The organism is Micromonospora sp. C31, assembly GCF_018070575.1.
Classification (GTDB): Bacteria; Actinomycetota; Actinomycetes; order Mycobacteriales; family Micromonosporaceae; genus Micromonospora.
The window spans coordinates 1-57010 of record NZ_JAGPXN010000003.1; the positions used below are offsets into that span (position 1 = coordinate 1).

A 57010-nucleotide genomic window follows, 5' to 3' on the forward strand; every position below is an offset into this window, starting at 1 on the left:
CACCACCGCCCACTGCTCATCGGTCAGGTCACTCGGATACGCCGCACGCTCACCCATGATCAGCCCAACGCCGGCCGGACCTACCGGTTACGACCACGGCTCACATTCACATGCCGGCCCAAACCCACAAGGGACAAGGCCTACCGAACCACCCACTGAGCTGGTCGTTTATCTGGTGCCGTTGGTTGGCCTTGGTCATCGTTGGGTGGCGTTTGACGGCCTGGCCACGGCCTGGGACGGCCTGGAGACGGCCTGAGCGGGGGATCGGTGGTCCGTCCTCGTCCTGGCGCGTGCTGTCCCGTCATGGGGGCTTCCGGGGCGGCTTGGCGGGGCTCCTGCGCGTTGCCGACAGCGGTAGACGGGGCCGGGCACGTCCTGGCGGTGGAGCTGCTACCGCGATTCGGTGACACGGTGGCAAGCCAGTCCCGGGTTTGGACTGGCGCGGCAGCCGGAAGCCCCGACCACGCGACCAGGTCGAGCCGCTGGCTTCCGTCACGGCCTCTCTGAGGTTGGTTCCTGCCTGCGGTGGGGCGGTGTCCCGGCGGCTGTCGGTGGCTCACCGCCCCGGCGCCGTAGGCGGCCGGGGCGGCTTGCCGCCGGCCGGGCTTGCCGCCCCGCACCGCGCGGAGCGCGGTGCCTTGATCTAGAAGAGAGCAATTCCGCAATAAGTACTAGCTGTAGACAGTATTGGCTACGTCATACCTGCGATAGGAACTTGAGTGTCAACGGAGCGGATGAAGTCAGAGCACGCGCTACGGACAAGGTCAATGGTTTGGCTGCTATACCGCAACTCTCGGTCAACTATGCTTACCTCGATAGCCTTCAGTCGTGTTTCGACGGCTCTTTTCTTTGCTGCCTGAGTGGCGGTGAGTCGACCGAGGCCATGTGCGATCGAGTTTCGCACATCGATCGCTGCCTCAAGTTTGGGCCATGCCGTCTGCTTCTTGATGTCGATGCTGTGGTAACGCGCATATGCCTGGATTCGTCGCGCCCACGTCGCAGTGGTGCCAGAATCGAAGTCTTCAAGTAGCGGCTCAAGCATGGGGAAATGTTGTGGGATGGCGGTGGATAGCAGTTCCCGTGAGAGCGCATCGAGGTACGATTCGACAACGCTCACCATGCGAAAGAGGGTAGCTTGTTGGCGGATTATTTCCGGCGCAACAGGCCCCAGTGAAGTGCGAATGACCCTGCCTCTGGACGTCGGGGAGCCTTCCGGAAGTTTCAGATCCTCCAACGACCAGGAAATCAGCTTCAGTGCGGCCTCTGTGAGTTCTCTGTTGGGAAAAATCGACATGTGCACTCACTGCTTCAGGAGGATCGAATAAATTGGAGACGACTGCCTAATCGCCTGAATCTCTTTATCCGTCGGTGCGAGCGGGCCCTGCTGCAGGGACTTCATGGCGAGTACGTACCATGGGGCAAGGGCGTCTGAGGCGTTCCGCAAAGCAAAGTCAAGCTCGTCGAACCCTACTTTGCCAATGGAGGCCAAGGCTAAGTATGCCTCTGCACGCAATGTCTCTTGATGGCGGCCCCGTGCGAGCTCTTCGACCCACTGAATGCGCTCTAAGTGATCCTTCAAAATGTTCATTCGGCGTGCGGCGTTCACAAGCCATAGCGATTGCCAATCACTATCCGACTCGTTCTTTAGGGCATCCCAGATTTGGGCTGACTCCTCCTGGCCGTCACTGCCAACTATGGTCAAGTAATTAACGAGCTGTGGTGTGAGTGGCGTAGCGAATTGGAACAGCCGCTTAAGCCATTGAAGGCCTCGTGGGTCGCCATTTCTAGCGAGAGCACTTATCGCGCTGCGCAGTAGGCGAAAGTCCTCGCGATGTAGGTTCTTTAGATCGATGCGTGCGGGCGGCGTCTCTAGATCAGAAGGTGTGGCGAAGGGGAATTCTTGGTCTATTTCTGCCGGTCGTTCCTGTTGGCCTGGGGTGGACCTGGCGGGCGGGCCGGCATCGATTCGACTTAGTGTAGCCACGGCGGAAGCGACCGAAGCCTCAGGCTCAAGATCGAAGTAATCTGAAACCGCAACCTCGACGTCTTGAGGGTCGAAAGCTGCTGCCTGTTGGTCGACATCCATTCCCGTGTATGCGAGTACGTAGTTAGAGAACGTTCTTGTGATGGTTTTGTGTTCGCCAATAACGAGCCCCACGTCGCGAGCGGCGGAGGATAGCTCTTCTAGGCTTCTAAGTGCCGAGCGGTAATCCTTGCATGCAATTCTAAAGTCGTCATTGAATCGCCAAACAGGAAGGCCCTTTCTGGCAATATTTCTTTCCACTGCCCGGATGTAGATCTCGGAAAGCCAATCCGATGGCTCTAGTAATTGGGGGATGCCGAACTGTCTGCCCGCTATGTCTGCCAGAAGTTCTACCAGGTGCTCTGTAGCCTCGACCTCTCCAGTTTGCATGAGCAACTCTTGGCGTAGGACATCATGATCAATGTATTGGTAGAATGCAATTACATCTGCTTCTACTACGTAGCCAACCCGGCTTTCGGCGAAGGTTACACGACCTGGATCACGATGCGCAAAAGCGAAATCTATTGGCGCTTGGATGAACTCTTTGTATTCTTCGGGAGTGCGTTTTGCTAACTCTAGCCCTGAAAGGATGTGGGCTGTCAAGGCTCGATAGGCGATGCGTTCCGCAATGCCAACTATCGGAACGGGGCGGATGCCATGCCCCGCTTTCCGCGCACTTACTATTGGGCTGGAGGAGTTAGGCTGACCTGTGAGAAGGCGCGTGCGTACCCAGGAAACAACCTCTTCGTGTCGCGCGTTAACTGCATCGAGCCAGGGTTCTGGTGGTACGAGGTTCCGGGTCGCGGCTACTTCAGCAAGCACGGCTGCCTTTAGATCCAGGTGGGTGACAAGCTTCGGGTTCAGTGGTCGCATCCGTACCCCTCAGGCTCGGGTATCCATTCAAGGTGGGTACCGTACAGTGCGCGAGAGGGCCTAGGCGACCCCATCAAGCTGGCAGCCACCTGCTCGATTGCCGGATTTGGAAGTTGGTCCTGCTCGTCGAGGTGCTGACCACACCGCGCGGTGAACGATTGTCGATGAACGGAAGCTGTCGGTGAACGTCCGCAGCTCTGGGTGGCTTCCGCAGCTGGCGCGTTGCCTGTGGCTCAGCCGTAGCTAGGGTGGGAAGGGCTGCGCTTTTGGTGGTGGTGGTCAGCGCCCTGGACGCGATGAGAGCAATTTTCCGCTGATCGTTTCCGATCCGGTACGGAGGAAGGGCTCAGTAACTTCACACCTTCCCGCAGTACGTACAGCTCCCTCCGAGCGATGGCCTCACCCTTCTCGTTTAGCTGGTAACCGTCAAGCCACGTCCAACCGGTATAGGTATGTAGCTCTGTGCGGACCTTGATGAGGCGGAAGAAGATCGGCCGTGCGAACTGCGGGCTGGCTGCGCGGGTTAGGTGCAGGACGTCACCGGGTTTCACGTTTGCTCTTCCTGTCGCGCCAAGCACGTAGGGTTTCGCCGGCCGCCGATAGGCGTGGGCATCCGTCGTCGGCGCACTGCCGGCAGGTGGCGCGGTTATGGAAGTCGACGACGTTGCCGGCCATCAGGACGAGGAACGAGGGCTCTGGTCGCTGCTGCGGGATCGACATGGCCTACCTCTGGTGGAGGCGCGTCGCGGCGTTCCTGGAGCGCCAGAGTCCTGCCTTGGTCATCAGGGGTGGCTCTGGTGCGGGGACGGCGGCGCGACCAGTCCATCTCTGCGGCTCCCGGCCGTATCTGGAAGGGGCTGGCGCACCGGCTACGTAGTCGACAGGTTGGTCAGGGCGTTGGAACCACTTGAACCTAGTCATGCGTTCAGGGTAAGCGACTAGTGGCAGCGCTAACTAGGTGTCTATCAACTTGACTCACGCCTAGTCGGCGTGTGCCTAGCGTCAGCGTCATGGGCAAGAAGCTGCGGCTGGTGGGTTCGGGGGAGATCCGGACCATGCTCGGTGGTGTCTCGCGCCAGCGCGTCTACCAGATCACCAACCGACGCGACTTCCCTGAGCCCGTAGCGACGCTCCAGATGGGCAACGTCTGGCTTGCCGAAGACGTTGAGGCGTGGATCGCGGCCAAGCGTGGGGACCTGGACTAGCTCCAGGGCGGCTCCACCTCGACCCCGGGCCGGGGTGAACTGACGACACGAGAACCGCCCCGGTGATGATCTCCCGGGGCGCTCGTGTGCGGAGTGGTGCTACAGCTCGTCGACGGCGAAGGCGGTCACCAGTTCGGCCATGCTGTCGACGACGACATCAGCGGCGGCGAACCGCTCGCGCTTGCCGGGCTTGTTGGCGTACCCGATGGCGGGGACCCCGGCGGCGTGGGCGGCCTCGATGTCGCTGACCGAGTCGCCGACGAGGACGCATTCCGCCGGCTCCGCGCCCAGCTCCCGTACGGCTGCGAGCACCGGGAACGGGTCCGGCTTCATCCGCTCGGGCGCGGCCTCGGGGCGACCGATGACCGGGTGCACGTACGAGGTGAGGCGTCGGGCGCTCAGGTAGGCGTGGACGGAAGCAGCCGAGTTGTTCGACACCACGGCGATCCTGCGGCCACTCTGCTGTGCGGCGACGATGACTTCCCGGCCGTACGGCGTCGGCTCGGCGGTGCGGGCCGCGGTGACTTCCTCGCGGGCCGTGGCCTCGTCGACCAGGCGGACGACGGCAGGGCGCCCAAGGGTGGCGGTGAAGCGGAGCACGGCGAGCGGGTCGCGTTCGGCCAGGATCTCGGGCGGCAGGGTGACGGCCTGGTCGACGAGCAGCCGGCGCAACTCATGGGCGACGGTCGACGCCGAGTGCTGGGCGAAGATGCTGCACACCGGGCCGTCGAAATCGAGCAGGATTACGCGGGCGCGGTCGATGACCTTGGCCAGGTCGGCGGTGGTCACGAGGCGTACTCGCGGGCGATGGTGCCCCACATGCTGTCGAACCAGGCGCGGGCCTGCTCGACGTAGAGGGCGTCATTGCTGGCGTCCTCGTCGCTGGGCGTGAACGGGAAGAGGATCGCGTCCTTGCCCATTGCGTCGTAGATCGCCATCGGCTTGCCGTCGACGGAGACGGTGTGCTCGACCACCGGGTAGAAGCCGAAGAACGCTTCCTGCTCGTTGATGATGAAGAGCTTGAACAGCGGGGCGGCCCTATGGACGCGTACCTCGGTGGTGGCGGTCTTGACCAACCCGAGGTCGGCAAGTTCCTGGACGGCGTCGGTGAGGGCGTGGATCGAGCGGTCGGTGATGCGGCGGCCCCGGGCGCGGATGCCGGGGTCGTCGGCCTGGTCCTCGGCGCGGCAGGGGATCGCCATCGGTGACGTCATGTCGGAGATCAGGACGCGTACCCGGATCGACTCGGGGGTGAGGCGCCCGATGCGGACCTTGTCCAAGGTCTCCTGGATCGCGTTGTACATCGTCTCTCCGGAGAAGCCGGCGAAGTCGATCGTGACGTTCGTGGCCTCGAAGGCTCGTTCGATGTGCGGCCGGAGTCCGACCGGGCGTTCCGTGTTGGCGCGGACGAAGGTGCCGCTGCCCTGACGGGTGACGATCAGGCGCTCATCTTGCAGCTTCCGTAGCGCTGCCTTGATCGTCTCGAACCGAATCCGCCGTGTGCCTGGTGATCCTGCTCGCCATCGGCACGATGGCCGGCGCCGTGCCTTCACCCACGTGCAGGAACTCTCCGTTGCTCAGGGTCAGCCGCACTGGATTGGCTGGGCCAACGCCGTGGCGGTCGAGCTGATGGCGATCTACTCGGTCTGGAACTGCGTGCCCTATGGCGTGCCGGTCGCCCCGTCGGCCTGGTCGGCTCGCTCCGGGTGGCGTTCGCGCTCCTGTCGCTCGCGGCCCAGTTCGCGGAGGCCGAACCATCGGTTTGGGGCTGGATCGTGGCAGCGGTGCCTTCGCTGGTGTTCCTCGCCCTGGTCAAGGTCGTCCTGTCGAACGCCCCCGTCACCCCGCCGGCTGCCGAGCCGGACCAGCCGACCGCGTACCGGTACGAAGAGCCGAAGCAGACCTCCGATGTCGAACCGGTCGGCCGCACTACGCCGACGCCGCCCGTCATCCCGGCGGTGCTACCTGCGCCTGGCGTCGTCCAGCCGCACCGGCCGCAGGTCGTGGGGATCATCCGATGAGGGCCGCCCGTGTCGCCGGCCAGCGGCTACCGGAACTCGTGCACGACCTCGATCAGGCCAACGATGTGGGCATTGAACTCGTTCAGTTCCTCGGCGGGTACCCACAGCTCCAGGATGGTCTGTCCGCCGGCCTGGCGCACCGGGTAGCGCTTCAGGAACTCCGACTGCATGCGGAAGCGGGTCACGTAGCCGACGCCGGAGGCCGGCACGTTCCAGTCCCGGGCGATCATGACCGCGTAGTCCTCATTCAGGACCGGGTAGAAGATCGGCTGATCCGGCAGACGTGGCGGCCACGCTCGCCAACCGGACTCGCGGACGAGATCCAGCTCTTCCGGCCCGGTCGGGCGCCACAGCACCGTCGTACCGTCATCGCTGCTCATGTCGACCTCGCTGCTTGGGTTCATGGTGAGCCCGGACAGTACCGGCGCACCCTGCTCCGGGACCACCGCATTCGGCTCTCGGCGGGGGTGGGCCGATGAATGCGCCGACCCTGCCCGGCCTGGCGCCGGCCGCTCCGACTCCGGTTGCTCCTCGGCCGGGGTCTCGGGCGGCCCGCATGGCGCTCCCTCGCTCGGTCGATGTGCTGAAGGAGATCGCGGCCGAGTACGGCGTCTGCGTTCGGCCGCTCGCCATGCGGCGTACGGATCTCGACACCGGCCGTACCGAGTTATCGACCTGCCCTGCGACGCGGGAGGACAGGTGCGCGCCGTGTGCCAAGAAGAACCGGCGGCTGTGGCAGGCCCAGATCCGCGAGGGATGGCACCGAGACGACGAGCCGCTACCGCCCCCCGAACCCGCGACCGAGGAACAGAAGGCGCTGATCCTGCTGCGCGGGCACCTGGAGTTCTCCCGTGACGAGGCTTCTCGCGCGTGCCAGTGGGACCAGGTCGCCGTCCTTCGACGAGTCGACCCGGGAGAGCACGGAGTTCCGGGTACGGAAGCACCTGCTGCCGTTCTTCGGCTCTCGGCAACTGGCCTCGATCAAGCCGGGCCACATCCGGGAAAGGGATGCCGGGATGGTCGGCAAGCTGGCTCCGGCGACCCGGGCCGTCGTCTTCGCTCACCTGCGGACCATCCTCGGCGCCGCTGTCGACGACGAGCGCATGGCCCCTCGTACCTCGGGCACTCCGATCCGGGCTTCACGCTTCGGGTCTACACCCACCTGATGCCGGCCAGCGAGGAACGTACTCGCCGGGCGATCGACGAGTTGTTCGCACCGGCTGCTGGGGTTCCGGGATCGCGCCCGTGACACAGCCGTACCGGAAGGTCAAACTCGTCCGTGGTGTTCGTGTGTTGTAGCTGCGCTCCGGTGTTTTGGTTCTCGCGACGGGTGACCCTGCGTGCTTAGGGTGTCGAACGCTGATCGATCGCCGGGAAGGAGAAAGTTCATGCTTAACCTGCCGGCCGGGTGGGTGCAGGTGTGGTTTCTCATGCCGCCTGGCAGCAATGCGACGAGCATGGGGATGGGGGCGGAACTGGTGGCACCGGATCGGGTGCGGTTGCCAAGGGCGCCATGGGGAGCATTCGACGCCGCGATGCACGACGTTCTTCGTGTTGAGCGGGACCAAGACGGCCAGTGGTGGGTCAAGGAGAAGGTCACGGCATCGGGCTACTGCACGATCCGCATCTGGGCCCCTGATGACAACGATATCGAACACTTCGAGGACGTTGCCCTGGCTGACTTTGCCCCGCTGGAGGTGAGCGGGGCGGGCATGTTTGGACTCGTCGTCCTCGATGTTCCACCGACAGCGGATCTGCCACGGGTGCGGTGGCTCCTACGCGACGGTGAACGCGCCGGCCGCTGGACCGTCGACGAGCTGTGTGTCACCGCGGCGTGGCGGGCAGCCGCTCCATGATCACGTGCTTGTGGGGACCGGCTACGTATCGGTGACCACAGTGCCCGGTATCACCACTCGGGCGGTGCCTCGTCGGTCAACTTGGTCTACGACTCTCCGACGGCCTGGCGACGGCCTACACCGGCTGTCGCCAGGCTCTGCCCCTGGTCAATGGGGGCGTCGCAGCCATAATCCGGCGTACAGGTCGACTCGTCCGTCGCCCACCAGTTCAGAGCCCCGATCAAGGCTCTGAACTGGTTCTATGTCCGGGTGTCGATGGTCGTTCTTGGTCAACTTTGGCTGGCGTCTGACGCCCTGACAACGCCCTGACGCCCTGGAGATTCGCGCTTGCCGGGCTTGTTGGCGTACCCAATGGCGGCGACTCCGGCGTGGGCGGCCTCGATGTCGCTGACCGAATTCGGCAAGTCAAGGTGGTCCGCTCCCGGCTGGTCTCGGCCTGCCCAGGAACGATCGGGACCGCCGGGTCCCGCTACCCGACTCGGTGGCCCAGTCGCTCAAGGAGCACGCCAAGAAGTACGGCCCGCTCTCGATCACGCTGCCGTGGGAGGACCAGTTCAGCGACGAGCGGGTGACGGTGTCACTGATCTTCAGCACCACCCCGGCGGGTGCCATCAAGCGGGCAACCTTCGACGGCAAGAGCTGGCGCCCTGCGGTTGAGGCGGCCGGCATCGTCCCGACGCGGCACGTTCAGTGCTTGGGCGGCCGGCGCGATCGGTTGCGAAATTCGCTGTCCGGTCGTCGGAGCACGGTGGTAGAAAGCCGGGTGCATAAAATTCCCACGTTCTCTGATCATCTGCGGCTGATCAACGAACGGTCGACCGCCTTCCACGCTGCGGTCGCTGCGGCGCCCCGCCTCGACATGCAGGTTCCGACCCATCCCGAGCGGACGCTGTTCGATCTTGTGCAACACGTGGGCATGGCCCGCCGCAAGTCAGCCGCCATCGTCGCCGCTGGGCCGGCAGACGCGCCCCCGGAGAAGTCGGCTTGGGACGACGGCATGGGTGCGCCTCGGGAACGCGAGGCACTGCTGGCCTGGTGGACCGAGTCCATCGAGCAACTGACGAGCGCGCTGCGTGAGGCCGGCCCGGATCGCAGTTGTTGGACGTGGTGGGATGACTCGCCGTCACCGCAAACCTCTGGTGCCTGGGCGCGGCGCCAGGTCCCCGAGATCGCGGTGTACACCTACGACGCCCAGCTCACCCTGGGTGCCCCGCAGCCGCTACCAGACGAGGTCGCCCTCGACGGTTTCGACGACTGCCAGTTCACCGTCTGCGCAACCACGGTCGCCTGGCCACACGACCCCGCCATCGTCGATTACCACGCCACCGAGGGCCACTCCTGGCGCCTTCGGCTTTCCCGCGACGGGGCGCAGGTCGCCCGCTTCACGCCCGTTGCCGGCGAGGATTCCGAGACGGCCGACGTCTCCGCCCGGGGCACGGCAAGCGACCTGGTCCTGTTCTTCTACGGCCGCATACCGCTGGAGTCGCTGAAGTTCGAAGGCGACCGTCGCATCTTCGATCAGCTCGCCGCCTGGGACCCGTCCGTGTGACAACCGACGACACCCGATCTCGGCACCTGCGACGCCTGACGGCCTGGCGACGGCCTACAGCGGTTGTCGCCAGGCTCCGCCCCAGGTCAGCGGGTGGCCATCCGCTACGACAAGTTGGCCGTCCGGTTGCAGGCCGTCCTGACCATCACCATCATCTGCGAGTGGCTCTGACCCGCCGTATGAAAACGCCCTAGAGTCACGCGGTGGACATAGAGCAGGTCCGGCAGGCATATGCGTCCGTCGCAGAGCTCTACATCGGGCTGTTCGGTTCACGTCAGCAGGTACACCCCGACGACCTCGCCTTCATCGGGCGACACCTGGCTGGCCGAACTGGCACAGTGCTGGATCTGGGCTGCGGGCCTGGCCACATCACCGGTCACCTTTACTCGTTGGGGGCCGACGCGACGGGAATCGACATGGTCCCCGAGTTCATCGCCCATGCGCGCGCGGCCCACCCGAGCGTCAGGTACCAACTCGGATCGATGGAGGACCTCGACGTTGCCGACCACTCCATCGCCGGCATCCTGGCCTGGTACTCGTTGATCCACCTGCCGCCGCAGGATCTCGACGGCGTACTCGCCGGGTTCCGGCGAGCAATGGCGCCGGCCGGAAGGCTGGTGCTCGGCTTCTTCGACGGTGACGAGGTCGCCGCCTTCGACCACAAGGTCGTGACCGCCTTTCGCTGGCCCGTCGACGAGATCTCCGAGCGACTCACGCGAATTGGCTTCACGGAGGTTGAGCGCCTGCGGCGGCCCAGCGACGGCGCTCATCGGCCGCACGCCGCCATCGCGGCCGTCACGACCGAAGGGTGAGCTCAGCGTGTACGGGCGGACAGCCGCCTCTCGACCGATGGCCGGCCGTGGTGGTGCCCACGTGACACAGTGTGCAGGCAGTGACACCAGGCCACCCGTGGGGATCGTGACGGCCAGAGAGGCAGCGGCATGTCCGGCGCGCAGTTGTACGACACCATCGGAGCCACCTACACCGTGACACGGCGCACCGAGCCGCGGATCGCCGCAAGGATCAGTGCTGCGCTCGGCGATGCGCGGACGGTGTTGAACGTCGGGGCCGGCACCGGCTCCTACGAGCCCACCGACCGTTACGTCCTCGCGGTGGAGCCGTCGGCGCTCATGCGTTCGCAGCGTCCTCCGGGGGCGCCGCCGTGCCTGGTGGGATCTGCCGAGAGCCTGCCGTTCGACGACCGGTCCTTCGACGCGGCGATGGCGTTCGCGACCATCCACCACTGGCAGGACCCGATCGCGGGCCTGCGCGAGATGCGGCGAGTCGCTCGCCGCGTGGTGGTGTTCACGCACGACACCAGCGACACCGGATGGCATCAACGGTTCTGGCTCACTCGCGACTACCTGCCCGAGGCCGCGGACCTCGTCGTCGGCCGGCCCACGCTGACCGAGCTGGCCGGAGCGATCGGAGCGCGCGCGGAACCGGTGCCCGTCCCGTGGGACTGCGTCGACGGCTTCTTCGAGGCCTACTGGCGCCGGCCGGAGGCGTACCTGGACGAGAACGTCCGTCGCGGGACGTCGGTCTGGGCCAGAGTCGGGCCGGACGCCGAGCAGCGGGCGGTGCGCAGCCTCCGCGATGACCTCGCCTCGGGCCGGTGGGCAGAACGCAACCGGGAGCTGGTCGATCTCGACGCCGCAGAGCTCGGTCTTCGCCTGCTGATCGCCTGATCCCGCCACGTCTGCCCACGACTTCACGGCGATGGCCAGTGGCCGCAGCCATCGTCCGTGAGATCGACCTCAGATCAGGGCGCATGACGGCCCTGACCACCGCCAGGTGCCGCGGGCACTGACCTATACAGGCCAGCTGACCTGGCGCGTAGGGTCACCGGGTGACCGTGTACGACATCGCCGCCAGACTCCCGCCCATCGACGTGCTCCGGGACCGCTGCAAGGCGCTCGCCGTCCTGGAGTGCGTCGTCGACGGCGGGGAGCCCTACTACGACTACGTCCGCACCTGGGGTGCGGACGAGGCGGCGCTGATGGACAACGGCAGCGGCGACGAGTGGACCGTGGTGTTCACCGCCGACGGCGCGTTCATCCGCGTCTTCGACCACGAGTCGGCGATGTCGCCCTACCGCGATCCGGAGCACGAACTGTGGCCCGGGCTGCTCGACGGCATCCCGGCGGTGTTCCGTCCGCAACTCGAGGAACCAGCGTTCGGCGACGAGGAGGGGCGGTTCGTCGCCACCGCCGTGCTGTGGCGGCCTGCCGCCGACGACCGCTGGCATGCCGGCGAAGGCATCGTGTTCCCCGCACCCCGCGGACCGTACGACGACACCGCCCCCGACGGTTCCGACCTGCTCGAGATACTGCTCGACGACGTCGCCGACCGGTACGTCTCGTTCGCCGAGGACTACTACGAAAGAGAGCTGGACCCGACGGCGGTCGAGCACATCGTCGCCCACCTTCCATTCACCGACCTCGTCGTGCGGGCTCTCAACCCGGACGCGACCGTCGCCGGGCTGCACGACGCCGTCGCCGCGATCGGGTACCCGCGCGCGGCGGCGTGACCCCGGCCCACAACCGGCTGGTCACCTCGACGCACCAGCCGCGATGATCGGCCGCCGGGCTGGCGGATTGCCGACAGTCGTCGCCGCCAACCGACGCACACCGGACCGGCGTTTCACCGACACCACTCCCGACCCTCGGAGAATCGCCGATGACCGCACCATCTCGCCACGTGTCGAGCCGCCTGCTCCTGGCGCTGCTGTCGACCCTGGCCCTGATCCTCACGGCGGCCGTTGCCGGCCCCGCCCACGCCATTCCACCCTGCGAGGTTCCGATTCCGCCGCCGGCCTGCGACGAGGAGGAGCCGTACCCGGACGATCGTCAGCCGGATGGCCACTTCGCCCCGCTGAAGGTCTGGTACGGCTCCTTCGACGTGCGGGGCTGGGCCGTGGACCCGGACACCTCGGGCGCGATCGCCGTCGAGGTGCATCTGGACGGAACGTTCCAGGGGCGGGTGACGGCGAACCTGGACAGCGCCCAGGCCGCGGCGGCGTACCCGCAACACGGTAGGGCCCACGGCTTCGTGCTGACGGTGCCGCTGCCGTGGCCCGGCGCGCACACCGTCTGCGTCACCGCCATCAACCACGTCCCGCCCGGGGCGGCGCCGGCCGGGGACCGGTCGCTCGGCTGCCAGCAGGTGCACACCGGCACCCGGCAGGTCAGTGCCGATCCGTACACCGGCACCGGTGCCCAGCACGCCACCCAGGTCGAACCGGACACCTTCGCCGCCGGCGACACGGTGGTCGCGGCCTTCCAGGTCGGACGGTACGCGAACACGTCCGGCGCGGTCGACATCGGCTTCGCGGTCAGCCGGGACGACGGGCTCACCTGGCGGCAGGGCATGCTGCCGGGTGTCGCGACGATCGGTGGCGGCAGCTACCCGAGGGTGACCGACCCGGTGGTCGGCTTCTCGCAGCGGCACGGCACCTGGTTGATCGCCACGCTGGGGTTCGCCGCCGACCGCAGCGGTGTCATGATCAGCCGTTCCGGTGACGGGTTCGCCTGGCAACAGCCGGTGCACGTTCCCCTGCCGGCCTCCGTGGGCGGCAGCGGGACCGACTGGGACAAGGAGTGGTTGGCCTGTGACAACGGCGCCTGGAGCAGCCCCCGCTACGGCACCTGCTACCTGGAGGTCACCGACGTCCGTAGCGGCCTGATCCATGTCTCCACCTCCACGGACGGGGGCGCCACCTGGACGCTGGCCCGGTCGACCGGTGCGATCGGCACCGCCGGGCAACCGGTGGTCCGCCCCGACGGCAGCGTGACGCTGGTCTACAGCCGCAGCTTCACCCGGATCGAGGCGATCCGTTCCGTCGACGGGGGCGGCACCTGGTCGGCGCCGGTCCTCGTGGCGAACACCCCCGACTACGAGAACGAGGAGGCCGACCTGCGCCGGCACCCCATTCCGAGCGTCGAGGTGGGTGGTGACGGCCGGGTCTACGCGGTCTGGCACACCTGTGCGTTCAGCGCCGGCTGCCTCGCCAACGGCATCGCCATCGCCACCTCGGCGGACGGGGCGACCTGGAGCGTCCCGCGGCGGCTGCCCACCGGGGTCGAGGGGGACCACTTCCTGCCCGGGATCGCCGTGGAGCCGGACGGGCTGACCGGGGAGACCCGGATCGGGCTGGTCTACCACTCCATCCCGGCGGACTGTTCGTACGGCATGTTCGGCGCGCCGTGCGAGGTCTGGGCGTCGTACATCTCGTCGATCAACGACGGGCAGACCTGGAGCGCGCCGACGGTGCTGACCCATGCGATGCCGGTGGCCAACATCGCGCGGAGCACGCAGGGCCACATGCTGGGTGACTACGTCTCGGCCTCGGTCGTTCGTGGCACGGTGGTCTCCGTCGTTCCGGTCGTGCCGGCCGACGGCCCGGCCGGCGCTCCGTACCGGCAGCACATGCACGGCGTCGGACCGTTGAAGGTCACCGGCGGCAGCCGCCCGACGACCGGCTGACCCGGGAGCGGACGGTCCGGGGAGCGGTACGGCCTTGGCCCGTACCGCCCCCCGGACCGACCTTTCCGGGCACAGCATGTCGGGTCGGGCACCCTCCCGCGCGCCTAGCGTTGCAGATCGAAAGGGAAGGAGAACCGGGTGCTGGAGCGGCTCAACCAGGCCATGGAGCACATCGAGCGGCACCTCGACCAACAGATCGAGGTGGCCGAGCTGGCGCGGATCGCGATGACGTCGGAATACCACTTCCGCCGGCTCTTCTCCGCGCTGGCGGGCGTCGGCCTGTCCGAGTACGTCCGCCGGCGTCGGCTCACCGTCGCCGGGGCGGAGGTGCTCGCGGCAGAGCGGACGCTGCTCGACATCGCCGTTCGCTACGGCTACGGCTCCACCGAGGCGTTCGCCCGGGCGTTCCACGCCGTGCACGGTGTGGGCCCCGGCGAGGCCCGGCGTACGGGGGCGGCCTTGCAGTCCCAGCCCCGGATGTCCTTCCGACTCGTCGTCGAGGGGAGCAGCAGCATGCGATACCGGATCGTGCAGAAGGACGGGTTCCAGCTGGTGGGGCGCAAGGCCCGGGTGCCGCTGGTGCACGAGGGGATGAACCCGGCGATCGTCGCCTTCGTCAGGGGCATCCCGCCGGAGACGGTACGCCGGATCGAGGCCCTGTCCGACCAGGAGCCGCAGGGCGTCGTCAACGTCAGCGCCGACGTCGCCGACAGCCGCGCGGAGGGCACCGAGCTGGACTACTGGTACGGCGTGGTGACGGGCGCGGACGCGCCGGAGGACCTGGACGCGCTGGCCGTGCCGGCGGGCGCCTGGGCGGTCTTCGAGAACTCCGGGGCGTTCCCGCAGGCGGTGCAGTACCTGTGGCGCGACGTGTTCACCCAGTGGTTCCCGTCCAACCCGTACCGCAGCCGGCCGGGACCGGAGATTTCCCGTACCCGCCTGTCGGCGGACGGCACGGAGGCCGACGCCGAACTGTGGATCCCGGTGGAGCCCGTCACCGACTGACCTCGTCCAGCACGGCGCGCTGGAAGGCGCGGGCCTCGGGACCGCTCGGTGGCGGCCCGCCGTCCCGCGCCGCGATCGACCGTTCGATCAGGTCGACGACCCCGCCATCGTCGGACGTGCCGACGGCTCCGCTGCCGGCGGTCGGGCCTCCCGGTCCGTCACCGGCGGTCGCGTCGACCGGCCTGCCCTCGGCGACCAGCCGGCGGCCGGCCTCGGCCTTCGACAGCCAGACGCCGTGGCGGAGCTTGACCAGGGCGCGGCACGCGCCGAGCACCGCGTCCTCGGCCCCCGGGGCGGGATCGTCGCCGGGCGGGGTCGGCAGGGCCAGCCACCAGCGCAGCGCGTCGGCCAGCAGGCGACGCAGGTCGGCGGGGGGAAGGTCGGCGAAGGCCTCGGCGGCCGGCGGCCCGAGCAGGGCGTGCCCGCACTGGTGCAGGATGCTGCGGTCCAGGCCGTACCAGAACAGGCCGTCCCCGGCGGGTCGGTCGCCGGCGGCCCACGTCGCCCGGAACGGCATCCGCGCGCCCGTGTTCAGCTCGACCTCGAAGCCGGGCTCCGGCGTCCCGGACCGGGCGACCGCCCGGCGGTACACGACCAGCTCCAGCCCGCGCGCGGGACAGGGCAGCGCCTCGTGCCGCAGCCGCGCCACCAGCTCCTGCCGGTGCGCGAGGTCGAGGGCGTCGGCGCAGACCAGCGCGACGTCGACGTCGCTGCGCCCCGGCTGGTATGCGCCCAACCCGACCGAGCCGGCCGCGTACGCCCCGACGAGGTCGCCGCCGAGGACGTCGCGGGCGGCGGCGACCAGGTCGGCGAGGTAGCGGTGCAGGGGCGGGTCGAGGTCAGTCATCGGACTCGGCCCAGGCCGTGCCGGCGGGCAGGAACCAGGCGGTGGCCTCGGTGTCGAGGGCGTGCGCGACGGTCAGCCGGGCGTGCCGGTCCAGCGGGGGCAGCCGGTCCGGCGGGAACCACTCCACGGCCACCGACTCGTCGTCGTTGACCCGGGCGGTGCCGGCGACCAGCCGGCAGTGGAAGCCGAGGTTGAAGAACTCGCAGCGGTCGCCGTTGGGATAGGTGTGCGGGTGCGACACGACGCTGCTCAGCCGGACCGGCTCGACCTGAAGGCCGGTCTCCTCCCGCACCTCGCGGACCACCGCCGTGGCGGGCTGCTCGCCCGGCTCGACGATGCCGCTGACCACCGACCAGCGCCCGTCGTCGGCGCGCCTGCCGAGCAGCAGCTCGCCGGCGTCGTTGCGCACCACCGCGCTCACGCTCGGCAGCAGCAGCAGGTCGTGGCCGACGCGCTCGCGCAGCCGCAGGATGTGGTCCGGAACGCCCATCCGGCGACCCTAACCCGGGTCGGGCCGCCCCGCGGCTGCCCCGTGGGGTGCGATCGGGTGCTCGGCATGTACACCCGGCAGCCCTGTTTCCGCAGTTCCAGCCCCTGCCGGCCGGAGCACGTCTACTGTGGAGAACGTCGGCGACTTGTGGTGTTCCGGTGGCGGCCGGGTGGTTCGCGGTGCACAGTGATCCCATGAGCGACAGCGGAAGCGGTGGGCACTTCTACTGGTGCACCCGTCACCACCGGGTCGAGACCGAAGCCGACGTGTGCCCCGCCAGGCACGTTCTCGGGCCGTACGCCTCACCTGCCGACGCGGAGAACGCCCTCCAGACGGTGCGGGAGCGCAACGAAGCGTGGGAGGCCGAGGACGCCCGCTGGGCCGGGGAGGACAGATAGTCGGCGCGGGACGGCCCGCGCCGAGGTACGTGGTGCTCCGCGAGCGCGAGAGCACGTCCCCAGGAAGGGAACCGAGATGGCCGAAGCACAGCAGGCCACCACCCGCCCGGCCGCCAGACGTACGACCGCCAGGAAGACCGCCGCGGCGGAGCGGACCGCGGGTACGACGCGGACCGCGCGCCCCGCCGCCACGTCCACGGCGGCGAAGAAGGCACCCGCGAAGAAGGCGGCGACCAGGACCACCACCGCGGCGAAGAAGACGACGGCCGCGGCGAAGAAGGCGAGCACCGCCGCCGCGAAGAAGGCCCCCGCCGCCGCGAAGCGGACGACGGCGGCGGCGAGGAGCACGGCGGCGAAGCAGACGACCTCGGCGAAGACGCCCGCCCGGCAGGCGGCGACGAAGGCCGCGACCACGGCGAGGAAGACCACCGCGCCGGCGAGGAAGGCCCCCGCCAGGACCACCGCCACCCGCAAGGTCACCTCGGCGGCTGAGCAGGCCACGACGGCCGCGAAGGCCCCGGCGAAGAAGGCCACGACCGTCGCGAAGGCCCCGGCGAAGAAGGCCACGACCGCCGCGAAGGCTCCCGCGAAGAAGGTCACGACCGCCGCGAAGAAGGCCACCGCCAAGAAGACGACGCCGGCCAGGAAGACGGCCGCGACCCGGCCCACCGGCGGCACCCGCAAGGCGACCGCGACGAAGGCCCCGGCCAGGAAGTCCACCGCGACCTCCTCGGCCACCACCCGCAAGGCGGCGGCGAAGAAGGCCCCGGCGAAGAAGACGACCGTCGCCAAGGCGCCGGCCAGGAAGGTCACCGCCCGCAAGGCGCCCGCCCCGACAGCCGCGGCACGGGCCACCGCCCCCCGGGGCGTGCGGGCGAGCGCGCGCCGGGCCACCGGCTGACCGCGATGCGGGGCGAGCGGCGCTCGCCGGGAAGCGGATCATCCGCCACACTGTCAGGATTGACCCCGTGGTGATCCGACGCGTACTCGCACCCCGCATCGACTTCGGCGCGCTGCGCCGCGAACTGGGGCTGCCCGAGGAGTTCCCGGCCGCTGCGCAGCGCGAGGCCGACGCGACGTCGGCCGCGCCACCCCGGCCCGCCGCCGACCGCACCGACGTCCCGTTCGTCACCGTCGACCCCGCAGGCTCCCGCGACCTCGACCAGGCGATGCACCTCGCCCGCCGTCCCGGCGGCGGCTTCCGGGTGTCGTACGCGATCGCCGACGTCGCCGCGCACGTCCGCCCCGGCGGCGCGCTCGAGGAGGAGACCTGGCGGCGCGGGCAGACCGTCTATCTGCCCGACGGCACCGTGCCGTTGCATCCGGAGACCCTCAGCGAGGGCGCGGCCAGCCTCCTGCCGGACGTCGACCGCGCCGCCGTGGTGTGGACCGTCGACCTGGACGGCGACGGTGCCACCGTCGGGGTCGCGCTGGAACGCGCGCTGGTCCGCAGCCGGGCCAAGCTGGACTACGTGGGGGTCCAGGCGGCCGCCGACGCCGGCCGGCTGCCCGACCCGATCGCCCTGCTGCCCGAGATCGGGGCCCTGCTCACCGCCCGCGGCCTGCGCCGGGGCGCGATCAACCTGCCGCTGCCCGAGCAGGACGTGGAGGCCGACGGCGACGGCTGGCGGCTCGTGCTGCGCGGGCCCGTGCCGATGGAGGAGCACAACGCCCAGATCTCGCTGCTGACCGGGATGGCCGCCGCCGACATCATGCTGGCCGGAGGGATCGGTCTGCTGCGTACGATGCCGGCGCCGAAGCCCGAGGCGGTGGCACGGCTGCGGGCCGCCGCCGCCCCGCTGGGCGTGCACTGGCCGGACGGGGTCGGCCCCGGCGGGGTGATCGCCGGGCTGGACCCGTCGCAGCCCCGGGCCGCCGCCTTCGTCGACCAGGCCGCCGAGTTGATGCGGGGCGCCGCGTACACGGCCTTCGACGGAGCGCCGCCCGAGCAGCGGGAGCACGGCGGGGTCGCGGCCGCGTACGCCCATGTCACCGCTCCGCTGCGGCGACTGGCCGACCGCTACGCCACGGAGGTCTGCCTGGCCCTGCACGAGGGGCGGACGGTGCCCGACTGGGCCCGCGCGGCACTGCCCCGGCTGCCGGAGGTGATGGCCACGACCGACCGGGCCGCCTCGGCGGCCAGCCGGGGTGCGATCGAGCTGGCCGAGGCGGTGCTGCTGGAGCACCGGGTGGGGGAGACCTTCGACGCGGCGGTGCTGGACGTCGACGCGGCCCCGGACGGCAAGGCCCGCCCGGGCCGCCGGCCCGGCGGCACCGTGGCACTGGACGATCCGCCGGTCCGCGCCCGCTGCCTCGGCGAGCTGCCGCTCGGCGAGCGGGTCCGGGTGCGGCTGGTCACCGCCGACCCGGCCGCCCGCACGGTGGCCTTCGAGCTGGCCTGATCCCCGCCGGCCCGCTCGCCCTGCGTGGCCGCCGGGCTGGCCTGATCCCCGCCGGCCCGCTCGCCCTGCGTGGCCGCCGGGCTGGTCCGATTCCGCCGTCGGCTGCCCGGCACTGTCGGCGGTAGCGGGGATTGTCACAGCGACCAGCGCTGCCGCCGGCCTGCGGGTTTGCGAGGATGACGGCATGGCTTACGACGCGAGCACGCTGCCCGACGTGTCCGGGCTGACCGTCGGCATCATCGGCGGCACCGGCGACCAGGGGCGGGGCCTCGCCTACCGGCTCGCCCGGGCCGGCCAGTCCGTGCTGATCGGGTCCCGCTCCGCCGAGCGGGCCGCCCAGTCCGCCGAGGAGATCGCGGCCCTGCCCGGCGTGCCCGCCGGGGCCTCGGTGGCCGGCGGCGGCAACGAGGAGGTGGCCCGGCGCAGCGACGTCGTCATCATCGCGGTGCCGTGGGACGGGCACGCCGCCACCGTCGCCGCGCTCGCCGAGCCGCTCGCCGGCAAGATCGTCGTCGACTGCGTCAACCCGCTCGGCTTCGACAAGCAGGGCCCGTACGCGCTCACGGTCGCCGAGGGCAGTGCCGTGCAGCAGGCCGCCGCGCTGCTGCCCGACTCCCGGGTCTGCGCCGCGTTCAACCACGTCAGCGCCCCGCTGCTGGCCGACCCGGAGATCGAGCGGATCGACCTCGACGTGCTGATCTGCACCGAGGACCGGGAGCTGGTGGGCGTTGTCGCCGCGCTGGCCGCCCGGATCCCCGGCATGCGCGGCATCTACGCCGGCCGGCTGCGTAACGCCCACCAGATCGAGGCGTTCACCGCCAACCTGATCGCCATCAACAAGCGATACAGGGCGCACGCCGGCATCCGCGTCACCGACCTCTGACGACACCTGCCCTGCCCTGCTCGCCCCGCGCCCGCTCCGCCCTTGCCCCGCCCCGCGCCGCGCCCGCCCCGCGCCCGCCTCGCTCTGCGATCTTGGTACGGAACGGCCCCTCGGGGGGCCGTTGCCTGCCAAGATCTCGGGCGAGCAGGCGAGCAGGCGAGCAGGCGAGCAGGCGTGCAGGCGTGCAGGGCGGAGTGGGCGGGCGAGCGGGGCGGATCGGGCGGGCTCGTGATTCGGTGCAGTTCGCGCGGGTCAGAAGGTGTGTTCCGCGGCGGGGAAGTCGCCGCCACGGACCTCGTCGGCGAAGCGCCGGGTCGCGTCGGTCAGGGCGCCGGCCAGGTCGGCGTAGCGCTTCACGAAGCGGGGCGCCCTGCCGGTACGCAGGCCGGCCATGTCCTGCCAGACCAGCACCTGGGCGTCGGTGTCCGGGCCGGCGCCGATGCCGACGGTCGGGATGTCCAGCTCGGCGGTGATCCGCTTTGCCACCTCGCCCGGCACCATCTCCAGCACCACGGCGAACGCGCCCGCCTCGGCGACCGCACGGGCGTCGGCGAGCACGTCGTCGGCCGTGTCGCCGCGCCCCTGCACCCGGTAGCCGCCGATGGCGTGCTCGCTCTGCGGGGTGAAGCCGACGTGCGCCATGACCGGGATGCCGGCGCCGGTGATGGCGGCGATCTGCGCCGCGCAGCGCCGGCCGCCCTCCAGCTTCACCGCGTGGCAGCCGCCGTCCTTCATGAACCGCACGGCGGTGCGCAGCGCCTGCGTGGGGCCCTCCTCGTACGAGCCGAACGGCAGGTCGCCGACGACCAGCGCGTGCCGGGTCGCCCGGACCACCGCGCGGACCAGCGGGAGCAGTTCCTCGGCGGTCACCGGCACCGTCGTCTCGTAGCCGAAGACGTTGTTCGCGGCCGAGTCGCCGACCAGCAGCACCGGGATGCCGGCCTGGTCGAAGATCGAGGCCGTGTACTGGTCGTACGAGGTGAGCATCGGCCACCGCTCGCCGCGCTCCTTGGCGGCGAGCAGGTCGCGGGTGCGGACCCGCCGGGTGGCCGGGCCGCCGTAGAGGGCGGTCACCTCGGACGGGGTGGACTCCACCATGACTCTCTCCTTCCTCGAGGCCGCGTGCGCGGTCCCCGGGTTCCGCCGCGATCGTCGCACCCGACGACGGGCCGGCGGCAGAGCGCAGTGGAGGATGTCACTCCCGGGCCACCGCCGGCCCGGGAGCGACCCGGCTCAGCCGTCCTCGCGCCACCGGTTCGTGATCGGCAGCCGCCGGTCCCGTCCGAAGGCCTTCATCGAGATCTTCGCGCCCGGCGCGGACTGGCGGCGCTTGTACTCGGCGGTATCCACCATCCGCAGCACCCGGTCGACGATCCCCGGGTCGTGGCCGGACGCGATCAGCCCGTCGCGGCCCAGGTCGCCGTCGACGTAGCCGATCAGGATCGGGTCCAGCACGTCGTAGTCGGGCAGCGTGTCGCTGTCCAGCTGACCCGGGCTCAGCTCGGCGCTGGGCGGCTTGCCGATCGAGTTCTCCGGGATGGGCGGGGTGTCGCCCCGGCGGGCGGCGTCGGCGTTGCGCCACTTCGCCAGCCGCCAGACCAGCGTCTTCCAGACGTCCTTGACCGGGTTGAATCCGCCGACCGAGTCGCCGTAGAGGGTGGAGTAGCCGACCGCCAGCTCGCTCTTGTTGCCGGTGGTCAGCACCAGGTGTCCCTCCTGGTTCGACAGCGCCATCAGGATCACCCCGCGTACCCGCGCCTGGAGGTTCTCGACGGAGACGCCGGAGAGCGACATGTTCGCCAGGAAGGTGTCCACCATCGGCTGGATCGGCTCGACCCGGTAGTCCAGCCCGGTGCGCTTGGCCAGCTCGGCCGCGTCCTCCCGGCTGTGCTCGGAGGAGTGCTGGCTGGGCAGCGACACGCCGACCACCCGGTCGGGCCCGAGCGCGTCGACGGCCAGCGCGGCCACCACCGCCGAGTCGATGCCGCCGGAGAGGCCCAGCACCACCGAGGGGAACCGGTTCTTGTTGACGTAGTCGCGCAGGCCGAGCACGAGCGCCTGCCACACCTCGGCCTCGTCGGCCACCGGGGCGATCGTTCCGCCGGTGGCGGCCGGCCCGGCAGGCGCCGGCGGGATGTCCCCGGCCTCGGCCCGGACCACCCGTATCCCGTCGGCCAGCACCTGCTCCGGGGCGGCCGGCTCCCCGGCCGGGGGCAGCTCCACGTCGTGCACCAGCAGGTGCTCGACGAACTGCGGGGCCCGGGCGAGCAGCTCGCCGTCGGCGGTCACGATCATCGAGTCGCCCTCGAAGACCAGCTCGTCCTGGCCGCCGACCATGTTGACGTACGCGATCGTCGCCCCGGCCTCGGCGGCCCGGCGCCGGACCAGCGGCAGCCGGACGTCGTCCTTGTTCAGCTCGTACGGCGAGCCGTTGACGCACAGGACCAGGCCGACGCCGGCCTGGCGGGCGGCGGCGAACGGACCGCCGGCCTGCCACAGGTCCTCGCAGATGGTCAGCGCCACGTCCACCCCGCCGACGCGGACGACGGTCAGCGCGTCGCCGGGGACGAAGTAGCGGTCCTCGTCGAAGACGCCGTAGTTGGGCAGGTGGTGCTTGAAGTAGGTGGCGACGACCTCGCCCCGGTGCAGCAGGGCAGCCGCGTTGCGGGCGCCCCGCCCGGGCTCGGCGTCGCCGCTGACCTGCGGCGGGCCGTCGGCGTCCAGGTAGCCGACCAGCACCGGCAGCGTGCCCAGCCCGTCGGCGTCGAGATCGGCGGCGAGGCGGTGCAGCGCGGCCTTCGACGCGGCGACGAAGGACCGGCGGAAGACCAGGTCCTCGACCGGATAGCCGGTCAGCATCATCTCCGGGAACGCGACGATCTGGGCGCCGGCGCCGGCGGCCCGGCGGGTCCAGTCACGGACCAGGCCGGAGTTGCCGGCGAGGTCGCCGACGGTCGGGTTGACCTGGCACAGGGCGAGACGCAGGGTGGGCATGTCCTCATCTTGCCCCAGCCGGTGGGACCCGACACGGCGGGCGGCGTGCCGGGTCGGGAGCCGCCGGCCACGACGGGACGCCGGCCGGCCGGTCGCGTAACGTCGGCGTAACGAGGCGGGTGGAGACTGGTCGGTCAGGCCGGGTCGACCCCGGTCGCAGGTGCGCAAGGTGTCGCGAGGGGTGGAAGTGGACCGTCAGCAGGAGTTCGTCCTCCGTACGCTGGAAGAGCGGGACATCCGGTTCGTCCGGCTGTGGTTCACCGACGTGCTGGGCACGCTCAAGAGCGTGTCGGTGGCCCCCGCCGAACTGGAGGCGGCCTTCGAGGAGGGCATCGGGTTCGACGGCTCGGCGATCGAGGGCTTCGCGCGGGTCTTCGAGTCCGACATGGTGGCCATGCCCGACCCCACCACCTTCCAGGTCTTCCCGTTCGAGGGCGGGGTCAGCGGCGAGAGCGCCCGGATGTTCTGCGACATCCTGCTCCCCGACGGCGGCCCGTCCTGGGCCGACCCGCGGCACGTGCTGCGCCGGGCGCTGTCGAGGGCCGCCGAGAAGGGCTTCACCTTCTACACCCACCCCGAGATCGAGTTCTTCCTGCTGGAGAACGGCCCGCTGGACGGCTCGGTGCCGGTCCCGGTCGACACCGGCGGCTACTTCGAGCACACCACCCACGCCGTGGCCCGCGACTTCCGCCGGCAGGCCGTGCTGGCGCTGGAGCGGATCGGCATCTCGGTGGAGTTCAGCCACCACGAGGTGGCCCCCGGCCAGCAGGAGATCGACCTGCGCTACGCCGACGCGCTCACCACGGCCGACAACATCATGACCTTCCGGCACGTGGTCAAGGAGGTGGCGCTCTCCACCGGCGTGCAGGCCACCTTCATGCCGAAGCCGTTCACCGACCAGCCGGGCAGCGGCATGCACACCCACCTGTCGCTGTTCGAGGGCGAGCGCAACGCGTTCCACGACGCCGGCGACCCGATGAAGCTGTCCAAGGTGGCGCGGGCGTTCATCGCCGGGCTGCTGGTGCACGCCCGGGAGTACACGGCTGTCACCAACCAGTGGGTCAACTCCTACAAGCGGCTGTTTCCGCAGGCGCTGCCGGACCGGGTCACCGAGAGCCCCGCGTACGTCTGCTGGGGTCATCTCAACCGGTCCGCGCTGGTCCGCGTCCCCGCCTACGGCAAGCCGAACTCGGCCCGGGTGGAGGTCCGCTCGCCGGACTCGGCGGCCAACCCCTACCTGGCCTTCGCGGTGCTGCTCGGCGCCGGGATGAAGGGCATCGAGGAGGGCTACGAGCTGCCGCCGGGCGCCGAGGACGACGTGTGGTCGCTGACCAGCGCCGAGCGGCGGGCGATGGGCTACGAGCCGCTGCCGGAGAACCTGGCCGAGGCGATCGACGTGATGGCCGGCTCCGAGCTGGTGGCCGAGGTGCTCGGCGAGCACGTCTTCGACTTCTTCCTGCGCAACAAGCGGGCCGAGTGGGAGCAGTACCGCCGCGAGGTCACCCCCTACGAGCGGCAGCGCTACCTGTCGCTGTAGGGCGAGGGCTGCCGTGCTGGCGCGGTGCCGCTATCGTCTCGGTCACCGCGCCGGCATCCCCGCCGGGCGCAGAGTTCGGGAGGCAGTCGGTGCTGGAAGACCTGCTCAGCGGAGCATGGCAGAGCGTGGTGTTCGGGGTCGTCGGGGTGGCCCTGATGGCGGCCGGGTTCGGGCTGGTCGACGTGCTCACTCCGGGCCGGCTGCGGGAGCTGATCTGGGTACGCCGCAACGGCAACGCCGCGCTGCTGCTCGCCGCCAACCAGCTCGGCATCGCCGGGATCGTGTTCACCGCCATCCTGACCAGCTACAGCGACTTCGCCAGGGGGCTCGCCTCGACTCTCGTGTTCGGCCTGGTCGGGCTGGGCATCATGGCGCTGGCGTTCCTCGTGCTGGACCTGCTCACCCCGGGCAAGCTCGGCGAGATCGTCTGCTCGGACGAGCCGCACCCGGCGGCCCGGGTCAGCGCCGCCACCCACTTCGGCGCCGCGCTGATCGTCTGCGCCTGCATCGCCTGACCCGCCCGCGTCACACCCGCGTCGGGGCGGCGAGCTGGCAGTCCGGCGGCGCGACCGGACAAACGGGTTGCACCGGCGCGCGCGGGCGGCGAGGGTGTGCGGTCGGCAGGGCCCCGCCGGGGCGGAGCAGGTGACGGAAGGTGACCCTCTTGACGACGTCCGCGAAGATCCGGGAGGTTCCGCTGACCGGGGCGGGCACCGGCCCGTACGGCATCACGGTCGGCCCCGACGGCGCGCTGTGGCTGACGTTGGTCCATGCCGGCGGGATCGCCCGGGTGGGCGCGGACGGCGAGTCGCGCACCTGGCCGGTGGCGGCCGACAGCCGGCCGTTGATCATCACCCCGGGCCCCGACGGCGCTCTCTGGTTCACCCGCTCCGGCGACGACCGGCTCGGCCGGATCACCACCGGCGGCGAGTTGAGCGCCGTCGAGCTGCCGGCCGGAACCGGCCCCTGCGGCATCGCCGCCGGTCCCGACGGCGCCCTCTGGTACGCGGCGATGAACGCCGACGCGATCGGCCGGGTCACCGTCGACGGGGAACAGACGCGGTTCCCGCTGCCGGTGAGCGGCGGCTTCGCCTCGATGGTCGCCGCCGGGCCCGACGAGGCCGTCTGGTTCACGCTCAACCGCGCGAACGCGGTGGGTCGGATCGACATGGCGGGCGAGGTGACCCTGCACGCGCTGCCGACCGAGGGGGCCGCGCCGGTCGGCATCACCGCCGGCGTCGACGGGGCGCTCTGGTTCGTCGAGATCGGCGCCGGTCAGCTCGGCCGGATCACCCCGGACGGGCGGATCACCGAGTACCCGCTGCCGGACCGGTCCGCCCGGCCGCACGCGATCGTCGCCGACCCGGCCGGCGGCTGCTGGTACACCGAGTGGGGCGGCAACCGCATCGGGCACGTCGCCCCGGACGGCGCGATCACCACCCACGACCTGCCGACCCCGGCCTCCGAGCCCCACGGCCTCACGGTGGCGCTCGACGCCACGGTCTGGGTGGCCCTGGAGACGGGCGCCCTGGCCCAGCTGGTTCCCTGACCCGGGTCAGCGGACGGCGGGGGCGACGGTGAGGGTGGCGGTGGCCGTGTCGAGGGTGGCCTCGGTGCCGACGGGGACGGTGAGCTGGCCGGGGCCGTGACCGATCGGGAGGCCGCCGAGGACGGGTACGCCGAGGTCGCCCAGGCGCTCGGAGAGCACGTCGGCGACGCCGACCGACCAGCCGTCCGCACAGCCGGTGAACTGCCCCACCGCCACCCCGGCCAGCCCGTCCAGGGCTCCGGCGCGGCGGAGCTGGGTGAGCATCCGGTCGACCTTGTAGGGCGGCTCCTGGACGTCCTCGACGAGCAGGACCGCGCCGGTCAGGTCCGGCATGTCCGGGGTGCCCAGCGACGCCACGACCAGGCAGAGGTTGCCGCCCAGCAGCGGACCGGTGGCCCGGCCGGGTACGCGTACTCCGAAGGTCTCCTCCTCGGCGACGGCGCGCACCGTGACCGGCTCGGTGGTCATCAGGGCGGCGTGCAGCGACTCGGCCGAACGCAGCGGCGTGCGCTCGGGCGACCAGGCCGCCCCCGGGCCGTGCACGCCGGCCAGCCGGGCGCCCCGCCAGAGCGCGAACTGCAACGCGGTGATGTCGGAGAAGCCGGCGACCACCTTCGGGTCCCGGCGTACGGCGGCCATGTCGATCGCGTCGACGACGCGCTGTGCGCCGTAGCCGCCCCGGGTGCAGATCACCCCGCGCACCTCGGGGTCGGCGAACGCCGTGTTCAGGTCGGCGGCACGCAGTTCGTCCGCGCCGGCGAGGTAGTCCTGCCGGGCGTACGCGTTCGGCGCCAGCACCGGCCGCAGCCCCCAGCCGGTGAGCAGTTCGACGCCCCGGGCCACCCGTTCCGGCCGGGTCGGTCCGGACGGCGACACCAGCATCACCCTGTCGCCGGGCCGCAGCGCGGGCGGTCGTACGGCGGTGGCGGGGCTCGGGCGGGCGTGGTCGGGCACAGCGGCAGAGCCTAGTCGCGTGGGCGCGGTGCCGGGCACGCACCGGGCCACCCGTCACCGCCGCGCCCGGCGGAGGCGTTCCGGAGTGCGTCGGGGGCACCGGCTAGCCTCGACGTCGTGGCTACCGCGCTGGTGATCGAGAACGACCCGACCGACGACGTCCGCCGGCTGGGGGAGTGGCTGACCGAGGCCGGCCTCGACCTGTCGGTCGTACGCGCCCACGCCGGTGACGAGATTCCCGCCGACCTGACGGGCTACTCGGCGCTGGTGGTGCTCGGCGGCGCGCTGGCGCCGTACCCGCTGCCCGACGGGTCGCCCGGCGCGCCCTGGCTGCCGGCGCTGGAGGGGCTGCTGCGCAAGGCCGTCCGGCACCGGGTGCCGACCCTCGGCATCTGCCTCGGCGCTCAGCTGCTGGCCACCGCGCACGCCGGCGAGGTCGTACGCAGCCCGAGCGGTCCGGAGGTCGGGCCCTGCGTGGTCGGCAAGCGCGACGCCGCCGACACCGACCCGCTGTTCCGCTACGTGCCGCTGATGCCCGACGTGTTCCAGTGGCACGCCGACGAGATCACCGAGCTGCCCCGGGGCGCCACCCTGCTGGCCGCCTCCACCCGCTATCCCCACCAGGCGTTCCGCCTCGGCGACCGGGCCTGGGGGTTGCAGTTCCACATCGAGTGCGACACCGCGATGATCGCCGACTGGGCCGCCGACTCGACGCTGCTGCGCGAGTTGGACTACGACCCCGACCTGGTGGTGGCGGCCTGCCACGACGTGATGGTCGACGTCGAGGAGGTCTGGCAGCCGTTCGCCGCCCGGTTCGCCGCGCTGGCCCTGGGCGAGCTGGACGACGCCACGCCCCGCCGTAGCCTGCCCCTGCTCGGGCAGTGATGAGCCGGCCGGCCAGGGCCGCGGGACGGCTCGCCCGCTACGGCTTCGGCACCGACGGCGGTGCCGGCGCCACCCGCGCCGCCGACCTGCTCGGCCCGGACGGGCTCGGGCTGTGGCGGCCGGACGCGCAGGAACCCGCCGACGACCGGGCGGCGGAGCTGCTCGCCGCGCTCTCCCGGGCCGCCGACCCCGACCTGGCGCTGCGCCAGCTGCACCGCATCGTCGAGGCCGAGCGCCGGGTGGCCGCGAACGGCACCGGCGCCACCGCGGGTCGTCCCCGGGGGAAGGACCACCCCGGGACGCCGATCGAGGCCGAGCCTCGGATGGCCCCGGAGCAGGCGCCGTCGGCGCTGCTGGCGGCGCTCGCCGACGACGCCGGCCTGTGCCGCCGGCTGATCGCCGTCCTCGGCGCCTCCGCCGCGCTCGGCGACCACCTGGTCGCCAATCCCGACCAGTGGCCGGCCCTGCGCACGGCTGCGGACGGGCTGGCGCCGACCGCCGAGGGGCGGCTCGACCTGTCCGGCGAGGGGCAGCCGGTGGCGGTGCTGCGCAAGGCCTACCGGCTGGCGTTGCTGCGGATCGCGGCGGCCGACCTGACCGGCGGCCGGGGCCTGGAGCAGACCATGGCCGCGCTCTCCGCGCTGGCCGACGCGACCCTGACGGCGGCGTACGAGATCGCGGTCGGCGAGCTGCCGGCGGGCACCCCCCGGCCCCGGCTCGCCGTCGTGGCGATGGGCAAGTGCGGCGGCGACGAGCTGAACTACGTCTCCGACGTCGACGTGATCTTCGTGGCCGCCGAGGACGACGACCTCGCCGCGGCCACCACCGTCGCCACCCGGCTGATCCACGTCTGCGGGCTGGTCGCCTGGCCGGTCGACGCCGCCCTGCGCCCGGAGGGCAACCGGGGGCCGCTGGTGCGGACGCTGGCCAGCCACGTCGCCTACTACCGGCGCTGGGCGCGCACCTGGGAGTTCCAGGCGCTGCTCAAGGCGCGGCCGGCGGCCGGCGACCTGGCGCTGGGCCGGGAGTGGACCGACCAGCTCGCCCCGCTGGTGTGGCGGGCCGCCGAGCGGCCCGAGGCGGTCGAGGACGTCCGCGCCATGCGGCGCAGGATCATCGACAACATTCCGCCCAAGGAGCTGGAGCGCGAGATCAAGCGCGGCCCGGGCGGGCTGCGCGACATCGAGTTCGCCGTGCAGCTGCTGCAACTGGTGCACGGCCGGGGTGACGAGTCGCTGCGGGTGCCCGGCACGATCCCGGCGTTGCGTGCGCTGGTCGCCGGCGGCTACGTCGGCCGGGCCGACGGCGAGGCACTGCTGCGCGGCTACCGCTTCCTGCGCGGCGTCGAGCACCGCCTCCAGCTCCAGGGGCTGCGCCGCACCCACACCGTGCCGACGGAGCCGGCCGCGCTGCGCTGGCTGGCCGCCGCGCTGGGCCACACCGCCACGCCGGGCCGCAGCGCCGTCGAGGAGTTCCGCGCCGAGTGGGTCACCCACAGCGCCGAGGTACGCCGCCTGCACGCCAAGCTGCTCTACCGGCCGCTGCTGGAGTCGGTGGCCCGGGTGCCGGCCGACGGGCTGCGGCTGACCCCCGAGGCGGCCCGGCACCGGCTGGAGATCCTCGGCTTCGCCGACCCCGCCGGGGCGCTGCGTCACCTCCAGGCCCTCACCGGCGGGGTGAGCCGCACCGCCGCCATCCAGCGCACCCTGCTGCCGGTGCTGCTCAGCGAGTTCGCCGACGCCCCCGAGCCGGACCGTGGCCTGCTCAACTACCGGCAGGTCTCCGACTCCCTCGGCAGCACGCCCTGGTACCTGCGCCTGCTGCGCGACTCCGGGCCGGTGGCCCGCCGACTGGCCCGGGTGCTCTCCTCGTCCCGCTACGCCGCCGACCTGCTGGCCCGCGAGCCGGAGGCGCTGCGGATGCTGGCCGAGGAGAGCGAGCTGACCCCCCGTCCCCGTGCGGTCCTCTGCGAGGGCTTCGCCGCCGCTGCGGCCCGGCACGCCGACCCGGTCGAGGCCACCCGCGCGATCCGCGCCCTGCGCCGCCGGGAACTCGTCCGGATCGCCTGCGCCGACCTGCTGAGCCGGGCCGGCTCGCTGGCCCCGTCGCCGCCCCGGCCCGACGGCGCTCGGGCGGCTCTGGGGCTGGCCGACGTGACCGCCGTGGGCACCGCCCTGGCCGGCGTCACCGACGCCACCCTGGCCGCCGCGCTGCGGGCCGCCCGGGCCGCCCGACCGCCCGTGCCGGGGCTGCGCTTCGCCGTGATCGGGGTGGGTCGCCTCGGCGGATACGAGTCGAACTACCTCTCCGACGCCGACGTGCTCTTCGTCTACGACGCGCCGGCCGGCGCGGGCGACGGCGCGGCCAGCGCCGCCCGCGCGATCGCCGAGGAACTGCGCCGGCTGCTCGGCATGCCCGCGCCCGACCCGCCGCTGGGCGTCGACGCCGACCTGCGTCCGGAGGGCCGGCAGGGCCCGCTGGTGCGCAGCCTCGCCGCGTACGCGCAGTACTACGCCCGCTGGTCGAAGGTGTGGGAGGCGCAGGCGCTGCTGCGCGCCCGGTTCGTCTGCGGCGACGCCGACCTCGGGGCCGAGTTCGAGGCGATGGTCGAGCCGGTGCGCTATCCGGCCGACGGGCTGAGCCGCGAGCAGGTGGTGGAGATCCGCCGGATCAAGGCGCGGGTGGAGCACGAGCGGCTGCCCCGGGGCGCCGACCCGGCCACCCACACCAAGCTGGGGCGGGGTGGCCTCGCCGACGTCGAGTGGGCGGTGCAGCTGCTGCAGCTCCGGCACGCCGGGGCGATGCCGGAGCTGCGCGGCACGCGTACGCTCGACGCCCTCGCGGCGGCCCGGGACGCGGGTCTGGTCGATCCGACGGACGCCACCGAGATGGCGGCCGGCTGGACGCTGGCCGCGCAGGTCCGCAACGCGCTGATGCTGGTCCGCGGCCGGGAGGGCGACCAGTTGCCCCGGCACGGCGTCGAGTTGGCCGGGGTGGTCCGGCTGCTGGGCCGCGACGACCCCGGCGAGTTCCTCGACGAATACCTGCGCACCTGCCGCCGCTCGCGGATGGCGATGGAACGGGTGCTCGACGGCTGAGCCCTGCCGGACGGCCGGGCCTCGCCGCGGAAGTCAGCGGCGGCGGTGGACCAGCACCACGTGGTCGACCAGTTCGCCGGTCTCGCCGTTCGGGCCGGTTGCCTGGCGGCGCGGGGCGTCGAGCCGCTCGGTGTCCCACCGGTCGGGGTCGAGGTCGAGCGCGGCCAGGGTCTCCTGCGGGGTGGCGAAGCGGGCGTGCGCGTGGTCGTGCCGCCCCCATGGCGGGACCTCGCCGTGCTCGACGATCAGCAGCCGGCCGCCGGGGGCCACGGCCCGGGCCGCCGACCGAAGCAGCTCCGCCCGGGGGAACTCCAACGGCGACTGGAGGAACTGCGCGGAGACCAGGTCGTACTCGCCGGGCGGGAAGGTGCGGGTGAGGTCGTGCCGGCGGAACTCGATGTGGGACGCGACCCCGGCGGCACTCGCCTCCTCGGCCGCGCGGGCGAGGGCGGTCTCGGAGACGTCAACGGCGGTCACCCGCCAGCCCCGCCCGGCCAGCCAGAGCGCGTCGCCGCCCTCCCCGCAGCCGAGGTCCAGCACGGTGCCGGCCGGCAGCGAGCCGGCGACGTCGACCAGGATCGGATTCGCCCGGCCGCTCCAGACCCGCTCGTGCCGCCCGTAGTGCTCCTCCCAGAACCGCGCGGTCTCCTCGTCCACGTCGGGCTGCCGCCGCCCGTCGTGTCCGGTGGCCGCCCTGGTGTCGTCGTGCCGGTGCCCGCCGGTCGTCGCGTCATGGTGCACGTCTCGTCCTCCTGCTGCGCTGCCTCGTGACCTGCCGTCCCGATCGTGCGCGCCGGCGGCGGAAGGAGCAAGCAATGTTGCCGGATCGGCAACAAGGGCCGAAGCGGTGTCCGTCGCCCCGGCCCGGCCGTCGGCCGGCTGACGTGGTAGGACTGCTCGATGCCGACCAACCGGGGCACTTCCCCGACGAACATCGCTGAACCGCCCGCAACCCCCGGACGGCGGGGGGACATGGCCGCGACGCGAGACGCCCGACGCACCCTGCTCGGCACGCTCGGGGTATCGGTCGTGCTGGCCGGGGCGTTCCTGCTCACGCCGCCCATGGGCACCGACCTGGCGGCGCAGGCCGCCCGCGCCGGGTTCGCCGCCCGCCACGGCTTCACGCCCATCGACTTCTCGTGGTACGGCGGGGTCAACCAGTTCGGCTACAGCCTGATTACCGGCCGGCTGGGCGCGTGGCTCGGGGTACGGCCCCTGGGTGCGCTTGCCGCCGTACTGGGCTCGGTGGCCCTGGGCTGGCTGTTCGTCCGGCACCAAGCTCGCCGGCCGGCGTTGGCTGGGGTGCTCGGCGCAGTGGTGCTGGTCGGCAACCTGGCCAGCGGTCGGATCACCTTTGCCGTCGGTCTCGCGTTCGGGCTGCTCGCCCTTTGTGCGGTCAGCGCCGAGTGGATCATCCGGCCGGTGCGGCTGACTCTGGCCGCCCTGCTCGCCGCGGCTGCCACCTGGGCTAGCCCGGTCGCCGGGCTCTTTACCGGCTTGGCCGGCACCGCGCTGCTGCTGGCCGCCTTGCGCCGGGGTGACGGTCCGGGACGGCCACTGCCCGGTGGACGGCGGGCCGACCACCCGCTGACCGAGAGCCTGGTTCTCTGCCTCGCGCCAGCGCTCGCGCTCGCTCCGATGGCCGTGCTGTTCGGCAACGGCGGCACCCAGCCGTACTCGGCCGAGTCGATGCGGATCAACGTCGCCCTGACGATGCTGGTGTACGTCTTCGTCGGCCGGCGGCGCCGGGCCCTGCGTATCGGTGCGCTGCTCACGGTGGTGTTGCTGGTCGCCGCCTTCTACCTGCCCAGTCCGGTCGGTTCCAATGCGCTGCGGCTGCCCATGCTCTTCGCGCTGCCACTGCTCGGCGGGTACGCCTCGGTGCGCGGGCCGTGGCTGGCTGGCCTTCTCGTCGCCACTGTCTGGTGGCAGAACCCGGTGATGGTCAACGACGTGACGCGCGCAGGCTCCGCGGAGAGCACCGCTGCGTTCTATTGGCCGCTCGCCGACGAGCTCACCAGACATCGACCCGTGGGCAGGGTCGAGGTGGTGCCGCTGCGCGACCACTGGGAGTCCGCGTATCTGTCGTCGACCGTCCTGTTAGCACGCGGATGGGAACGACAGGTCGATACGGACCGAAATGCCCTCTTCTACGTGAACGAGTTGACTGCCGACTCCTACGCGGACTGGCTTCGCCGCAACGCGGTCCAGTACGTCGCGGTAGCGCCCGACGCTCCGCCCGATCGGTGGGCGCGGGACGAGGCCGAACTGGTCCTTGCCGGTCAGCCCTACCTTCGTGAGGTCTGGCGTAACGCGAACTGGCGCCTGTACGCCGTGTCCGATCCAACGCCCCTGGTGGGTGCTCCGGGTCGGCTGGTTGCTTCTGACCAGGCCAGGGTGTGGTTCAGGGTAGACGAGGCCGGGGACGTGCCGGTCCGGGTGCGGTGGTCGCGCTGGCTTTCCCTGAATGGGGTGAACGGGTGCCTGCGGCCAGGGGCTGATGGCTGGACCGAAGTCAGGGTTCGTGTTCCCGGCAGCTTTTACATCTCCAGCAAACTCCTACCGGAGAGCCGCTGCTGACCAATCGAGTTCGCGAATGTTGCGAAACTCTGCTTACCTGGATGGAAATGACAATGCCGCGCCCGTCGACGAACAGGCTTCCTGTTGTCGACGGGCGCGTGCGGCCGGCATGCGCCGTCGGGCAAATTCGCTAGGCGTTATACCAGGAGCTGCATTCCTGGTCGGTGTTGTTTGGGCCCGCACACACTCGGTACTGAGTAATGTAGCCGCCCCCTAGAGGGGATTCGGAGCCGCAATTCCCGCCGGCACCGTCCGCGTCACCGACATGATCGGTTACGCCCGGGAGCAGGCGAAGACGTGCCCTTTACGGGGTACGCGTCGGCCCAAGCCACCTTGACGGCCACCGCCACCACCCGACTGCGCCGCATGCCCACCTCCGTACCGCGAACCACCGTACTGGCAGCATGTCGGGCGTGCCTCACCACCTCGCGCGCTGGCTCGGCCTCGCCGGCTCGACCCTGCTCGCCGTGGCCGCGTTCCTCGGCGGAGCGTTCCCCCACGGCGACCTGCGCCCCACCCCGGTCAGCATCTGGCAGGGCCCGTACGGCCCGCTGATCATCGCCACCTGGGCGGTCGGCACCGGCGCGATGGCCTACGCCTGGTGGGCGCTGCGCGACCGGGTGCCGTCGACCCGCTGGGCGCTGCTCACCGTCGGGCTCTGGCTGCTGCCGCTGCTGCTCACGCCGCCGATGGGCAGCCGGGACGTCTACGCGTACGCCTGCCAGGGCGCCAGCTACGCCGGCGGTCTCAACCCGTACGAGCAGGGCGTCTCGGCACTGCCGTGCCCGTGGCTGGACACCGTCTCGCACATCTGGCGGGACACCTCCGCCCCGTACGGGCCGCTGTTCGTGCTGCTCGCCGGGGCGGTGGTGAAGGCGACCGGGTCGCTGGTCGGCAGCATCGTGCTGTTCCGGCTGCTCGCCGTGGTCGGCCTCGGGCTGGCGGCGGCCAGCCTGCCGGTGCTGGCCCGCCGCTGCGGCGTACCGGCCGGCCGGGCGGTCTGGCTGGCGCTGGGCTCGCCGCTGATCGGGGTGCACCTGGTCTCGGGGGCGCACAACGACGCGCTGATGGTGGGGCTGCTCGTCGCCGGGCTCGCGGTGGTGGTGTCCCGGCCGGGCCGCCCCGGGCCGCTGCTCGGCGGGGGAGTGCTGCTCGGGCTGGCCGCCGCGATCAAGGTGACCGCGCTGGTCGTGGTGCCGTTCGCCGCGCTGGCCGCGATTGTCGGGACGTACTCGATCAGGGCGCTGGTGCGCGACGGCGGGTGGGTGGTCGGCGGGGCGGTCGCCGCCGTGGTCGGCGCGACCCTCGCCACCGGCCTGGGTCTCGGCTGGGTGACCGGGCTGGAGCAGGGCGGCCTGGTGATCGCCTGGACCTCGCCGCCCACGGCGGTGGGGCAGACCGTCGGCTACCTGGCCGCGCCGTTCGGCTGGCACGGCGATCCGCTGCCGGTCACCCGGGGGATCGGCATGGCGGTGCTGGCGCTGGTGCTGCTCTGGCTGTGGTGGCGGGCGCGCAACCGGGAGCCGATCTGGCACGCCGGCCTGGCGCTGGCCGCCACCGTCGCGCTCGCCCCGCTCTACCACCCCTGGTACTGGGTGTGGCCGCTGGCTGTGCTCGCGGCCACGGCCCGGCGCACCGGGTGGTTCGCGGTCGTCGCGATCGTCTCGTCGTTCCTGGTGCTCGCCGACGGCACGGGGCTGCCCCGGTACACCAAGACCGTCGGGGCGCCGCTGATGACGCTGTTCGTGATCGTGGTGGCGGTCCGCTTGGTACGGTCGGCCCGGGCGGCCCGTAGGCCGGCCGCCGTGGACTGAGGAGAGGGCCGCCGGTGACCGCTCCCGGCGCTCCGCCGGCCCCGTCCGGCCCTCCGCCACCACCGGACCGCCCGCCACCACCACCGGACCGCCCGCCGCCTGGGCCTCCGCCGTCGCCACCGCCGCCGCCACAGCCACCGCCACCGCCGCCACCGTCGAACGGTGCCGCCCGGCTCGCCCGCTGGGCCGGGGTGGTCGGGGCGGTGCTGCTGACCGTCGCCGGCTGGCTCGGCGGGGCGCTGCCCCGGGCCACCCCTGCGCCGGGCCTCGGCGACGAGCCGTGGACCGTCGCGCTGTGGCTCGCCGGCACCGCGCTGATGGTCGGGGCCTGGTGGGTGCTGCGCCGGGGCGCGCCGTCGACGCGGTGGGCGTACCGGACCGCCGGGCTGTGGGCGCTGCCGCTGCTGGCCGCGCCGCCGCTGGGCAGCCGGGACGTCTACTCGTACGCCTGCCAGGGCTGGGCGTACGCGCACGACGTCGACCCGTACGCCACGGGCGTGGCCGAGGCCGGCTGCCCCTGGGTGGACGCGGTCGCGCCGATCTGGCGGGACACGCCGGCACCGTACGGGCCGGTGTTCGTGCTGCTCGCCGCGCTCGCGGTGACCCTCGGCGGCGGCCTGGTGGGCGCGGTCGTGGCGTTCCGGTCGCTCGCGGTCGCCGGGGTGCTGGTGGCCGCCGTCTGCCTGCCGGGGCTGGCCCGGGCGGCCGGCGTGCCCACCCGCCGGGCGGCGTGGCTGGTGCTGGCCAGCCCGCTGGTCGGGGTGCACCTGGTGGCCGGCGCGCACAACGACGCGGTGATGCTCGGCCTGCTCCTGCCGGGTCTGCTGGTGCTGGTCCGCCGGCCCGGCAGGCCGGGGCCGCTGCTGCTGGCGGGGGCGCTGCTCGGGCTGGCGGTGACCGTGAAGGCGACCGCCGTGGTGGTGCTGCCGTTCGCGGCGCTGGCCGCCGTGCCCGGCCGCCACACCCTGCGGGCGCTGCTGCGCCACGGCGGCTGGCTGGCCGGCGGGGTGCTCGGCGCGGTGGCGGTCACCTCCCTGCTGTCCGGCCTCGGCCTCGGCTGGGTCGGCGGGCTGACCCGCAGCGGCGACTCCGAGCAGTGGACGTCCCCGCCCACGGCGGTCGGCTTCGTCGTCGACTACGCGGGCGGGCTCGCCGGCCGGGAACCGGGCGCGGTGCCGGTCACCCGCGCGGCGGCGCTGCTGCTGCTCGCGGTGGCGGTGGCCGCGCTGTGGTGGCGGACCTGGTCGGGACTGCGCCGACCCGACCAACGCCGACCCGGTCCTGCCCGCACCCCGGGCGGCGTCCGGCAGGGGGTGACCTGCACGGATGCCGCCCGTCCCCGGGCCGCGCTGCTCGGGGCCGGGCTGGCGCTGACCGCCACGGTCGTGCTGGCCCCGGTCTTCCACCCCTGGTACGCCACCTGGCCGCTGGCCCTGCTCGCCGTCGCCGCGGCGCGTACGACCTGGTTCGTGGCGCCCTGCGCGGCGGCGGCCTTCCTCACCCTGCCCGACGGCACCAACCTGGCCCGGTTCAGCAAGGCACCCGGCGCGCTGGCGATGACCGCGCTGACGCTCGGGCTCACGGTGTGGGGCGTGCTCCGACTCCGCCGGACCGGTGCCGCGCGCCCGGACTGATGAAAGGCCCCGTCCCCTTCCTGCGCCCTCCCGCCGCGTCTGCCGCTGCGAGATCTTGGTACGGAAGGGCCCCCGGAGGGGCCGTGTCTCTCCAAGGTCTATACGTGACGCGTGCGGGACGGTCAGCGGTGCCTGCCGCAGGTCGGGCAACGGGCGTCAGGTCCGACCGGGCCGGGCCGGCGCATGCGCTTGTGCAGGGCGATGGTCAGCGGCAGCAGGGCGGGGCCGGCCAGCCCGACCACGACGGCCGTCGCGGCGAGCGCGCTCAACCCCGGCCGGGTCGCACCATTGAGCAGGCCGTCCGCCATCCCGGCCAGGATGTGCAGCGACAGCAGGCCGATCGGGGTGAGTAGCACCAGCAACGCCCAGCCGCCCCGGTGGTCGGCCCGCAGCGTGAGCCCCATGCCGAGCAGCAGCACCACCACGAGCAGCACCACGGCGGTGCCGGGCAGGATCTGCTCCGCGGGCCAGCCGTGGTAGCCGCCGTAGCGGGGTAGCAGGTTGAGGCCCGCGAGGCCGGCGGCGCCGAAGGCGAGCAGAGGTGCCGCCTGGAGCCGCGCCGGCAGCCGTTCGGGCAGGGCGAGCGCCACCAGCCCCAGCCCGACCTGCGGCAGCAGCACCAACAGCGGGGGGCGGGGCAGGCCGGCGAGGGCCGCCGCCGGCACGACCGCCACCGTGATCAGCAGGGCGAGGGCCACGCCCCGGCGGGTCCACCGGCCCGGTGCCACCGCGTGCACCGCCGCGGCGAGCAACCAGACGCCCCACACCCCGACCCCGAGCGAGACGAACGGCCCGGCGTGCGGCACGCCCCATTGCGCCGGCGGCGGGCGCAGTTCCATCACCGACCAGACCCCCGCCAGGGCGGTCGCGGTGAGGAAGGCGAGGACGGCGGCGAGGCGTACGCCCGGGACCAGGTCGGCGGCCCCGGCGGCCCGCAGCCGCTGGCGCAGGCCGCCGCGCACGAGGTCCGCGGCGTCCGCGGGCGAGGGCCAGCGCCGCCCCGGCCCGGCCAGGTCGAGGTACGTGCCGACGATCTCCGCGCCGCGCGCCCGCCGGTACTCGGCCGGGTAGGCCCGCAGCAGGCGGTGGTAGCGCCGCTCCAGGCCGCTCACGCCAATCCCCCGGCGGTACGCGGGGCGAGCGGGCGGGCCGCGCGGGCGCGCAGCCGGGCGGTGGCCGCCTCGACGTTGCGCCGCAGGCGCTCGGTCTCGGCGCCCAGCGTGGCGTCGCCGGCGGGGGAGAGGCGGTAGTAGCGGCGCAGCCGGCCGTCCACCACCTCCTCGCGGTCGATCTCGACCAGGCCGGCGTCGGTCAGCCGGTCGAGCGCGCCGTAGAGGGTGCCGGGGCGCAGCGACACGCGCCCGTCGGAGAGGGCGGCGACCTCGCCGATCAGGCCGTAGCCGTGCATCGGCTCGCCGGCCAGCGCGGTGAGGATCAGGAAGGTGGGTTCGCGCAGCGGTGTGTCCACGCCCGCAATATAACGGACGCGAAGGTATCCGGCGGTCTGGTCACTGTCCTGGGCGGCGTTCCGGCAGGCGGAAGACCTGGAAGCGCGTAAAGCCTGATGAACCACTGCGCCGGGACGCTGATACCTGTGCGGCATAAAAATACCTGTGGGGTATCGGGTTGACGGCGCATGCAGCCAGTAGCGGCCTGTGTAGCAGACCGTAGCTGACAGAGAGCCGCAGGCCGCTGCCGGCGAGGGGGCAAAGAGGAAGGCCCCGGGTGGACCCGGGGCCTTCCTGCGATCGCTGACTGCGTCAGCAGTCGAAGTACATGGCGAACTCGTGCGGGGTCGGGCGCAGGCGCACCGGGTCGACCTCGTTGGTGCGCTTCCACTCGATCCAGGTGGAGATCAGGTCGGGGGTGAAGACGCCGCCGTCGAGCAGGTAGTCGTGGTCGGCTTCGAGGGAGTCGAGCACCGCCGACAGCGAGCCCGGCACCTGCTTGACGTCGCCCCACTCCTCCGGCGGGAGGTCGTAGAGGTCCTTGTCGATCGGCGCCGGCGGCTCGATCTTGCTCTTGATGCCGTCCAGGCCGGCCATCATCATCGCCGAGAAGGCCAGGTAGACGTTGGCCGACGGGTCCGGCACGCGGAACTCGACGCGCTTGGCCTTCGGGTTGTTGCCGGTGACGGGGATGCGGGTGCAGGCGGAGCGGTTGCGCTGCGAGTAGACCAGGTTGACCGGCGCCTCGAAGCCCGGCACCAACCGGCGGTACGAGTTGATCGTCGGGTTGGTGAAGGCCAGCAGCGACGGGGCGTGGTGCAGCAGGCCGCCGATGTACCAGCGGGCCATGTCGGACAGGCCGGCGTAGCCGGTCTCGTCGTAGAACAGCGGCTCGCCGCCCAGCCAGAGGCTCTGGTGGGTGTGCATGCCGGAGCCGTTGTCACCGAAGAGCGGCTTCGGCATGAACGTCGCGGTCTTGCCGTGGGCCCAGGTCTCGTTCTTCACGATGTACTTGAAGAGCTGGAGCTGGTCGGCGGCGTGCAGCAGCGTCGAGAACCGGTAGTTGATCTCGGACTGGCCGGCGGTGCCCACCTCGTGGTGCGAGCGCTCGACGGTGAACCCGCTGTCGACCAGCCGGCGCACGATGCTGTCGCGCAGGTCGGCGTAGTGGTCGACCGGCGGCACCGGGAAGTAGCCGCCCTTGTAGGGGGTCTTGTAGCCGCGGTTGCCGCCCGGCTCCTCGCGACCGCTGTTCCAGGCGCCCTCGACGGAGTCGATGTAGTAGAACGACTGGTGGGCCGAGGTCTCGTGGCGGATGGAGTCGAAGATGTAGAACTCCGCCTCCGCGCCGAAGTACGCGGTGTCGGCGATGCCGCTGGCGGCGAGGTAGGCCTCGGCCTTCTTCGCCACGTTGCGCGGGTCCCGGCTGTAGGCCTCGCGGGTGAACGGGTCGTGGATGAAGAAGTTGAGCGCGAGGGTCTTCTGCGCCCGGAAGGGGTCGATGAAGGCGGTGGCGACGTCCGGGAGCAGGAGCATGTCCGACTCGTGGATCGCCTGGAAACCGCGGATCGACGAGCCGTCGAAGGCCAGGCCCTCGGTGAAGAAGGCGTCGTCGACCGACTCGACCGGCAGGTTGAAGTGCTGCATCACGCCGGGCAGGTCACAGAAACGTACGTCGACGAACCGCACGTCCTCGTTCTTGAGGTATCGCAGGAGTTCCTCGGGATTGGCGAACACACGTCCTCCTGGCACGTCCACGGGTGGCTAGGCTCCTGGCGACGCTATGGCCGCGCGGTTGCCCGGCCGTGTCTTGAGTGTTTCTGCCGTGTTACGTCCCTCGCGGAGCGTCATCCGTGCCGCCCGGTCGGGCCGGACCGCGCGGCGGGACACCATCGGCTGTGCCATTCTATTGACACTTGCTCGCTTTCGCCCGTTTTTGCGGCCTGCCTCGCCAGGCGCACGGCGCACGGCGCCCGGCGCACGGCGCCCGGCGCACGGCGCCCGGCGCCCGGCGCACGGCCACCCCGCCACGGACGGTCGTCCCGGATGCGTCCATGCGACCTGGATACCCTTGACCGTTGTGACCAACCCGCATGATCGCCCCGTACCGCCCGCGTCGGATCCCGCCTTCACCCCGCCCAGCCTGGGCCGCCGGTTCGGCGCGCTGGTGATCGACTGGGTGCTCTGCCTCCTCGCCGCCGGGATCTTCGCCGACCCGGTCCGCGACGGTTGGGCGCCCGTGCTGGTGCTGATCGTCGAGTACGGCTTCTTCCTCGGGCTCTTCGCACAGACGCCGGGCATGTTCATCACGAAGATCCGCTGCGTCGCCTGGGCCGACGGTGGCCGCATCGGGGTGACACGGGCCCTGCTGCGCGGTCTGCTGCTCGCCCTGGTCGTGCCGGCCCTGCTGATGGACGGCCACCGCCGAGGCCTGCACGACCGCCTCACGGGCTCCGTCGTCACCGACGCCCCCCGCCCCTGAGAATGCGGCAGGAGCCGGGTCCCTCGGACGGGCCCGGCTCCTGTGCGCGTACGCGTCGTGGTCAGCGACCCCGCGTCTGGCGGAACGCGCCGCGCGCGGGTCGCATGTTCTTCGGGATCGCGCCCTTGGGCATCTGCGGGCGCGCGGTGAGCGCCTTGAGCCGCTTGTCCAGCGAGTTCACGTCCTTGCCGCTGAGGTTGCGCGGCAGCCGCATCAGGGTCATCCGCAGCTTGCGGATGGGCAGCTCGCCCTCTTCCTGGCCGATCACGTAGTCGTAGAGCGGGGCGGAGCCGATCACCTTCGCCAGCCGCCGCTTCTCCTGGCCGAGCAGGCCGCGGATCCGCTGCGGGCTGCCCTCCGCCAGCAGGATCACCCCGGGCCGGCCGATGACCAGGTGGACCATGTCCATCTGCGTGGTGGAGCTGACCGCCGGGGTGACCCGCCAGTCGCCGCGCATGCTCTCCATGATCTGGGCCGCCGCGCCGGGCTGCCCCTCGGCGGCGTTCATCATCGCCCGGTTGGACCGCAGGTTGAGCACGATCAGCAGGCAGAGCAGGGCGAACAGGATGCCCAGCGGCAGCCAGAGCCAGCCCCAGCGCAGGACCGCGACCACGGTGAGCGCGAGCGGGATCAGCACCGCGCCGGCGGCCAACGGCGCGAACCACCGGTCCTGCTTGGCGGTGAACTTGAACACCATCCCGATCTGCTTCAGCCGCTGGCCGAACGAGACCTTCTCCTGGGGCTTTGCCATGCCGAAGAGTCTAGTGGTCGCCGCACGTCGCCTCGCCCGCGGCTGCGCACCGCCGCCCGGCCACCCGCCGGCCCGGCCGGGCGGTGCGCGGTACCGGGCGAACGCGCCGGTCAGCGGCGGGGCAGGTAGATCCGCCAGCCGGGGACGGTGACCAGGTCGAACGCGCCCGGCTCGGCGCGCCGGCGCTCGTCGAGGCGGGCGGCCAGCGGCGAGCCGGCCAGCGCCACCCAGGCCGGCGCGGCCGATCCGCGCACCGCCCGGCCGTACGGCGGGTAACGATCGTGTCCCGGGCGCAGGTCGTCGTCGACGACCGCGCAGAGCACGTCCTCGCGGGTGGCGAAGATCAGCCGGTTGCAGGTCCAGTAGCCGCCGTACACGTGCCGGACGCCGCGCTGGCGCAGCGCGGCGACCAGGTCGGCGTGCCGGGCCTCGGCGGCGCGGGCGGCCCGGGCGGCGTCGACCGCGCCGGCGGTGGCCACGGCGGCGGTGCCCAGCGTCGCGGCGAGCACCACGGCCGCCGCGATCCCCACCACGCCCCGCCACCGTGCCCCGGGCCCACCGCGTTTCCGGGCGATCTCCGCCTCGACCGTGCCCGCACCGGCGGCGCGGCGGGCGGCCGGCCAGAGCGGCCAGAGCAGGGCCGGAACGGAGATGAGCAGGCAGGACAGGTACCGGGAGCTCTCCACCGGGGTACGCCCCGCGGCACTGCTGATGGTGTAGGCGGCGAGCGTCGCGACGGCGGCGGCCACCAGGGCGAGCCGGACCGCCCCGCCGACCGGCTCCGTCGCCGCTGGAGATCTTGGACAGTTGCCGTCAGCCCCGAACGGCAACTGTCCAAGATCTCCGGCGGGTGGGCGCAGCGCGCGCCAGGCCGAGAGAGCGGCCGCGACCAGCAGCGGCGGCAGGGCGAGCGCCCACCAGAGCTGGCCGGGTGTGCAGTGGCCCGGGGAGCAGAAGCCCATGCCCAGCGGCGGGCCGAGCACCAGCCCGCCGTGCAGCCGGTCCGCCCAGCCGACGGCCTGCCCGGAGCCGCCGGCCGCGAGCACCGCCGCGAGCGGGTCGCGCCCCGTCAGGAGGCTGTGCACCAGCAGTGGCCCGGCCCCGACCAACGCGGCGGCGCCGAGCAGCGCCCCGGCCCGTCCCCGCAGCTCCCACCGGCAGGAGGCGAGAAGCACCGCGCCGGTCGCCGCCACGTACGGCAGCACCAGCGGATCCACCCACAGCATCAGCCCGGCCAGGAAGCCCCACGCCGTCCAACGCGGCAGCCGGCGTCCCGGCCGGCGGGCCGCCAGGTCGTACGCCAGCACGGCGAGCGCCACCCCGGCGGCGTTCATCTCCGGGTATCCGCCCCCGGCGATGAGCTGGTTCTTCACCACCCGGTCCGAGCCGAGCGCCAGCAGCGCCACGACGAGCAGGGCGAACCAGCGGTCCCCGGTCAACCGCAGCGTCAGCCGCCAGGCGAGCACGACGAAGACCGCGTACAGGGCGAGGGTGGGCAGGCGCAGCCCGAGCGTCGACGGGCCGGCCAGCGCGAACACCGGCGCGGCCAGGTACGCCTCCAGGGTCCCCATGTACGCCTGTCCGTAGAACCAGACGGGGAACTCCTGCCCGCGGGAGATGTGCAGCGCCGCCAGCCCCATGGTGGCCTCGTCGCTGTTGGTCGGCGGCGTCTCGTGCAGCAGCAGGCCGAGGCGGTAGCCGATCCCGGCCAGGACGGCGAGCACGGCGAGGACCGTGGGCAGCCGGTGCCGGCGGGCGGGGGAGGGGAGCGCGGGACGCCCGTCGCGCCATCGTCGACGTACCCCGGCCGTCATTAGTCGATCATGGCACCTGCCCGGCGGCCCGTGGTCGAACGGTGCCGGCGTGTCGGCCTGGGTGGTGGGTCAGCCGGCGGTGACCGGGAGGGCCTCGCGGGCCTCGAGCGCCTGCCGGTAGAGCCGCCCGGCCCGGTACGACGAGCGCACCAGCGGCCCGCTCATCACGCCCGCGAAGCCGATCTCCTCGGCCTCCTCGCGCAGCTCGACGAACTCCTCCGGCTTGACCCAGCGGGTGACGGGGTGGTGCCGGGGGGTGGGGCGCAGGTACTGCGTGATGGTGATCAGCTCGCAGCCGGCCTCGTGCAGGTCGCGCAGCGCCTGGGTGACCTCGGCGCGCTCCTCGCCCATGCCCAGGATCAGGTTGGACTTGGTGACCAGCCCGTCGGCGCGGGCCTGCCGGATCACGTCCAGCGACCGCTCGTAGCGGAACGCCGGCCGGATCCGCTTGAAGATCCGCGGCACGGTCTCCACGTTGTGCGCGAGCACCTCCGGCCGGGCGCCGAAGACCTCGGCGAGCTGCTCGGGGACCGCGTTGAAGTCGGGGATCAGCAGCTCGACGCCGCAGCCCGGCTGGAGGGCGTGGATCTGCCGGACGGTCTCGGCGTAGAGCCAGGCGCCGCCGTCGGGCAGGTCGTCACGGGCCACGCCGGTGATGGTCGCGTAGCGCAGGCCCATGGAGACCACCGACTCGGCGACGCGGCGCGGCTCGTCGGCGTCGAACTCGGCCGGCTTGCCGGTGTCGATCTGGCAGAAGTCGCAGCGCCGGGTGCACTGGTCGCCGCCGATGAGGAAGGTGGCCTCCCGGTCCTCCCAGCACTCGTAGATGTTGGGGCAGCCGGCCTCCTGGCAGACGGTGTGCAGCCCCTCGCGCGTGACGAGCCCCCGCAACTGGGTGTACTCGGGCCCCATCTTGGCCTTGACCTTGATCCATGGCGGTTTGCGCTCGATCGGTGTCTCGGCGTTGCGCGCCTCGATCCGCAGGAGGCGCCGCCCCTCGGGGGCGGGCGTCGTCGTGCGCGCTGCCTGGCCGGTCGTCGGCGCGGAGTGCTCGCTCGTCACGGAACCGAGCCTACGCCCGACGGCGGCCGTCGATGCAGCGCGGGCGACCGGCGTCACCCCGCCAGTCTTGTGACGCCGGACACCGGGACCGGCGAAAAACCCGTCACAGGGGCGCCGGTGGGGGTGCTAGCTTGCCCGGCAGAGCTGTGACGGAGCCGAGTAGCGCCCCGCCCCGCCAGTTGGAGAGAGCCGCCGGTTGCTGCGAGGCGGTCTGGCACCGGGCGCGCGAAGACCCTCCCGAGCTGCGGGAAGAACGGCATGCAAGGAAGGGCACCTTCTTAACGCCTCAGGTAGAGGAAGGGCCCCTTCCTAACCGCCCAGTAGAGCCCGCCCGGCTGGCCCCGGTGAAAAGGCGACGAACGAGGCCCCCGTCCGCGGGGGCGAAGGTGTGGTGGCACCGCGAGGTTTCCCGCTCGCCCACACCTCCCCGGGGCTGAGGCGATGCTTCGCCGTCCCAGGGCGGCGCAGGCGTTGCGATCGATCGAGGAGCAGCCCGCCGTGCAACGCATCCATTCCACCCGACTCTCCGCCCATGTCGGCGTGCCCGTCCGGATCGCCGGCTGGGTGCACCGCCGCCGCCTGCTCAAGTCGGTGGCCTTCCTGATCGTCCGGGACGCCGCCGGCCTCGCCCAGGTGGTGGTCACCGACCCGGCCGTGCGCACAGAGGTCGAGGCACTCACCGAGGAGACGGTCGTCGAGGTCACCGGCACGGTGGTCGCGAACCCGACGGCCCCCGCCGGGGTCGAGCTGACCGCGCCGACGGTACGACCGCTCGGCCCGCCCGCCGTACCGCCGCCGTTCGACCTGTACCGGCCGGCGCTCGCCGCCAGCCTGCCCACCCAGCTCGACCACGCGGCCGTGGCCCTGCGCCACCCGACCCGCGCGGCGGCGCTGCGGGTCTCGGCGGCGGCGGTGTCCGGCTTCCGGGCCGCGCTGGACGCCCGCGACTTCGTGGAGATCCACACCCCGAAGGTGGTCGGCTCGTCCACGGAGAGCGGGGCGAACGTCTTCGGGCTGGACTGGTTCGGCCGGCCCGCGTACCTGGCGCAGTCGCCGCAGTTCTACAAGCAGCTCATGGCCGGCGTCTTCGAGCGGGTCTACGAGGTCGGGCCGGTGTTCCGGGCCGAGCCGCACGACACCGTCCGGCACCTGGCGCAGTACACCTCGCTCGACGCCGAGCTGGGCTTCGTCACCGACCACCGGGACGTGATGGCCGTGCTGCGGCACACCGTGGCCGGCATGCTCGACGCGGTACGCGAGCGGGCCGGGGCCGCCCTCGCCACCCTCGGGGTGTCGGCCCCGGACGTGCCGGCCGAGATTCCCGCCGTGCACTTCACCGAGGCGCTCAGGATCGCGGGGGCGCCGGCCGACGAGCCGGACCTGGCCCCCGCGCACGAGCGGGCGCTCGGCGAGTGGGCGCGGCGGGAGCACGGCTCGGAGTTCCTCTTCGTCACCGGCTACCCGATGGCGAAGCGGCCCTTCTACACCCACCCGGACCCGGGGCGGCCCGCGTACTCCAACGGGTTCGACCTGCTCTTTCGCGGACTGGAGCTGGTGACGGGCGGGCAGCGGCTGCACCGGCACGCCGACTACCTGGCGGCGCTCGCCGTGCGCGGCGAGCCGGTCGAGCCGTACGCCGGCTACGTCGACGCGTTCCGGCACGGGATGCCGCCGCACGGCGGCTTCGCCATCGGGCTGGAACGTTTCGTGGCCCGCCTCACCGGCGCGGCCAACGTCCGCGAGGTCACGGCCTTCCCCCGCGACCTCCACCGCCTGACCCCGTAAGCACCCCCCGGACCCCCCACTGGGTATCGCTGATCGCCCACCAGGCTCCGTTGATCATGAAGTTGTTGTCACGACACGCCGATGCCGACGACAACAACTTCATGATCGACGGCCACGACGATCGTGACCAGGTCGATCCGCACCGGTCAGGCCGTGACGAGGGTGGGCAGGTGGCGCTCGACGACCGGCAGCACGTCGGCCACGGTGACCGGGCGGCCCAGCTCGGCGGTGAGCGAGGTGACCCCGGCGTCGCGGATGCCGCACGGCACGATCCGGTCGAAGTGCCCCAGGTCGCAGTCGCAGTTGATGGAGAAGCCGTGCAGGGTGACCCCGCGGGCGACCCGGATGCCGATGGCCGCCACCTTGCGGGCCGGCCCCCGGTCGTCCTCGGGCACCCAGACCCCGCTGCGCCCCTCGATCCGGCCGGCGGCGAGCCCGAACTCGGCGCAGACGTCGATCAGGAACTGCTCGGTGCGGCGGACGTAGGCGACCACGTCGACCGGGTCGGGCAGCCGCACGATGGGGTAGCCGACCAGCTGCCCCGGGCCGTGCCAGGTGATCTTGCCGCCCCGGTCCACGTCGACGACCGGGGTGCCGTCCATCGGACGGTCCCACGGCTCCGTGCGCTTGCCGGCGGTGTAGACGCTCGGGTGCTCCAGCAGCAGCACGGTGTCGCCGCGCTCGCCGCCCACCACCGACTCGTGCAGCCGGCGCTGCTCGTCCCAGGCGGCCTGGTAGTCGAGGACACCGGCGCGGACGGCCGTGAGGCCGGGGGTCGTCGTGGTCACGCCGCCAAGCCTAGCCCCGTACCGGCCGGTCACCAGCGGTGACGCGGCTCACGAGCGGGCCGGCGGCGACCGGAGCCACCCGTGGCCGGCGGGCGTTGCCGGTGGCGGGCCGGACCCGCCTCCGGCCCGGGCGCGTCAGCCCTGCGGGACCCGCCACAGCCACACGTCGTCCACCCGCTCGGGCGGGCCGAGCAGCGTGGTCACGGTCTGTCGGATCGCCTCCTCGTCGACCGGCCACTTCGCCCCGTGCACCTCGTCGGCCAGCACGACCGTCTCGATGCGCCAGTGCCGCAGGTCGGCGCGGACCTCCTCGATGCTGCCCTCGGTGATGATCGGCACCAGCCCGCCGCGGCCGGCCTGGTCCACCAGCGCGCCGAACGGGCGCGGCACCGGGCCGATCCGCCCCCGGCCGTCGGGGCCGCCGGGGCCGAGGAAGAAGCCGGAGGGGATCGCGAACTCGCCCTGCCGGTGCGCCAGCGCGTACGCCTGCCAGCGCTGGCCGTCGGGATAGACGTCCAGGGTCAGCGGCACCGGGGTGAGGACCCCGCCGGGCGAGACGTACTCCCGCCACGTTCCGGCGGTGATGAAGCGCGGGATCGGCTCGCGCTCGGTGGTCAGCAGCGGGGTCGGCACCAGCGGCAGCAGCGCCAGCGCGAACCCCGCCCACCAGGCCAGCCGCGTCCGGCGGCGCCGGGGCGGGTCGGCGCGGAGCTGGTCGACGGCGTACGCGAGCAGCACCCCGATCACCGGCGCCACGATCAGCGCCAGCCGGGCGGGCAGGGCGGCGTTCACCACCGGCAGGTGCCCGAGCAGGTCGAACGGCATCGGCAGGTCGACGCGCCGCCCGTCGATCTTGGCCACGGGGCCGAACGACAGCACCGTGAAGACGGCGGCGGTCACGCCCAGCGCCCAGAGCGTGGCCCGGCGGCCCGCGTCGGCCCGGCGCCACAGCGCCACGAGGCAGGCGACGGCGAGCAGCAGCAGCGGAATGCCGAAGAAGGAGTTCTCCTCGGTCGGGTTGGGCGCGAGCTGGGTGCCCAGCCCCGCCTCCCCGGCCAGCGAGCGGCGCGGGTACGCCGCGTAGGCGACGACGTCCTCGGAGTGGATGACGGCGTCGAAGCCGGTGCCGTGGAAGCGCTGCGGCCCGGCGAAGTGCAGCCACAGCGGGTACGCCAGCAGCACGCCCGCGACGACGGCGGTGACGCTGAGGCCGCGCAGGAAGGCCGGCAGCACCGCGCGGGCCTCGGCGCGGCGGGCCGGGTGCAGCGCCCAGACGGCGACGAAGACGCCGAGCGCCAGCGCCGTGAAGAAGAGCCCCTCGGCGGCGATGGAGAAGGCGACGGCGACGAGCACGCCGAGGATCGCGCCGTCGCGCAGGGGGTGCCGGGAGCGGCGCAGCGCGAAGGTCCGCCAGATCAGCAGCGGCACGAGCCAGCCCGCCGTCCAGTTCAGGTGGGCGTTGGCGTGCGAGACCATGCCGGGGGAGAAGCCGATGAACAGCCCGCCGACGGCTGCGGCGAGCGGGCTGCGGACCAGGTGCCGGGAGAGCAGCCAGTACCAGGCGAGCGCGGTGGCGGCCAGGTTGAGGGTGAGGATCACCAGGAACGTGGCCGGCGGCCCGATGAGGTACGTCAGCGGCGCGAAGACCACCGCGTACACCGTGATCGAGGTGTTGACCGCGAGGTTCACCCCGTCGGGGACGTTGACCAGGTAGGTGAAGAGCGGGTTGTCGCCGTGGGTCACCGCGTGCCCGCCGAAGGCCAGCAGCCACTCGAAGAGTGCCTGGTCGCTGGAGTTGACCGTGATGGTGCGGGTGTTCGGGTCCCGCCACAGCCCGCTGGTCACCCAGACGGCGAGCGCCAGCGCGACCAGCGCCACGGTCAGATCGGCCCGCCGGTGGCGGACGACGCGGGGCGGCGGGGCCGGCGATGGCGCCAGGGACGGGGAGGTCGGCACGCAGCGGACGTTACCAACCGCACCGGGGCAGGCCGGTCAGGACGCACATCCCTCGGGACGGGAATGTGTGAGCGTGCCCCATGTCACAACATCGACGTATCGACGTAACGTCGCGGCAATTCGCGGGTGACCCAGTTCACACCCCCGTCCCCAGGAGGCTCCCGTGCGCCGCTCCCCGTCCCTGCTCGCCCGGCTGACCGGCGTGGTCGCCGGGGCCGTCCTCGCCGCCGCCGCGGTGACAGCCGTCGCCGCTCCCGCCCAGGCCGCCACCCTGACCCAGGTCACCAACTTCGGCTCCAACCCCGGCAACCTCGCCATGTACGCCTACCGGCCCGACAACCTGCCGGCGGGAGCCCCGGCCGTGGTGCTGCTGCACGGCTGCACCCAGAACGCGGCCGGCTACTTCGCCAACTCGGGCTGGCAGAAGTTCGCCGACCAGTGGAAGTTCGCCCTCATCGTGCCGCAGCAGTCCAGCGCCAACCAGCCGTTGAGCTGCTTCAACTGGTTCGTGGAGCAGGACATCACCCGCGGCTCGGGCGAGGCGCTGTCGATCAGGCAGATGGTCGACCACGCCCGGAACAACTACGGCACCGACGCCCGCCGGGTCTTCGTCAGCGGGCTCTCCGCCGGCGGGGCGATGAGCGCGGTCATGCTCGCCACCTACCCGGACGTCTTCGCCGCCGGCTCGGTCGTCGCCGGCCTGCCCTACCGCTGCTCCCCGCCCGCCTCCACGAGCATCTGCCAGTACAGCGGGGTGAACAAGACGCCGCAGGAGTGGGGCAACCTCGTGCGGGCCGCGTACCCCGGGCACACCGGCCCGCGCCCCCGGGTCGCCATCTGGCACGGCACCTCGGACTCCACCGTGGTGCCGGCCAACGCCACCGAACTGCGCGACCAGTGGACCAACGTCCGGGGCGTGTCGCAGACCCCCACCAGCACCGCGTCGCTGCCCGCCAACACCAGCCTGGAGGTGTACGGCAGCAACGACGTCCGCCTCTACCGGGTCTCCGGCATGGGCCACGGCACCCCGGTCGACCCCGGTCCCGGGGCCGAGCAGTGCGGCACCGCCGGGGCGTACCTGCTGGACACCATCTGCTCGGCGTACCACGACGCGGTCTTCTTCGGCCTGAACGGCGGAACTAACCCCGGCCCCACCCCGACCGCGAGCCCCACCGTTTCTCCCACGGCGAGCCCCACCGCCTCCCCGACGGCGAGCCCGACCCCGGCCCCGACCTGCGTCACGGCCAGCAACTACGCGCACGTCACCGCCGGCCGCGCCTACCACTCCGGCGGCTACGCCTACGCCAACGGCTCCAACCAGCGGATGGGCCTCTACAACATCTTCTACACCAGCACCCTCAAGCGGACCGGCCCCAACCACTGGGTGATCGGCTGCTGATCCCGCGCCGGCAGCCGCGCCCGGCCCGCCTGTCCGTCACCGCCCCCGGGCCCGTCGATCATGAGGTTGTCGTCACCCCATCCCGCGTGGCGTGAAGACAACCTCATGATCGACCGGGTCAGGGGGCGGTGAGGGCCGCGCGCAGGGCGGTGGCCAGGGTCAGGTGGCGGTAGGTGAAGCCGGCCCCCGTGAGCACGCCGGGCAGGACGCGGGTGCTGGTCAGCGCCTCGTGCGCGAAGCCGCCCAGCACCACCTTCAACGCCAGCGCCGGGATCGGGACGATCGCCGGCCGGCGCAGCTGCCGGGCCAGCTCCCGGGTGAACTCGGCGTTGGTCACCGGGGCCGGCCCGACCAGGTTGACCGGTCCCACGAGGTCGTCGCGGTCCAGCACGAACCGGGTGGCGTCCAGCCAGTCCGCCATGGAGATCCACGGCAGCCACTGCCGGCCGCTGCCGAGCCGGCCGGCGATCCCCAGCCGGAACGGCAGCAGCTGCGGCTTGAGCAGCCCGCCGTCGCGGTGCAGCGGCAGGCCGATGCGCAGCCGCACGACGCGTACGCCCGCGTCCTCGGCCGGCCGGGTCGCGGCCTCCCAGACCCGGCAGACGTCGGCCAGGAAGCCCTCGCCCGCCGGGGCGTCCTCCTCGACCGCCCGGTCGCCGGTGTCGCCGTACCAGCCGACCGCCGAGGAGTTGAGCAGCGCCCGGGGCCGGTCGCCCCGGGGCAGGCCGGCGATCGTGATCGCCAGCGTGCTGGTGGTGTCGACCCGGCTGGACCGGATCAGCTGCCGGTACTCGTCGTTCCACCGCCTGTCGCCCACCCCGGCGCCGGCCAGGTTGACCACCGCGTCCGCCTCGGCCACCACCGCCGGGTCGAGCTGCGCGGCGGACGGGTTCCACTGCCGCTCGTCGGGGGCGCGCGGCGGCCGGCGGACCAGCCGGGTGACCTGGTGTCCGTCCGCCGTGAGCCGGCCGACCAGCCGGGTGCCGAGGAAGCCGGACGCGCCGGCCATGAGGATCCGCATGCTCCCATCTTCGGGTACGGACGGCCGATCGGATGCGCTGCGGCGGACGCCCACCTCACCGGGCACGACCGCCGACCGGACGGCCGGCGGCGCTCGGCGTCCCGGTGGATCAGCAGCCGGCGGTACGCGTGTAGTTGCGCGTCCCGAAGTAGAGGGCCAGGTTGCCGCTGAAACGCACCTTGATGTCGCTGCCGTTGAGGCGCTGCTCGTAGTGCAGGTGCGAGCCGTAGGAGCCGCCGCTGTTGCCCACGTACCCGATGGTGGTGCTGTAGCCGACGGACTGGCCGACCGAGACGTTGAACCCGCTGAGGTGGGCGTAGTAGGTGGTGTACCCGTTGCCGTGGTTGATCCGCACGTACCGGCCGTAGCTGGTGTCGCCGAGGTTGGCGACGACGTCCACCGTGCCGGGGGCGCTGGCCTTCACCGGATCGCCGTGGTCGTTGGCCCGGTTGAAGTCGATCGCGTACTGCGGGCTGTGTCCGGTGCGGGTCTCGCCGGACCACGTCTGGTTGCACGGGAACGGCGTCCGGAACGACGGGGCGGCGGCGGCGGGCGACGCCGGCACCAGGAACGCGGCGGTCGCCAGCAGGGCGACGCTGAGAGAACTCGTCAGACGGGTACGCATCCGAACCTCCACGGTCATAACCTTCGATCTCTCTGCCGGATGATGTCAGAAACTTCCGACGACCGAAAGCCTCGAAGATTGCCGATGCGTAGGCTCCCCGGCCGGCTATGCCACTCGTGAGCGGGAGCGCAGGTGGGCGCGGGCCTTGATCCGGAACCGCTCGTGGTCGGTGCCGATGATCAGCGCGCCGGACGTCACCGAGGCCCTCGCCTGCGGGATGGTGACCTCGGTCAGTTCGCCGAGTTGGTCGGCGAAGTCGGTGTAGACGATGGTGCGCCGGGAGCGTTCGATCAGCCGGACCAGCGACCGGACGCGGCGACGCAGCCGTTCCAGCATCGGCAGGGTGACGTCCTGCCGCCACTCGTCGCCGGCCACCTCGTCCAGGAGTTCCTGCTGTTCGCGGATCGCCGGGATGCTGGTCTGCTCCAACAGGGCCGACGCGATCTCCTGCACCTGCCCGCGCAGCCGCTCGTCGGCCGGCTTCCCGTCGAGTTGACCGAGCTGGAGCCGCAGGATCATCAGGTCGAAGCGCTTGGCGGTCTCGTCGTCGTCCCTGACCGCGCTCGGCAGCCCGGCGAGGTCGCGCCCGATCTCGTCGTACGCCTGTGGCGTCGGCCGGTGCCAGTTGGCGAATTCGACGTAGAACTGCACGGCGCGAGTAAGGATGATCCTGATTCCGCAGAGCAGGTGGCCGCTGCCATCGACGTGCTGAGCGAGGAGGGCCCGGCGTTGGGCCGTCCGCTGGTCGACCGTGTCAAGGGCTCGAACTACAAGAACATGAAGGAACTCCGGCCGGGCTCGGCAGGAGACACTGAGATACGCATCCTGTTCGCCTTCGACCCGCAGCGGGAAGCCATCCTGCTGGTCGCAGGCAACAAGGCCGGCAACTGGAAGGGCTGGTACGAGACCAGCATCCTCGAAGCCGACCGGAAGTTCGCCGAGCACCTGCGAGAGCTGAAGGGGCAGCGCTGATGGCACGTAGTTGGCGGGATGTTCGCTCCCGCGCCGCGAATCTGGACGAGAGCAAGATCGGGCAGCACAAGGAGCGGATGCGCAGCGAGGTGCGGGCCACCCGGCTGCGGGAGATGCGCGAGAGCCGCCGCCTCACCCAGCAACAGGTGGCCGACCGTATGCACGTCTCGCAGCCGCGGGTCGCCGCGATCGAGAACGGTGAGCTGCCGAAGGCCGAGGTCGGCACCATCGTGCGGTACGTCGAAGCGCTCGGCGGCAAGGTGGAGATCGTCGCGGACTTTGGAGACGAACGGCTCGCGCTGAGTTAAAAAGCGGTAGAACGACCACGAAAGGGGCGCCCGGCGGTGCCCCTTTCGTCATGCGGCGGGTGCTGCCAGGAAAGCAGGCAGACCGCCGGCTACCGGGCGCGAGCCCAGGCGGTGAAGCGCTCGGCGAGGTTGTCCGGCGGCGTGCCGCCGTCCAGCTCGGCGAGTTGTTGCGCGGCCTCCATCTGAAGCGTCGCCAGGTAGACGAGCAGGGCCGTCCGGCTCTCCCGGAACTCGCCCAGGAGGCGGAGTTTCGCGGCCGAGCAGGGCCAGGCGATGCCGCAGGCCGAGCAGCGCCAGGTGGGCCGGCTCGGCAGGTGGTCGCGACTGCGGCGGCTCACCGGGTGCCTGCCCGTGCGGGAACGGGCCGAACCGAAGGGCGGCGGCCAGCCGGGACGTCGTGGTTCGCCCTGCTCAGCCAGCGGACGCCGCCGCGTAGGGCGTACAGCTCACGCTGGCGTACCGCCCCGCCGCGCCGGTTGAGCTCGTAGCCCTCGAACCAGAACCAGCCGGCGTACGGGTGCCGGTCGGTCAGTTCCCGGATCACGCGCACGGTCAGCGGACCGGTGAACTGAGGCGACGCCTCACGGGTCAGCAGGACGACGTCCCCGGCGCGCAGCGGACCGGCGCTCACCAGCGGCCCCCGTTCGCCCGCCACCGCTGTGCCGGAGTCGGCGCCCCCGCGCGGCCGGGTTGGACGGTGGGGATCGGCCGGGTCGGCGCGAACAGGGCGGCCGGCAGGTTCGTGCCCCCGACGGGCGGCCGAGGCGGCGGGGGCGGGGCGGGCTTGCGGCGCCAGAAGCGCAGGTTCATGGCGGGCCTCCTTCGCGGATTGGAAGGGGCCGCCCCGGCTGCTCGCCCAGGGGCGGCCCCGACAGCGCGACCGGCGGGCTCGGGACCTCCACCGGCGCACGCCGTCTACGAAGCACCTTGCCGAGGGTTGCCGGCCGACTACACCACGTAGGACTATTGCTCGTAGACGTTCGGAACGTTCCTGGGCTTGCTTGGAGGTAGCTGAGGATGAACCATGCGGTTGTCGCGGCGATGGCCGAGGTGGGCGCGACTGCCGACAGCCTGGCTGCTCAGGTGGGCGTCGACCCAAAGACGGCGGCGAAGTGGGCGAGCCGGGGACGAATTCCACAGACGCGGCACCGCGCCAAGGTCGCTGCGATACTAGGCAAGGAGGTCGCGGAACTCTGGCCGGACGTTCTGAAGCGCCGAGAGCCGGCCTGGTTCCGGCCATGGGCAGACATCGAACGCGAGGCGGTCGCGCTGCGCTGGTTCGAGCTGGCGTGGGTCCCGGGCCTGCTTCAGACGGAGGCGTACGCGCGCGCGACCCTGGCTGGAGAGACGCTGACGGTCGAGGAGGTCGACGATCTCGTGTCAGCGCGAATGCAGCGTCAGGCAGTCCTCCGTCGCGAGATCCCACTGCTGATCGCGGTCATTGACGAGCTGGTCCTTCGCCGTCCTGTGTACGACGACCGAGAGTTGATGCGTGAGCAGTGCGCACACCTGGCGATGTGCGCGGAACTGCCAGCGGTGTCGGTGCACATCGTCCCGGCCACAGTGGGGATGTATCCCGGGCTCGGTGGGCCGTTCATCCTCGCTGAGCTGGACAGCGGAGCGACGGTCGCTCACGTGGATGGTCAGGCGAAGGCGCAAATCATCGAGGCTGCTGCGGAAGTTGCTACGCTCAATCGACGGTGGGAACGCATTCGCGGGGAAGCCCTGTCGCGGACGCAGTCCCTAGAGATGCTCAGGGAAGCGGCGAGATCATGGACCTGACCGGCGCGCGGTGGCGCAAGAGCACGAAGAGCGGCAACAACGGTGGCGCGTGCGTGGAGGTCGCCGACAACCTGCCCGGCGTTGTGGGGGTCCGGGACTCGAAGGACCCGACAGGCCCGGCGCTGATCTTCACACCGCTCGTCTGGCAGGCGTTCGTCGCCCGCGTCGCCGAGCACGCCTGACCGACTGTAGACACACGAAAGCGCTCGCCTCGGTGCAGGGGCGAGCGCTTCTGCGTGCATACGACAGGCAGCAGCGAAGCGCCTGGGGGCAAACCGTCGCCGTCAGCCGCCGAGTATGTGCCTTCGGAGCATCCCCTCACCCACGAGCAGGTGGGCGAGATGCTCCGTCGTCTGCGAGAAAAGCGGGGCGCGGGTCGGAGCAGGCCCCGAGCCGCCCGATCGAAACGCCGCAGCAGAGCCGACAAAGAGTGACAGCGGGTGCGTCGCTCAGGTGGCGAGGCGGGCCAGCACCGGCGTCAGCGGGTCCAGCGCGTCCTCGCGTACGACGAAGCGGGTGACGCCCCAGCGGCGCCGGTGTTCGGCGACCGCCGCGACGATCTCGTCCTCGGTGCCGATCAGCACGAACGGCGTGGCGAGCAGCTCGGGTACGGCCAGCCCGATCCGCTCGGCGGTCGGCGCGGCGGCGGCCTCGGCGTCGTCGGTGACGACCACGTGCTGCACGAGCGCCTCCAGCACCGGCGGCTCGGCCCGCCCCGCCGCCCCGGCCGCCACGCAGTCGAGCTGCTGCTCGATGTCCACCGCGCGCCAGCGCACCGTGTGCGCGTAGCCGTCGGGCAGGGTGCGGCCGAGCCCGGACAGCCCGACCACGTCGGCGTGCGCGCCGGCCCAGCGCAGCATCGCCGAGTTCGCCGTGCCGAGGGTGAACGGGATCCGCCGCTGCACCGGGCGCGGCTTCGCCAGCCGCGCGCCCCGCACGACCAGGTCGGGGGAGTCGACGGTGACCTCCTCGCCGTCCAGCAGGGCGCGGACGGCCTCGGCCACGGCCAGGCAGCGGCGTACCCGCCCGGCGACGTCGGGGCGCTCCCGGCCGACCGCGAGCCACTCGGCCGGGGTGTGGCCGGCGCCGAGACCGAACCGGGCCCGCCCGCCGGAGAGCAGGTCGAGGGAGGCCACGTCCGAGGCGAGCAGCATCGGCTCGCGGACGCCGGCGTTCGAGACGTACGAGCCCAGACCGATCCGCTCGGTCACCGCCGCGGCGGCGGCCAGGGCGACGAACGGGGACGCGGCCGCCCCGGGATGGTCGGCGGTGGACAGGGCGTCGAAGCCGGCCGCCTCGGTCCGCCGGGCCAGCTCCAGCCAGCTCGGGCCGTCGGACGGGGTCGCCTGGAGGGTGAAGGTCGCCATGGGGTCCACCCTGCCGGGTCGGCGCCGACCGACCTAGCCCGGCCGGGGCGATTCTGCTACCGGCAGACCTACCCGTCCTGCGGCGGGAGCGGCACCCCCAGGAGACCCTCGGTGCTGCCCTCGGTCAGCGCGTTGAGCGCGCGCACGAGCTTCTTCTCCTCGTAGCGGAAGTGCGTCTCGAGCAGCGCGGCGAGGGTGTCCAGCTCCGCCCGCACCTCGTCGGGCGGCGCGGTCCCGTCGACGAGTTCCTCGACCCGGCGCAGGGCGTCGGCCACCATGTGGTGGTCGGCCTCCAGCTCGCGCAGCACCGGGGCCAGCTCGGGCACCCGCTCGGCCAGCACCCGGAACGCCCCGGCGTCCTCGCCGGT

Annotated in this window: 52 protein-coding genes and 4 pseudogenes (1 of these 56 cut by a window edge); 28 read left to right on the top strand and 28 right to left on the bottom strand. The window is 72.2% G+C overall.

The features are described 5' to 3' along the window. Positions 1–691: 691 nt before the first annotated feature. Positions 692–1294, bottom strand: coding sequence for a hypothetical protein (locus KBX06_RS06600; protein ID WP_210833336.1), 603 nt, complete (start codon positions 1292–1294; stop codon positions 692–694). A 6-nt stretch (positions 1295–1300) separates the two neighbouring features. After that, entirely contained in the window at positions 1301–2896 is a 1596-nt protein-coding gene (locus KBX06_RS06605) for an RNA-directed DNA polymerase (RefSeq protein WP_210833337.1), read from the bottom strand. A 1010-nt stretch (positions 2897–3906) separates the two neighbouring features. On the opposite strand from KBX06_RS06605, the gene KBX06_RS06610 reads away from it, so the two are divergent. After that, complete coding sequence (locus KBX06_RS06610; protein WP_028189453.1) at positions 3907–4101, top strand: AlpA family transcriptional regulator; 195 nt, start codon at positions 3907–3909, stop codon at positions 4099–4101. Positions 4102–4200: 99 nt separating this feature from the next. On the opposite strand, the gene KBX06_RS06615 is transcribed toward KBX06_RS06610, so the two are convergent. Next, positions 4201–4890 (bottom strand): HAD family hydrolase, encoded by a 690-nt coding sequence (locus KBX06_RS06615; protein ID WP_210833338.1) that lies wholly within the window; start codon positions 4888–4890, stop codon positions 4201–4203. Continuing rightward, positions 4887–5585, bottom strand: a pseudogene (locus KBX06_RS06620) (GntR family transcriptional regulator); the annotation flags it as partial. The gene KBX06_RS06615 and the pseudogene KBX06_RS06620, both read right to left, overlap by 4 nt. Before the next feature lie 222 nt (positions 5586–5807). Between KBX06_RS06620 and KBX06_RS27620 the strand changes: the two are divergent. Beyond that, a complete protein-coding gene (locus KBX06_RS27620; protein ID WP_247685370.1) occupies positions 5808–6122 on the top strand; it encodes a hypothetical protein in 315 nt (104 codons plus the stop codon). A 26-nt stretch (positions 6123–6148) separates the two neighbouring features. Here KBX06_RS27620 and KBX06_RS06630 read toward each other — a convergent pair whose 3' ends face one another. After that, on the bottom strand, positions 6149–6502 hold the full coding sequence (locus KBX06_RS06630; RefSeq protein ID WP_210833339.1) for a hypothetical protein: 354 nt from the start codon (positions 6500–6502) through the stop codon (positions 6149–6151). Positions 6503–6753: 251 nt separating this feature from the next. On the opposite strand from KBX06_RS06630, the pseudogene KBX06_RS28425 reads away from it, so the two are divergent. From KBX06_RS28425 to KBX06_RS06675, 9 genes and pseudogenes are all read left to right on the top strand, one after another. Further along, positions 6754–6945 (top strand): annotated as a pseudogene (locus tag KBX06_RS28425) (replication initiator); the annotation flags it as partial. A gap of 28 nt (positions 6946–6973) precedes the next feature. After that, the gene (locus tag KBX06_RS06635) at positions 6974–7288 is read left to right on the top strand and encodes a hypothetical protein (RefSeq protein WP_307854472.1); all 315 of its coding nucleotides are present in this window, start codon (positions 6974–6976) and stop codon (positions 7286–7288) included. A 222-nt stretch (positions 7289–7510) separates the two neighbouring features. Next, positions 7511–7978 (top strand): DUF4265 domain-containing protein, encoded by a 468-nt coding sequence (locus KBX06_RS06645; protein ID WP_210833340.1) that lies wholly within the window; start codon positions 7511–7513, stop codon positions 7976–7978. Positions 7979–8459: 481 nt separating this feature from the next. Continuing rightward, positions 8460–9527: a maleylpyruvate isomerase N-terminal domain-containing protein gene (locus tag KBX06_RS06650; RefSeq protein WP_307854473.1), complete on the top strand. Its 1068-nt coding sequence runs from the start codon at positions 8460–8462 to the stop codon at positions 9525–9527. Between the two features lie 203 nt (positions 9528–9730). Then, positions 9731–10339: a bifunctional 2-polyprenyl-6-hydroxyphenol methylase/3-demethylubiquinol 3-O-methyltransferase UbiG gene (locus KBX06_RS06655; protein ID WP_210833341.1), complete on the top strand. Its 609-nt coding sequence runs from the start codon at positions 9731–9733 to the stop codon at positions 10337–10339. Between the two features lie 135 nt (positions 10340–10474). Then, a pseudogene (locus KBX06_RS06660) lies at positions 10475–11215 on the top strand (class I SAM-dependent methyltransferase); the annotation flags it as partial. 161 nt (positions 11216–11376) lie between these two features. Continuing rightward, positions 11377–12057, top strand: a complete 681-nt coding sequence (locus KBX06_RS06665) for a hypothetical protein (protein ID WP_210833343.1) — start codon at positions 11377–11379, stop codon at positions 12055–12057. 149 nt (positions 12058–12206) lie between these two features. Then, positions 12207–14012, top strand: a complete 1806-nt coding sequence (locus KBX06_RS06670; protein ID WP_210833344.1) for a sialidase family protein — start codon at positions 12207–12209, stop codon at positions 14010–14012. Between the two features lie 138 nt (positions 14013–14150). Then, positions 14151–15017, top strand: coding sequence for an AraC family transcriptional regulator (locus KBX06_RS06675; protein ID WP_210833345.1), 867 nt, complete (start codon positions 14151–14153; stop codon positions 15015–15017). Here KBX06_RS06675 and KBX06_RS06680 read toward each other — a convergent pair. The 3 genes from KBX06_RS06680 to KBX06_RS28320 form a co-directional block, all read right to left on the bottom strand. Continuing rightward, the gene (locus KBX06_RS06680; RefSeq protein WP_210833346.1) at positions 15007–15864 is read right to left on the bottom strand and encodes a nucleotidyltransferase domain-containing protein; all 858 of its coding nucleotides are present in this window, start codon (positions 15862–15864) and stop codon (positions 15007–15009) included. The two genes, KBX06_RS06675 and KBX06_RS06680, sit on opposite strands and share 11 nt — an antisense overlap. Next, positions 15857–16354 (bottom strand): NUDIX domain-containing protein, encoded by a 498-nt coding sequence (locus KBX06_RS06685; protein WP_210833347.1) that lies wholly within the window; start codon positions 16352–16354, stop codon positions 15857–15859. Before KBX06_RS06685 ends, KBX06_RS06680 begins: the two co-directional genes overlap by 8 nt. Before the next feature lie 302 nt (positions 16355–16656). Next, positions 16657–17574 (bottom strand): hypothetical protein, encoded by a 918-nt coding sequence (locus tag KBX06_RS28320; RefSeq protein WP_210833348.1) that lies wholly within the window; start codon positions 17572–17574, stop codon positions 16657–16659. Positions 17575–17720: 146 nt separating this feature from the next. Here KBX06_RS28320 and KBX06_RS06695 point away from each other — a divergent pair, with 146 nt between their 5' ends. Next, entirely contained in the window at positions 17721–19154 is a 1434-nt protein-coding gene (locus KBX06_RS06695) for an RNB domain-containing ribonuclease (protein ID WP_210833349.1), read from the top strand. A gap of 184 nt (positions 19155–19338) precedes the next feature. Beyond that, positions 19339–20037: an NADPH-dependent F420 reductase gene (gene npdG, locus KBX06_RS06700; RefSeq protein WP_210833350.1), complete on the top strand. Its 699-nt coding sequence runs from the start codon at positions 19339–19341 to the stop codon at positions 20035–20037. Positions 20038–20289: 252 nt separating this feature from the next. Here the strand turns inward: npdG and panB are convergent, their stop codons facing one another. Together panB and KBX06_RS06710 are read right to left on the bottom strand one after the other, a co-directional pair. Continuing rightward, positions 20290–21135 (bottom strand): 3-methyl-2-oxobutanoate hydroxymethyltransferase, encoded by an 846-nt coding sequence (gene panB, locus KBX06_RS06705; RefSeq protein ID WP_210833351.1) that lies wholly within the window; start codon positions 21133–21135, stop codon positions 20290–20292. A 135-nt stretch (positions 21136–21270) separates the two neighbouring features. Continuing rightward, on the bottom strand, positions 21271–23031 hold the full coding sequence (locus tag KBX06_RS06710) for an NAD+ synthase (protein WP_210833352.1): 1761 nt from the start codon (positions 23029–23031) through the stop codon (positions 21271–21273). Positions 23032–23218: 187 nt separating this feature from the next. On the opposite strand from KBX06_RS06710, the gene glnA (KBX06_RS06715) reads away from it, so the two are divergent. From glnA (KBX06_RS06715) to KBX06_RS06725, 3 genes are all read left to right on the top strand, one after another. Continuing rightward, complete coding sequence (gene glnA / locus KBX06_RS06715; RefSeq protein ID WP_210833566.1) at positions 23219–24568, top strand: type I glutamate--ammonia ligase; 1350 nt, start codon at positions 23219–23221, stop codon at positions 24566–24568. A gap of 89 nt (positions 24569–24657) precedes the next feature. After that, positions 24658–25083 carry a DUF350 domain-containing protein gene (locus tag KBX06_RS06720; protein WP_210833353.1) on the top strand — a complete coding sequence of 142 codons (426 nt, stop codon included), beginning with the start codon at positions 24658–24660 and terminating at the stop codon, positions 25081–25083. 149 nt (positions 25084–25232) lie between these two features. Further along, positions 25233–26117 (top strand): virginiamycin B lyase, encoded by an 885-nt coding sequence (locus KBX06_RS06725; RefSeq protein ID WP_210833354.1) that lies wholly within the window; start codon positions 25233–25235, stop codon positions 26115–26117. Positions 26118–26123: 6 nt separating this feature from the next. On the opposite strand, the gene KBX06_RS06730 is transcribed toward KBX06_RS06725, so the two are convergent. After that, a complete protein-coding gene (locus tag KBX06_RS06730; protein ID WP_210833567.1) occupies positions 26124–26999 on the bottom strand; it encodes an LD-carboxypeptidase in 876 nt (291 codons plus the stop codon). A gap of 189 nt (positions 27000–27188) precedes the next feature. Between KBX06_RS06730 and KBX06_RS06735 the strand changes: the two genes are divergently transcribed. Beyond that, complete coding sequence (locus KBX06_RS06735) at positions 27189–27956, top strand: type 1 glutamine amidotransferase (protein WP_210833355.1); 768 nt, start codon at positions 27189–27191, stop codon at positions 27954–27956. Beyond that, positions 27956–31054, top strand: a complete 3099-nt coding sequence (locus KBX06_RS06740; RefSeq protein WP_210833568.1) for a bifunctional [glutamine synthetase] adenylyltransferase/[glutamine synthetase]-adenylyl-L-tyrosine phosphorylase — start codon at positions 27956–27958, stop codon at positions 31052–31054. The genes KBX06_RS06735 and KBX06_RS06740 overlap by 1 nt, the downstream gene beginning before the upstream one ends. 33 nt (positions 31055–31087) lie before the next feature. Here KBX06_RS06740 and KBX06_RS06745 read toward each other — a convergent pair whose 3' ends face one another. Beyond that, complete coding sequence (locus KBX06_RS06745; protein ID WP_210833586.1) at positions 31088–31795, bottom strand: bifunctional 2-polyprenyl-6-hydroxyphenol methylase/3-demethylubiquinol 3-O-methyltransferase UbiG; 708 nt, start codon at positions 31793–31795, stop codon at positions 31088–31090. Positions 31796–32026: 231 nt separating this feature from the next. On the opposite strand from KBX06_RS06745, the gene KBX06_RS06750 reads away from it, so the two are divergent. The 3 genes and pseudogenes from KBX06_RS06750 to mptB (KBX06_RS06760) all read left to right on the top strand — a co-directional run bounded on the left by KBX06_RS06750 (position 32027) and on the right by mptB (KBX06_RS06760) (position 37082). Then, the gene (locus tag KBX06_RS06750) at positions 32027–33634 is read left to right on the top strand and encodes a hypothetical protein (RefSeq protein WP_247685373.1); all 1608 of its coding nucleotides are present in this window, start codon (positions 32027–32029) and stop codon (positions 33632–33634) included. Positions 33635–34032: 398 nt separating this feature from the next. Continuing rightward, positions 34033–35448 (top strand): annotated as a pseudogene (mptB, locus tag KBX06_RS06755) (polyprenol phosphomannose-dependent alpha 1,6 mannosyltransferase MptB); the annotation flags it as partial. Between the two features lie 191 nt (positions 35449–35639). Continuing rightward, positions 35640–37082 (top strand): polyprenol phosphomannose-dependent alpha 1,6 mannosyltransferase MptB, encoded by a 1443-nt coding sequence (gene mptB / locus KBX06_RS06760; RefSeq protein WP_374225584.1) that lies wholly within the window; start codon positions 35640–35642, stop codon positions 37080–37082. Between the two features lie 122 nt (positions 37083–37204). Here mptB (KBX06_RS06760) and KBX06_RS06765 read toward each other — a convergent pair whose 3' ends face one another. The 3 genes from KBX06_RS06765 to glnA (KBX06_RS06775) form a co-directional block, all read right to left on the bottom strand. Then, positions 37205–38194, bottom strand: coding sequence for a hypothetical protein (locus KBX06_RS06765; protein WP_210833358.1), 990 nt, complete (start codon positions 38192–38194; stop codon positions 37205–37207). Then, positions 38191–38550, bottom strand: coding sequence for a PadR family transcriptional regulator (locus KBX06_RS06770; RefSeq protein ID WP_210833359.1), 360 nt, complete (start codon positions 38548–38550; stop codon positions 38191–38193). The genes KBX06_RS06765 and KBX06_RS06770 overlap by 4 nt, the downstream gene beginning before the upstream one ends. Positions 38551–38842: 292 nt before the next feature. After that, positions 38843–40267: a type I glutamate--ammonia ligase gene (gene glnA, locus KBX06_RS06775; protein ID WP_210833360.1), complete on the bottom strand. Its 1425-nt coding sequence runs from the start codon at positions 40265–40267 to the stop codon at positions 38843–38845. 343 nt (positions 40268–40610) lie between these two features. Between glnA (KBX06_RS06775) and KBX06_RS06780 the strand changes: the two genes are divergently transcribed. Next, positions 40611–41012 (top strand): RDD family protein, encoded by a 402-nt coding sequence (locus KBX06_RS06780; protein WP_210833361.1) that lies wholly within the window; start codon positions 40611–40613, stop codon positions 41010–41012. Between the two features lie 61 nt (positions 41013–41073). Here the strand turns inward: KBX06_RS06780 and KBX06_RS06785 are convergent, their stop codons facing one another. From KBX06_RS06785 to lipA, 3 genes are all read right to left on the bottom strand, one after another. After that, on the bottom strand, positions 41074–41763 hold the full coding sequence (locus KBX06_RS06785; protein ID WP_210833362.1) for a DUF4191 domain-containing protein: 690 nt from the start codon (positions 41761–41763) through the stop codon (positions 41074–41076). 110 nt (positions 41764–41873) lie between these two features. Continuing rightward, entirely contained in the window at positions 41874–43577 is a 1704-nt protein-coding gene (locus KBX06_RS06790) for a hypothetical protein (RefSeq protein WP_210833363.1), read from the bottom strand. Between the two features lie 69 nt (positions 43578–43646). Then, positions 43647–44696 carry a lipoyl synthase gene (gene lipA / locus KBX06_RS06795; RefSeq protein ID WP_210833364.1) on the bottom strand — a complete coding sequence of 350 codons (1050 nt, stop codon included), beginning with the start codon at positions 44694–44696 and terminating at the stop codon, positions 43647–43649. Between the two features lie 441 nt (positions 44697–45137). Here lipA and aspS point away from each other — a divergent pair, with 441 nt between their 5' ends. Further along, the gene (aspS, locus tag KBX06_RS06800) at positions 45138–46424 is read left to right on the top strand and encodes an aspartate--tRNA(Asn) ligase (RefSeq protein ID WP_210833365.1); all 1287 of its coding nucleotides are present in this window, start codon (positions 45138–45140) and stop codon (positions 46422–46424) included. A gap of 146 nt (positions 46425–46570) precedes the next feature. On the opposite strand, the gene lipB is transcribed toward aspS, so the two are convergent. Both lipB and KBX06_RS06810 read right to left on the bottom strand, forming a co-directional pair. Beyond that, on the bottom strand, positions 46571–47212 hold the full coding sequence (gene lipB, locus KBX06_RS06805; protein WP_210833366.1) for a lipoyl(octanoyl) transferase LipB: 642 nt from the start codon (positions 47210–47212) through the stop codon (positions 46571–46573). Positions 47213–47347: 135 nt separating this feature from the next. Continuing rightward, positions 47348–49168 carry a DUF3488 domain-containing protein gene (locus KBX06_RS06810; protein WP_210833367.1) on the bottom strand — a complete coding sequence of 607 codons (1821 nt, stop codon included), beginning with the start codon at positions 49166–49168 and terminating at the stop codon, positions 47348–47350. A 163-nt stretch (positions 49169–49331) separates the two neighbouring features. Here KBX06_RS06810 and KBX06_RS06815 point away from each other — a divergent pair, with 163 nt between their 5' ends. After that, entirely contained in the window at positions 49332–50567 is a 1236-nt protein-coding gene (locus KBX06_RS06815) for a PHB depolymerase family esterase (RefSeq protein WP_210833368.1), read from the top strand. 118 nt (positions 50568–50685) lie between these two features. Here KBX06_RS06815 and KBX06_RS06820 read toward each other — a convergent pair whose 3' ends face one another. The 3 genes from KBX06_RS06820 to KBX06_RS06830 all read right to left on the bottom strand — a co-directional run bounded on the left by KBX06_RS06820 (position 50686) and on the right by KBX06_RS06830 (position 52864). Further along, a complete protein-coding gene (locus KBX06_RS06820; protein WP_210833369.1) occupies positions 50686–51588 on the bottom strand; it encodes a TIGR01777 family oxidoreductase in 903 nt (300 codons plus the stop codon). Positions 51589–51697: 109 nt separating this feature from the next. Then, a complete protein-coding gene (locus KBX06_RS06825; protein ID WP_210833370.1) occupies positions 51698–52213 on the bottom strand; it encodes a M23 family metallopeptidase in 516 nt (171 codons plus the stop codon). Between the two features lie 105 nt (positions 52214–52318). Then, positions 52319–52864 (bottom strand): hypothetical protein, encoded by a 546-nt coding sequence (locus KBX06_RS06830; protein ID WP_210833371.1) that lies wholly within the window; start codon positions 52862–52864, stop codon positions 52319–52321. Here KBX06_RS06830 and KBX06_RS06835 point away from each other — a divergent pair. After that, complete coding sequence (locus KBX06_RS06835) at positions 52832–53185, top strand: type II toxin-antitoxin system RelE/ParE family toxin (protein WP_210833372.1); 354 nt, start codon at positions 52832–52834, stop codon at positions 53183–53185. The two genes, KBX06_RS06830 and KBX06_RS06835, sit on opposite strands and share 33 nt — an antisense overlap. Further along, on the top strand, positions 53185–53493 hold the full coding sequence (locus tag KBX06_RS06840; protein WP_210833373.1) for a helix-turn-helix domain-containing protein: 309 nt from the start codon (positions 53185–53187) through the stop codon (positions 53491–53493). Before KBX06_RS06835 ends, KBX06_RS06840 begins: the two co-directional genes overlap by 1 nt. An 89-nt stretch (positions 53494–53582) precedes the next feature. Here KBX06_RS06840 and KBX06_RS06845 read toward each other — a convergent pair whose 3' ends face one another. From KBX06_RS06845 to KBX06_RS06855, 3 genes are read right to left on the bottom strand one after another with little or no spacing between them, the layout of a single operon-like run. Further along, complete coding sequence (locus tag KBX06_RS06845) at positions 53583–53831, bottom strand: flavin reductase (protein ID WP_210833374.1); 249 nt, start codon at positions 53829–53831, stop codon at positions 53583–53585. Further along, complete coding sequence (locus tag KBX06_RS06850) at positions 53828–54124, bottom strand: hypothetical protein (protein ID WP_210833375.1); 297 nt, start codon at positions 54122–54124, stop codon at positions 53828–53830. The genes KBX06_RS06845 and KBX06_RS06850 overlap by 4 nt, the downstream gene beginning before the upstream one ends. After that, positions 54121–54303, bottom strand: coding sequence for a hypothetical protein (locus KBX06_RS06855; RefSeq protein ID WP_210833376.1), 183 nt, complete (start codon positions 54301–54303; stop codon positions 54121–54123). Before KBX06_RS06855 ends, KBX06_RS06850 begins: the two co-directional genes overlap by 4 nt. A 207-nt stretch (positions 54304–54510) precedes the next feature. Here KBX06_RS06855 and KBX06_RS06860 point away from each other — a divergent pair, with 207 nt between their 5' ends. Next, positions 54511–55275, top strand: coding sequence for a DUF5753 domain-containing protein (locus KBX06_RS06860; protein ID WP_210833377.1), 765 nt, complete (start codon positions 54511–54513; stop codon positions 55273–55275). Further along, positions 55266–55457, top strand: coding sequence for a DUF397 domain-containing protein (locus KBX06_RS06865; protein WP_210833378.1), 192 nt, complete (start codon positions 55266–55268; stop codon positions 55455–55457). Before KBX06_RS06860 ends, KBX06_RS06865 begins: the two co-directional genes overlap by 10 nt. Positions 55458–55724: 267 nt before the next feature. On the opposite strand, the gene KBX06_RS06870 is transcribed toward KBX06_RS06865, so the two are convergent. After that, complete coding sequence (locus KBX06_RS06870; RefSeq protein ID WP_210833379.1) at positions 55725–56642, bottom strand: LLM class flavin-dependent oxidoreductase; 918 nt, start codon at positions 56640–56642, stop codon at positions 55725–55727. 68 nt (positions 56643–56710) lie between these two features. After that, positions 56711–57010: the 3' portion of a hemerythrin domain-containing protein gene (locus KBX06_RS06875; RefSeq protein ID WP_210833380.1), read on the bottom strand. Its footprint extends 180 nt past the window's final position; the window shows 300 of its 480 coding nt (coding positions 181–480); its start codon lies beyond the right edge, outside the window; its stop codon occupies positions 56711–56713.

Bases quoted from the DNA above. Each gene is read 5' to 3' on its own strand.
- KBX06_RS06870 (WP_210833379.1), bottom strand. From the start codon at position 56,642: ATGGCGACCTTCACCCTCCAGGCGACCCCGTCCGACGGCCCGAGCTGG.
- KBX06_RS06855 (WP_210833376.1), bottom strand. From the start codon at position 54,303: ATGAACCTGCGCTTCTGGCGCCGCAAGCCCGCCCCGCCCCCGCCGCCT.
- KBX06_RS06685 (WP_210833347.1), bottom strand. From the start codon at position 16,354: ATGGGCGTTCCGGACCACATCCTGCGGCTGCGCGAGCGCGTCGGCCAC.
- KBX06_RS06860 (WP_210833377.1), top strand. From the start codon at position 54,511: ATGAACCATGCGGTTGTCGCGGCGATGGCCGAGGTGGGCGCGACTGCC.
- KBX06_RS06610 (WP_028189453.1), top strand. From the start codon at position 3,907: ATGGGCAAGAAGCTGCGGCTGGTGGGTTCGGGGGAGATCCGGACCATG.
- KBX06_RS06680 (WP_210833346.1), bottom strand. From the start codon at position 15,864: ATGACTGACCTCGACCCGCCCCTGCACCGCTACCTCGCCGACCTGGTC.
- KBX06_RS06600 (WP_210833336.1), bottom strand. From the start codon at position 1,294: ATGTCGATTTTTCCCAACAGAGAACTCACAGAGGCCGCACTGAAGCTG.
- KBX06_RS06825 (WP_210833370.1), bottom strand. From the start codon at position 52,213: ATGCGTACCCGTCTGACGAGTTCTCTCAGCGTCGCCCTGCTGGCGACC.
- npdG (WP_210833350.1), top strand. From the start codon at position 19,339: ATGGCTTACGACGCGAGCACGCTGCCCGACGTGTCCGGGCTGACCGTC.
- KBX06_RS06740 (WP_210833568.1), top strand. From the start codon at position 27,956: ATGAGCCGGCCGGCCAGGGCCGCGGGACGGCTCGCCCGCTACGGCTTC.
- KBX06_RS06645 (WP_210833340.1), top strand. From the start codon at position 7,511: ATGCTTAACCTGCCGGCCGGGTGGGTGCAGGTGTGGTTTCTCATGCCG.
- KBX06_RS06790 (WP_210833363.1), bottom strand. From the start codon at position 43,577: ATGACGGCCGGGGTACGTCGACGATGGCGCGACGGGCGTCCCGCGCTC.
- KBX06_RS06785 (WP_210833362.1), bottom strand. From the start codon at position 41,763: ATGGCAAAGCCCCAGGAGAAGGTCTCGTTCGGCCAGCGGCTGAAGCAG.
- KBX06_RS06820 (WP_210833369.1), bottom strand. From the start codon at position 51,588: ATGCGGATCCTCATGGCCGGCGCGTCCGGCTTCCTCGGCACCCGGCTG.
- KBX06_RS06865 (WP_210833378.1), top strand. From the start codon at position 55,266: ATGGACCTGACCGGCGCGCGGTGGCGCAAGAGCACGAAGAGCGGCAAC.
- panB (WP_210833351.1), bottom strand. From the start codon at position 21,135: ATGGTGGAGTCCACCCCGTCCGAGGTGACCGCCCTCTACGGCGGCCCG.
- KBX06_RS06730 (WP_210833567.1), bottom strand. From the start codon at position 26,999: ATGCTGGTGTCGCCGTCCGGACCGACCCGGCCGGAACGGGTGGCCCGG.
- KBX06_RS06710 (WP_210833352.1), bottom strand. From the start codon at position 23,031: ATGCCCACCCTGCGTCTCGCCCTGTGCCAGGTCAACCCGACCGTCGGC.
- KBX06_RS06670 (WP_210833344.1), top strand. From the start codon at position 12,207: ATGACCGCACCATCTCGCCACGTGTCGAGCCGCCTGCTCCTGGCGCTG.
- KBX06_RS06750 (WP_247685373.1), top strand. From the start codon at position 32,027: ATGGCCGCGACGCGAGACGCCCGACGCACCCTGCTCGGCACGCTCGGG.
- KBX06_RS06840 (WP_210833373.1), top strand. From the start codon at position 53,185: ATGGCACGTAGTTGGCGGGATGTTCGCTCCCGCGCCGCGAATCTGGAC.
- KBX06_RS06605 (WP_210833337.1), bottom strand. From the start codon at position 2,896: ATGCGACCACTGAACCCGAAGCTTGTCACCCACCTGGATCTAAAGGCA.
- KBX06_RS06630 (WP_210833339.1), bottom strand. From the start codon at position 6,502: ATGAGCAGCGATGACGGTACGACGGTGCTGTGGCGCCCGACCGGGCCG.